Here is a 57,671-nt window from a genome sequence, read left to right as displayed (position 1 = left end):
GCTGCGGCGCGGCCATCTCGGGTACGACGACGGGGTCGGCGGCATCCTCGTCGAAACCGGCGAAGCGGGCGCCGCGCGGCCGGCGGCGCGGGGCGGCGGCCTGCTCGGGGACGCGGGGCTCCTCGGGGGCGGGGGCAGGGGAAGGGGCAGGATCAGGGGCGGAGTCGAAAGGTGCCGCGCCGAAGTCCGGCGGTGAGGCATCGCCGCCGTACTCGCCATACTGCGCGTACGCCGCCTGCTCCCCGTATTCCGAGTACTCCGCCGACGCGGCACCGACGTCGACACCGACCCCGTACGAAGAGACCCCGGCATCCGGCGTGCCCAGGTCGACCCACTGGGGCCGGTCCGCCCGCTCCAACCGCTCGATACGTTCCCGGAGTTCGACACAGCGCGCCGTGGCCCGCTCGTGGTCGTCCCGCACCCAGGCGAGGTCACGGTTGAGCCGTTCCACGTCGTCGGACGTCACCGCGGCGGCGAGCGAACGCCCGAGCTCCGCCTGCCGTTCCACCGCGTACCGCTGCTCGGTGATCATCATGTCGAGGCGCTCGCCGAGCAGCTGACTGCCGCCGGGCCGCGCGTCGTACGCCGCGAGCGAGGCGGCATGCAGGGCGCGCGCCCGCCGCGTCTCCTGCTCGGCGGCCCGCTCCCCGTACGCCGCGGCGAGGTCGTGCAGCAGCGCCTCCACCACGTCCCAGGGCGGCACCTCCGCACCGTCGATGCAGGCCTGCATGCCGTCGGGGTCACGCGACCAGAACACGCCGCACCACCCGGCGCCGGAGTCGAGCCGCGCCAGGAGATCCCGCAGATATCTCGCGAACTCCCGTACCTGATCCGGGAGTTGTCCTACTGCCATCCGAGCCAGCACCGCCCCATGGAGCCTGGAGTCTTCCGGTCCGGAAGATAACACCAGTCGTGTTACGGGACGACTACACGCAGTTTTCCACGGGGCCGGCGGCGCTGTGAGCCGGGACGGGCTCGAAACTCGGGGGGGCACTCCAGGTATCTGCGGGTGCGTCGTGGCCGGTCGCGCGGTTCCCCGCGCCCCTTCGGGGCGCGCCCGGACTAAACCGGCACCAGCGCGCAAGCCTTCGCCACCTCGTCCAACGAAAGACCCAGCGCCACCGCCAGCGCCGACACCGTGAAGAACGCCGGCGTCGGGGCCCGGCCCGTCTCGATCTTGCGGAGTGTCTCGGCGGAGAGTCCGGCGGTCGCGGCCACCTCCACCATGCTCCGCTCGCCACGCGCCGCGCGCAGCAGCAGGCCGAGTCGCTCGCCGCGTTCGCGCTCTTCGGGGGTCAAGGGGGTCCGCACCATGCGCCCATTCTAATACCGAACCCGCCCCGAAGCCTATTCTCATACCGGTATAGTTATTGGTGACCGATCGATCGGGGCGAAGGTACGCGCATCCTCACAGCACTGTGACACCACCACGACATCGGCGACGAAGATCGTTCGTACGATGCTCCGGTGACACACGAGATCATTGACTACGGACAGTTCGCCGACCGGCTGGGGCGTCAACAGGGGCGCCCCCGCTGGTCGTTGCTCGACGAGGTGCAGCGGGAGTGGGGCCATGTGGACCCGGGCGGCGAGCCCGGACACTCACGCTGGGGCGGTGAGAACAAGAAGGTGGGCATCGACTGGGAGCTGCCCGTCCCGCAGGCGCTCAATGAATGGTGGGACTCGCCGCTCAACTCCTTCGCCTTCAACCCGCGCCTGTACTGGGTGCACACCCAGTGGCCGCCGAAGCTCTCCGAGATGGATGTGGACGAGGACAGCGGGCTCATAGGCCCCGATGACGACGACCGCGTGTGCGTCTTCATGTCCGAGTACCACTACGCCCATGAGTGGGGCTACTTGGCCGCCGAGGCCGAACTCCCCGACCCCCGGGTCGTCGTGAGCATCGGCGGCGAGTGGGTGGTGCAGAGCCGCTCGCTCTCCGAGTTCCTGATGCAGCTGGCCTTCGAGCGGATGCCCGCGCACTACGGATATACGCTGCGGTTCGGCCGCGACACCGTCGACGCCGACCCCGAGGTCGTACGGCGCCTTGAGGCCTCGTACCGCGAACTGGGCCTGCTGCCCTGGCAGGAGATGGGCACGGACGCCCTCTCGTACGGCGCTCCGGACGCGGTGATCCGGCACGGCCGCGGCCCCGGGGCCGACTTCAAGATCGTCATCAACGCGCGGACCCGCACCGCGCTGCTCGACGTCGCCCGCACGCTGGGCCTGGAGTGGACCGACAAGGACATCAGGCCGCCGGCCGAGGTGCCCGAGCCGCTGGAGGACCTCGGCCCGGTCGCGCTGCAGGCCGGGGACGCCGACGAGCGCGGGCGGTGGACGGTCCTGACCCGGGAGTACCCGCAGCCGCCGGTGGTGGCCGGTGAGGCGGCGGCGCTGGTCGAAGAGCGCAGCACGCTCAGGGCGGTGGCCTGTCTGCAGGGGCCGACGATGGTGGTGGCCGGGGACACGGAAGGCCGGGTGCACGTCCGGGAGACCGACGACGAGGACCCCGAGACGATCACGCTCACCCTGCACCGCGCCCCGGTGACCTCCGTGACCTGTCTGGAGCTTGCGAGCACGCGCCTGGTCCTGAGCGGCGACGCGAACGGTGTGATCCGCTACTGGTCGACCCGCCGCAAGCCGATGCGCTCGCCGTTCGCCCGCAGGAACACCCCCATCAACTCCCTGGCCGCCGCCGTCCTGCCGACCGGTCCCGCGCTCGCCGCGGCCTGGGCGGACGGCCTGGTCCGCGTCTGGGACCTGGTGTCGGACGCGGTCGCGAACCTCCGCCTCGGCACCGGCATCAAGTTCCTCGGCCTCGACACCGACGGCACCCTGCGCGTCACCGACGCGGAGTCCACGGCGGCGCTCCGCCTCGACCTGGCGAAGCTGTGGCCGCACCGCGACCTCCAACTGCGCCTGGAGGACGTCGACTGGGGCTCGCTGTGGACCGCGCGCGGCCCCGGCCACATGATCCCCGAGCTGATCGGCAAGGTGACGTCGGACGACAAGAAGACGGCCATGGACGCGGTGCACGACCTCTACCGCCTCCTCGTCTCCAAGGAGGCGGCGTCGACCGCCGCCGTCCCGGCCGTCCCGTTCCTGGTCGAGCTCATGACGGACCCGGACAACAAGTCCCGCAGCACGCTGCTCCTGCTCATCGCGGACCTGGCGGACGTCCACCAGGCCCGCGGCGGCCGGGGTGACGCGCAACTCGCGGCCGTACGCGAGGCGTTGCCCACCCTCCGCTATCTGCACGACGACCCGGAGGGCTCCATCCGCTGGGCGGCGAACGAGCTGGAGCAGAACTGCGCGCCCCGCTAGGGGCATGTCCTACTCCGGCCGTACGACCATCGCCGACCCCCCGCCCCTGCGCACCTTCTCCGCGGCGGCGAGCCACTTGCCGTCCGGCAGACGCTGAACGCCGGTGGCCGCCCCGATCTCGGGGTTCTGCTTGAAGGAGTGGCCGATCGCCTCGAGCTCGGGCCGCAGCGGGCTGTCCCACAGCCCCGGCTCGAGCTCGGTCTGGGCGGCGTTCCGCTGGCTCGCGCGCGGCGCGGCGATCGCGTCGACCAGCGGAAGCCCCCGGTCGACGAAGCCCGTCAGGGTCTGCAGGACGGTGGTGACGATCGTCGCGCCGCCCGGCGACCCGAGCGCGACCACGGGCTTCCCGTGCCGGTCGAGGACGATCGTCGGCGAGATCGACGACCGGGGCCGCTTGCCCGGACCCGGCAGGTTCGGGTCGTGCACGGAAGGACTGGCGGGCGCGAAGGAGAAGTCGGTCAGTTCGTTGTTGAGCAGGAAGCCACGCCCCGGCACGGTGATCCCGCTGCCGCCCGTCGACTCGATGGTCAGGGTGTAGGCGACGACGTTGCCCCACTTGTCGGCGGCCGTGAGGTGCGTCGTGTTCTCGCCCTCGTACGTCGTCGGGGCGGCCTTGTCACCGGACCCGCACGCCGCGGGATTGCGCGGATCGCCCGGCGCGAGCGGGCTCTTCAGGACCGCGTCGTCGCGGATCAGGCACTCCCGCGAGTCGGCGAACCGCTGCGAGAGCAGTTCCTTCGTCGGTACGTCCTCGAACGCGGGGTCGCCGACCCAGCGCCCCCGGTCGGCGAAGGCGATGCGGCTCGCCTCGATGTAGCGGTGCAGATACTTCGCCTTCGAGGCCTTGGAGAGGTCGGTGCGCTCCAGGATGTTCAGCGCCTCGCCGACGGTCGTCCCACCGGACGAGGACGGCGCCATCGAGTAGACGTCGAGCCCGCGGTAGGACGTCTTCGTCGGGGCCTGGCCCTTCACCGCGTACGCCTTCAGATCGGCGGTGGAGAGATCGCCGGGCCTGGCGACCCGCCCCGACGCCGGGTCGACGGGCGGCTTGTTCACCGTGCGGACGACGTCCTTGCCGATGCCGCCCCGGTACAGCGCCCCGACACCCTTGCTCCCCAGCTCTTCGTACGTACGCGCAAGATCGGGGTTCTTGAACGTCGAGCCGACGACCGGCAGCTCACCGCCCGGCAGGAACAGCTTCGCCGTGTCGGGGAAGTCCTTGAACCGCTTCTGGTTCGACTCGGTCTGCGCGCGGAAGGTCGGGTCGACCGTGAAGCCGTCGCGGGCCAGGCGCTCGGCCGGCTTCAGGAGCGTGCCGAGGCGTCTGCTGCCCCACCGGTCGAGGGCCGACTGCCAGGTGGCGGGCGTGCCGGGGGTGCCGACGCCCAGGCCGCTGGTCATGGCGTCCTCGAAGGGGATCGGTTTGCCGTTCTCGAGGAAGAGGCCGGAATCGGCGGTCTTCGGGGCCGTCTCGCGGCCGTCGATGGTGCTCACCTTGCGCGTCTTCGCGTCGTAGTGGACGAAGTAGCCGCCGCCCCCTACGCCCGCCGAGTACGGCTCGGTGACGCCGAGCGCCGCCGCCGTGGCGACCGCCGCGTCCACCGCGTTGCCGCCCTTCTTCAGGACCTCGATCCCGGCGGCGGAAGCGTCCGGGTCGACGCTGGATACGGCGCCGCCGTATCCGACGGCCACCGGCACCTTCCCCGTGGCCGGAGCAGGGCTTTCAGCTGAGCGCGGAGACGAAGGGGGCGTGGCGGCACCGACCGACACCAAAACCCCTCCGACCGCCAATAGCGTCAGATTCCGTACGACAGCACGACGCATTCGTACCTCCAGTCAACAGCCGTCTGCGCAGCGTAACTTCGAGTCCCCCGCCTCGTCAGGACCCCCTCGAACACCGGTCCGGAAGCCCGCTAGCATGCGCCCCCATGACCGAAGACGTGCGCAATATCGCCCTCGGCCTGATCGCGGCCGGCCTCTGTGCCGTGCTGGGCTGGCTCGCCCGTTCCTACCTGTGGCGGCGCAAGCTCCGCCGCAAGCAGGCCTTCTTCGGGCTGCCCGACAACTCCGAGTCGCTGCTCGTGGTGAACCGCGACGGGGGCGGTCCCGATCTCACTGTCGTACGCCATGACGTGTTCGCGCTCCTCGAACTGGCCGCGCTGATCAAGGACTGCGGGGCGCACGCCCAGCTCGTCGCGCACGACGCCGCGCAGCAGAGCTTCGGCGAGCGCACCGAGTTCTGCGTCGGCGCCCCGGCCGCGAACCGCCGCATGGCCGCGCACATGCACTCCCTGCTGCCCGGCGTCCGCGTCAACACCGACCCGGAGCCGGGCCCGGACCGCGGCGCCTTCCAGATCGGCAGCGAGCGCTACCGCATGGAGGGCGGCACCACGGAGTACGTGATCCTCGCGCGGCTCACCGCAGGGCAGGGCCAGGAGGCGAGACCCGTCTTCCTCTTCTGCGGCCAGCGGGCGATCACCAACCAGGCGGCGACCCGCTATCTCGCCCGCAACCACGAGAAGCTGGCCCGCAAGCACGGCGGCAACACGTTCGTGCTGCTCCTGAAGGTCGTCAATTCCCAGGCGTACGGCGCCGACGTCGTCGAGCTGGTCGCGGACGTGACCCGCGCCGCGCAGGCCCCGGCGCCCGCGGTGACCCCGCCGCGCAATTCACATCGCGCCAAGTAGGGCCCCGGCCACCGAGCGCCGACGCCCAAGAGGCGCCTCTGTGACCTAGTCGGAAATTTCCGGGCAAGAGGCAACCCATCGGGACCTTCGCCCCTCTCTCCGTGCAGTTCCACATTCGCACGGAGGTACGTTCCCTTGAGGCCCTTGAGCTCGTCGAGCCGCCGACGCCCCATACGCTCCCGCCGCACCGGGGCCGCGACCACGGCCGCGGGCCTCGCGGCGCTGGCCGCCGCCCTGACCGCCTGTTCGGGCGGCGGCTCTGCCGCCGGGGCCGCGGACCTCGATGCGGACAAGCCGGACATCTCGGTGAACCTGCGGGGTGAACAGGCCAAGGCGGGCTCCCCGGTGAAGGTGAAGCTCGCCGAAGGCAAGCTGAAGCAGGTGACGGTCACCGGCACCGAGGGCGCGAAGCTCACCGGCAAGGTCTCGGCGAACGGCACCACCTGGACCTCCAACCGCAAGGCGGCGCCCGGCACCGCGTACAAGGTCGAGGCGACCACGGACGAGGGCGGCAGCGCGCGGGCGTCCTTCAAGACGGCCGCCCCGGACCAGGTGAACAAGCTGACCCTGACGCCCGGCAAGGACACCACGGTCGGCGTCGCCCAACCCCTGTCGGTCGTCTTCGACCACCCGGTGAAGAACAAGGCCGAGGTCGAGAAGAACCTGAAGGTGACCACCTCGAACGGCACCGAGGGCTCCTGGGGCTGGATCCAGAACTACGACGGCAAGGACCGCGCCGACTGGCGCCCCAAGGACTACTGGAAGTCCGGCACCAAGGTGAAGCTCGACGCACGGCTCAACGGCATCGACTCGGGCACGGACGGCGGCTGGTTCGTCCGCGACTACGCCACCGGCTTCACCGTCGGCAAGAGCCAGAAGGTCAAGGTCGACCTCGACAGCAAGCAGGCGACGCTCGTACGCGACGGACAGTCCGTCAAGACGGTCCCGATGTCGGCGGGCACCCCCGGCGGCGAGAAGGCGTCCTGGGGCGGCACGTCCGTCCTGATGGCCAAGGAGGGCACGATCAACATGCGCTCCGAGACGGTGGGCCTCGGCGACGCCTACGACAAGATGGTCGACAACTCGATGCGTCTCACCTGGTCGGGCATGTACGCCCACGCGGCGCCGTGGAACGCCGCGTACTTCGGCAACACCAACCACAGCTCGGGCTGCATCGGCATGAGCGACGGCGACTCCTCCTGGCTCTACGGGCAGGTCCAGGTCGGCGACCCCTTCGAGGTCTCCGGCAGCGGCTCGAAGGGCGTCCCGGACCCGGGCAACGGCTATGGCGAGTGGAACCTCTCCTGGGCCGACTGGCAGACGAAGAGCGCGCTGAGCTAGCGGACAGCGCCAGAGGTACATCACTCAACAATCGTTACCGGGGCGTAACTTACCGACGGGTTACCCCCGGTAAAGCCGCGCGGTTACCGTCGGGTCACTTTGCTTGAACGAGTAAGGAGTGACCCGTGGGACTTCCGCGCAAGACCCTGCGTACGACCACCGTGGGCGCCGTCTCCGCGACCCTCGTCGCCGGTGCCGCGCTCGGCCTCGCCCCGGCGGCCCAGGCGGCCCCCGCGACCGCCCCGGCGGCGAGCTCCACCGACGTGCGCTTCGTCGACATCCCCGGCGACGGCGGCACGATCCTCAAGGCCAACGTCTTCACCCCCAAGGGCGCGAAGAGCGGCGACAAGTACCCCGCGATCGTGCTGCCCACCAGCTGGGCCATGCCGCAGATCGAGTACGTCGCGCAGGCCCAGAAGCTCGCGAACTCCGGCTATGTGGTGGTCAGTTACAACTCGCGCGGCTTCTGGCAGTCCGGCGGCGAGATCGAGACCGGCGGCCCCGAGGACATCGCGGACGCCTCCAAGGTCATCGACTGGACGCTCGCGAACACCCCGGCCGACCCGGAGAAGATCGGCATGGGCGGCGTCTCGTACGGCGCGGGCATCAGCCTGCTCGCCGCGGGGCACGACAAGCGCATCAAGGCCGTCGCCGCGCTCAGCGGCTGGGGCGACCTGATCGAGTCGATCTACAGCGGCCGCACCCAGCACGCCCAGGCCGCCGGGCTGCTCGGCGGCGCCGGCGTCCTGACGGGCCGTCCGAGCCCCGAACTCCAGCAGACGCTCAAGGACTTCCTCGCGTCCAACCTGGACAAGGAGGACGAGATGATCGCGTGGGGCGCGAAGCGCTCCCCCGCGACCTACATCGACCAGATCAACAAGAACGGCGCGGCCGTCATGCTGGGCAACGCCTGGGGCGACACGATCTTCCCGCCCAACCAATACGCCAAGTTCTACGAGCAGTTGACCGGCCCCAAGCGCCTCGAGTTCCGCCCCGGCGACCACGCGACGGCCGAGGCGACCGGCCTGCTCGGCCTTCCCAACGACACCTGGACCTCCACCCAGCGCTGGTTCGACCGCTACCTCAAGGGCGAGAAGAACGGCATCGACACCGAAGCGCCCGTCCAGCTCAAGTCCCGCTCCACGGGCGGCTATGAGGGCTACCCCGACTGGAAGTCGGTCGGCGCGACGAAGAAGAAGATCGACCTCGGCGGGTCCACGACCATCCGCACGAACGTCGACTCGGGCGCCAACGGCGGCATCGTGCTGCTGTCCAACGCCCTCGACCAGTTCCTCAAGATCCCGCCGATGGCCTCGATGCCGCTGCTTCCGCGCCGTTACGCGGGCGTCTGGCAGTCCGAGAGGTACGAGGCGCCGCAGCGCGTGCGCGGGACGGCGAAGCTGCACACCACGCTCACCAGCACCAAGGAGAGCGGCACCCTCGTCGCGTACCTGTACGACGTGGGCCCGCTCGGCCTCGGCAAGCTGGTCAGCAACGCGCCGTACACCTTCCACGGCAAGACGCCCGGCAAGCCGTTCGGCGTGGACCTGGAGCTGTTCTCCACGGCCTACGACGTACCGGCGGGACACAAGCTCGCCCTGGTCGTCGACACGGTCGACCCGCTCTATATCGAGCACAACCCGTCCGGCGCGCAGCTGACCTTCTCCTCACCCGCGGCCGACCCGTCGTACGTGTCGGTGCCGCTGCGCGAGCAGTGATCTCCGGCTGCTGCCGGCTGGGCTCTGGCTCCTTTAGCTACTGCGGACCCGGCAGCAGCGTCCCTGGTTCGGCCGGTGCCACTTCCACGGCCTCGGTCTTGGGATTGCGCCGCTGACGCTTGGACACCCACTGGGCGAACCACGAAAGCAGCATGCACATCCCGATGTAGATCGGCGAGATCACCAGAACCACGGGGATGAAAGGTAGATCGTAGTCGAGGTTCGACGCGATCAGCTTCCCGGCGTGGAGGAACTCCTCATAGGTGATCAGATAACCGAGCGAGGTGTCCTTCAGGGCCACCACCAACTGGCTGATGATGGCGGGCAGCATGGCGCGCACGGCCTGCGGCACCAGGACATGGGTCATCACCTGTGTCTTGCGCATGCCGAGCGCGTACGCGGCCTCCCGCTGCCCGCGTTCGACGGAGTTGACGCCCGAGCGGAAGACCTCGGCGAGCACCGAGCCGTTGTAGAGCGTCAGTCCGGCGACCAGCGCGGGCAGCGGCTGCACCTTCAGCGCCACGAAGACGAAGAAGATCATGACAAGGACCGGCATCGCGCGGAAGAACTCCACGATCAGCGTGGCCACCCAGCGCACCGGGCGGTGCTCGGAGAGTCGCCCGGTGGCGAGCAGTCCGCCGAGCGCGAGCGCGAGCACCGCGGAGATGGCGAACGCCTTGAGCGTGTTGCCGAGGCCCCGGAGCAGCAGCTCCTGGATGCCCTTGTACTCGAAGGGCATCCACTTCGTCTCCGTGAACTGGTCGGTGTCGAAGAGCAGATAGAGGATCCAGCCGACCAGGGCGAGGAGGATCAGCGTGGAGAGCAGTCCGTAGAGCTTGTGTCTGCGCTCGGTGTTGGGCCCCGGTACGTCGTAGAGGGCGGTCGATTCGTGGGAGAGGGCTTTCATCGGGCGACTCCCCAGCGCTTCTCGAGGATGTTGAAGACGGCGCTGATGGCGAGGGTGATGATCAGGTAGCCGACGGCGATCCAGATGAACGTCCAGATGATGCTGTAGCCGAGTTCGCTGAGTGTCTTGTACGTGCCGAGCAGCTCGGTGACGCTGAACGCGCCCGCGATCGCCGAGTTCTTGGCGAGCGCGATGAGGGTGGAGCCGACCGGCGGGATGACCGACCGGAACGCCTGCGGGAGCACCACCACGGAGAGCGTCTGCCCGAAGGTCATGCCCAGGCTGCGGGCCGCCTCGCCCTGGCCCTTGGGCACGGTGTTGATGCCCGAGCGCAGGGCCTCGCAGATGAAGGCGGAGGTGTAGCAGCCGAGCGCGAGGACGGCGAACACCTCGAAGGGCAGCACGAGTCCGAAGCGCGGCAGGCCGAGCAGCACCGCGAAGAAGAGCAGGGTGAGCGGGGTGTTGCGCAGGACCGTCACCCACGCCGTGCCGAAGGCCCGGAACGAGCCGACCGGGGCCACCCGGAACGACGCCATCAGGAACCCGAGCACGAGCGCCAGGATCGAGGAGTACACGGTGAGTTGGACGGTGCCGAGAAAGCCCTCGGCGAAGGTGGAGAAGTTGTCTGTCAGCGTGTCCACGACGCCTCCTCAGCTCGCCGGGTAGCGGTCGATGGCGGGCGGCTTGGGCGCCGGGACTCCGGAGAGGCCGAGCGTGGCGTCGTAGGCCTTCTTCCAGTCGCCGTTCTTCTCGCGGGCCGCGAGGGCGTCGTCGATGGCGAACCGCAGGGTGTTGTCCTTGCGGGGGACGCCGATTCCGTAGGGCTCCTCGGAGAACGGCTTGCCGACCACCTTGAGTTCGTCGGGGACCTTGGCCGCGTATCCGATGAGGATCGCGTCGTCGGTGGTGACCGCGTCGACCTGGTAGGTCAGCAGGTTGTCGACGCAGACCGAGTACGTGTCGTACGCGACGAGCGTCGCCTTCGGGTAGTCCTGCTGGATGCGCTGGTAGGGGGTCGATCCCGCCGCCGAGCAGACCCGCTTGCCGTCCAGGTCCTGCGGCCCGTTGATGTCGTCCTCGTCGGAGCGCACGAGCAGGCCCTGGCCCGCCATGTAGTAGGGGCCGGCGAAGCCGACGAGCTTCTTGCGGAGGTCGTTGATGGTGTAGGTGCCGACGTAGTAGTCGATCTGCCCGTTCTGCAGGGCGGTTTCGCGGTTCGCCGACGCGATCGTCCTGAACCGGATCGACTTCGGGTCGAAGCCGAGCGAGGCCGAGACCATCTTGGCGATCTCGATGTCGAAGCCCGAGTAGACGCCGGTCGCGGGGTTCTTCTCGCCGAGGAACGGCTGGTCCTCCTTGGCACCGACGACGAGGTGGCCGCGCCGCTTCGCCTTCTCCCAGGTGCTGGAGCCCGGCAGCGTAAAACCGGTCGCCACCTGGTACTTGGGCAGCTCGTCGGGTTGCGGCCCCTTCACCGGCGGGCTGCCTTCCTTGCCGCAGGCGGTGGCGGTGACGGCGCAGGCGGCGAGGAGGAGCGCCGCGAGCAGACGTGTCGTACGCATCATGGCTGTCCCCCCGTCAGTGCTTGAGGATCTTGGAAAGGAAGTCCTTGGCTCGGTCGCTCTCCGGGTTGTTGAAGAAGTCCTCGGGCGCCCGGTCCTCGACGATGCGGCCGTCGGCCATGAAGACGACGCGGTTGGCGGCCGAGCGGGCGAAGCCCATCTCGTGGGTGACGACGACCATGGTCATGCCGTCGCGGGCCAGTTGCTGCATGACCTCGAGCACTTCATTGATCATCTCGGGGTCGAGGGCGGACGTCGGCTCGTCGAAGAGCATCACCTTCGGGTCCATGGCGAGCGCGCGTGCGATGGCCACGCGCTGCTGCTGACCGCCGGAGAGCTGTGCGGGGAACTTGGCGGCCTGTGAGGCGAGGCCCACGCGTTCGAGGAGATCGCGGGCGCGCTTCTCGGCGTCCTCCTTCTTGCGGCGGCGCACCTTGATCTGTGCGAGGGAGACGTTCTGCAGCACGGTCTTGTGCGCGAAGAGGTTGAAGGACTGGAAGACCATGCCCACCTCCGCGCGGAGCATGGCCAGTGCCTTGCCCTCTTCGGGCAGTGGCTGCCCGTCCAGTGCGATGGCCCCGGACTGGATCGTCTCCAGCCGGTTGATCGCCCGGCACAGCGTTGATTTGCCCGACCCTGACGGGCCGATGACGACGACCACCTCCCCCTTGCCGACGGTGAGATCGATGTCCTGAAGGACATGCAACTCCCCGTAGTACTTGTTCACATCACGCAGCTCGATCAGCGGATCGACGGCCATGCCTGCCCTGCCCACTCTCAGCGGTGTGTCTGTCCGCGCAAACTATCCATGCGAAAACGGGACTTACCGGACGACACGCACTTATGGGCATTAACCGTATTTGCAGTTACTTCATCCCGCGGTCGGGCCCTGGAAGCCTCCGGGCTACGTCTCCGACGCCTCCGCGTAGACCTGAGACAGCTCGGGAGCACCGTGCACCGCCCAGTCGAGCCCGGCCTCCACGACCTGGATCTCCCGGCCCGACGCGAGCCGTACGACGGGACTGCCGCCGGGCCAGACGTGCCAGGTGGCGCCGGGCACCGTACGGACGATGACCGAACCCAGGTACAGGCCCGCGTCGTTGCCGAGCCACGGCAGCAGCTCCGGATCGTCACGCCAGCGCGGGAGCAGTTGGTCGAGCGCGCCCAACGAGGCCGGGGTGTCATCGAGTTCGAGGCCGGCGGTGGCGGCCTGGGAGCGCAGCAGCTCACATTCGGAGAGGAGTTCGGCCACCCCTTGGGGGTCGTCCTCGAACGCCGCGGCGAGACCCGGCTCCGGATCCGCCGCGTGTCGCTTGCGCCACCGGTCAAGGAACGGGATGAAAGGGATGTTCATACCACCCAGCGTGGCATTCGCATCGCCTGTCGCACCACAGGCGCGCTCATCACCGTGTCCTCTCGGCGAGTTCGGGTCTTGTTCACGCGCGACTCATTGACGCGCCTCCGCCGCCTCCTTAGCTTCATGGCGCACCTTTCATCACGTCACATCACGTCAGTTTTCCGTCAAGGGGAGGGGTCCGTCGTGCGCCGACGTACATGGGGAGTGACCGCGGTGTTCGCGGTGCTCACGAGCGTCGTACCAGTGGCGACTGCGCAAGCCGCCCCGCACAGACCCGAGCCGCTCCCCCTGGAGCGGCTCTTCGACAACAGGGCGATCAGCGACGACGCACGGCCCGGCGACGCGGACTTCGACGGTTCGGGGAGCTCGCTGTCGGCGCGCGATCTGACGGCGGCGGGCTGGACGCCGGGGCGTTCGCTCGCCGTGGACGGGGCGCGGCTGACCTGGCCGCGTACGGAGGCGGGCGAGGCCGACAACGTCCGCGCGGACGGACAGTCGGTCCGGGTACGCGGGCGTGGTGACGCCCTCGCCTTCCTGGTGGCCGGCACGGGCGGCGAGGCGAGCGGCACGGGGACGGTCCGCTACGGGGACGGCTCGAAGGGCACGTACCGCCTGATCGCGCCCGACTGGCGCTCGGGTCCGCTCGCCACGAAGTCCGTCGCGCTGCCGCATGTGAACACTCCCGGCGGCCAACTCGCCGAGAAGGCACGGCTGTACGTCGTGACCGTGCCCGTGGCGCGCGGGCGCGAGGTCGCTTCGGTGACCCTGCCGAAGGACCCGGGCGCCCCGGATCTACATGTCTTCTCGCTCTCCGTGCGGCAGCCGGCCAAGGGGTGGACGGGCAGCTGGTCGGCATCGACGGCCGGGTACACGGCGGTGGGGCCGTGGGCCGACCGGACGGTGCGGCTCGTCGTCCACACGAGCACGGGCGGCCCGCGGGTGCGGATCCGGCTCGACAACACCTTCGCGTCGGCGCCGGTGCGGATCGGCAGCGCGACGGTGGCGGTGCAGGAGTCCGGTGCGGGGGCGCGCGGTGAGCCGGTGCCGCTGTCCTTCCGGGGCGCCGCGGGCACCCAAATCCCGGCGGGCGCCCAGGCGTTCAGCGATCCGCTCGACTTCGACGTCCCCGCGGACACCAATCTCCTGGTGAGCTTCCACCTCCCGGAGACGGTGACGACCGCGCCCGTGCACAGCCAGGCCATTCAGCGCTCGTACGTGAGCGGTCCCGGCGACCACGCGGCGGACGGCTCACCGGCGGCGTACACGTCGACGATCTCCACGTGGCCGCTGCTCACCGGCGTCGACGTGAGCGGCGGGCCCGGCTCTGTGGTGCTGCTCGGCGACTCCATCACGGACGGCGTGAAGTCCACGCCGGACGCGAATCACCGGTGGCCCAACGTCCTGGCCACACGGCTGCTCCAGCAGGACACGGTCCCGCAGTTCGGGGTGCTCAACCAGGGGATCTCCGCGAACCGTGTCGTCGCCGACCGCTATCCCGGTGACGGTGTCTCGACGGACACCGGCGGCGTGAGCGCGCTGCACCGGCTCGACCGCGACGTGTTCGCCCAGACGTCCGCCCGTACGGTCGTGGTCTTCGAGGGGGTCAACGACGTCCGCTGGGGCACCAAGGCGGACCAAGTGACCGCCGGGCTGCGGGAGATCGCCGAGCGGGCGCGTGCGCGGGGGCTGCGGGTCGTGGCGGCGACCATCGCACCGTGCGAGGGCGAGTCGCTGTGCACTGCGGCGGCCGACGCGGAGCGGGTGGCGGTGAACTCGTACATCCGCTGGGGCGGGGACTTCGACGCGGTGCTCGACTTCGACGCGGTGCTTCGGGATCCGGGGCATCCCTCGCGGATCCTGCCCGCGTACGACAGCGGGGATCACCTGCATCCGGGCGATGCGGGTCTCGCGGCGATAGCGGAGTCGGTGGATCTGCGGGAACTGGTGCCGTAACCCGAGGGTTCCCTGGGCCCGGTTCCACCGGGCCCAGGGGCCGGGCTAGAGCTCCAGGTCCACCACGACCGGCGCATGGTCGGACGCGCCCTTGCCCTTGCGCTCCTCGCGGTCGACGTACGAATCCGTCACGGCCTTCGTGAACGCCTCGTTTCCGTAGACCAGGTCGATCCGCATGCCCTTGTTCTTGGGGAAGCCCAGCTCGCGGTAGTCCCAGAACGTGAACGGGTGCGCGTACTTCAGCGGCCGGGGCATGACGTCGGAGAGCCCCGCCTCCCGCAGTGCCGCGAGAGCCTCGCGCTCGGCGGGGGTGACGTGGGTGGCGCCTTCGAAGAGGGCGGGGTCCCACACGTCCTCATCGGTCGGCGCCACGTTGAAGTCCCCCAGGACCGCGAAGGGCCGCTCCCCCGCCGCGTCCGCCGCCGCTGCGGCCTTCAGCGCCGCCAGCCACTCCAGCTTGTACGCGTAGTGCGCGTGCTCCACCTCGCGGCCGTTCGGCACGTACACCGACCAGATCCGGGCGGGGCCGCACGTCGCGGAGATCGCCCGCGGCTCCTGTGCCCCGTCGTAGTCGGGCCCGCCGGGCAGTCCGAGCGTCACGTCGTCGAGGCCCACGCGGGAGACCAGCGCGACGCCGTTCCACCGCCCCGTCGCGTTCACCGCCGACTCGTAGCCGAGCTCGCGCAGCTCGTCGGCGGGGAAGCCCTCCGCGGTGGTCTTGGTCTCCTGGATGCACAGCACATCCGTACCGCTGTTCTCCAGCCAGGCGAGGAGCCTCGGGAGGCGAGCGGTGATCGAGTTCACGTTCCAGGTGGCAATGCGCATGTCTCACAACCTACCGGGCGGGTCCGACAGTCACAGGTCGGCCGACTCGCCCGGCGTGAGGCGCAGGTGCTCGGCCCCGCCCAGGGCACCGATCTGGGAGTCGTAGATCGGCCGGGCGAGGTCCGTGAGCAGCGCGTCGTGGATGTCGTAGGCGCGCAGCGGCTTGACCTCGCGTACGTAGTCGATGACCTCGGAGATCTTGTTCCAGGGCGCCATCACCGGCAGCATCAGCGTGTCCACGGGCTGCTCGGGGACGGTCAGCGCGTCGCCCGGGTGGAAGACCGAACCGTCCACCAGATAGCCGACGTTGGTGATCCGCGGGATGTCCGGGTGGATCACGGCGTGCAGCTCACCGTGCACCTGCACGTCGAACCCGGCGGCGCTGAAGGTGTCCCCGTGGCCGACAGTGTGCACCCGCCCCGGGAAGGCGGCCGAGATCTTCTCCGCGACGGAGCGCAGGGTCCAGATCTCGGCGGCCGGATTGGCCTCCATGCCCGCGCGCAGCCGGTCCTCGTTGAAGTGGTCGATGTGCTCGTGCGTGACGAGGATCGCCTCGGCGCCGACGGCGGCGTCCTCCTCACTGAAGGTGCCGGGGTCGATGACGAGACTCCGCCCGTCCCGCTCGAGGCGGACACAGGCGTGTGTCTTCTTCGTGAGCTTGATGCGCTTCGCGGCAGTCGTCATACCCCCATCCTGCTACGCGTCACTCCTGGGGCGTGGTTTCCTCGCGGATCACGGCCTGGGCGACCCTGAACGCCGAGTTCGCCGCGGGTACGCCGCAGTAGACGGCGGCCTGCAGCAGCACTTCCTTGATCTCCAGCGGGGTGAGGCCGTTGCGCAGCGCCGCGCGGATGTGGAAGCCCAGTTCGTCGAGGTGCCCGCCGGCGACGAGCGCGGTGAGGGTGACGCAGCTGCGGGAGCGCCGGTCGAGCCCCGGACGGTTCCAGACCTCGCCCCAGGCGTAGCGCGTGATGAGCTCCTGGAAGTCCCCGGAGAAGTCGTCGGCTGCGGCGAGGGCACGGTCGACGTGCGCGTCGCCGAGCACCTCGCGGCGGACCTTGAGCCCCGCGTCGTACGGATCGGGACGGCCGCCGCCCACGGCTTCGGGCTGCGCCATGGGCCCGATCTCGGCGACGGGCGTGACGGGCGGCGGGGCGAGCACCGGCTTGACCGGGGGCGCGCTGATCGCCGCGTGGGTGCCGGTCGCGTCGGCCGCGGCCGGCCAGGCGGTGGAGAAGTGCCGTACGAGGAGGTCGGTGACGGCCGCGGGCTGCTCGACGGGGGCGAGGTGCGATGCGCCCGGCACGACGGCGAGGCGGGCGTCCGGTATCCCGGCGACGAGGGTGCGGGCCTCGCCGGGCCCGGTGACCTGGTCCTCCGAACCGACGAGCACAAGGGTGGGCACCCCGATCCTGCCCAGCTCGGCCCGCACGTCGAAGGCGGCGAGCGCCTCGCAGGCGGCTATGTAGCAGCCGGGGTCGGTGGTCCGCACCATCTGTACGGCCCAGTCGGTGATCGCGGGCTGCGCGGCGGCGAAGCCCGGCGTGAACCAACGGTCGGGGGAAGTGCGCGCGATGGGGTCGAGCCCATTGCTCCGCACGATGACACCACGCTGGCGGAACTCATCGGCGCTGCCGAACCGCGGCGATGCGGATATCAGCGCGAGGGAGGCCACGCGCTGCGGGTGGCGCAGGGCCAGTTCGGCACCGATGGCACCGCCGAAGGCGCAGCCCGCGTACCCGAAGCGGTGCACTCCGACCTCGTCGAGCGTGGCGAGGAGCCGCTGGGCGAGCTCGCTCACGGAGCCCGCGGGGTGCGCGGGCGCACCGCCGTGTCCTGGCATGTCGAAGCGGAACACCCGCCAGTGCTTGACCAGCTCGGGCACCTGCCGGTCCCACATGTGCCATGTTGTCCCGAGGGAGGGGCCCAAAATCAGGACCGGGGCGTCTTCCGGCCCGTCAAAGCGGTACTGCAGGGCATTCGTCGTCGTCTCACTCACTCGACCTACGCTCCCACGTCTCACACTTTTCTCACCACAGGGGTCGGGAGACCGGTCAGACCACTCCAGGTATCCGCCGCCGAACGAAGATCTTCTACGTCCGGCTTCACGTACCAGCGCTTCGTGGTCCTGACGTCGGTGTGCCCCGCCCATCGGGCGAGGAGATGGTCAGGGACGCCCTTGTTCGCCAGGTAGGTGAAGCAGCTCGCGCGGGCATCGTACAAACGGACCCGCCGCAGCGTGTTGTCGGCCATGACCTTGTACGCCTGCTCACGCAACTGCCGCACATTGAGCGGCGTCCCGAGTTCGTCCACCAGCACGTACCCGCTGGCCTGGTACGCCTGCCCCGCCGCCCGCTTCTCAGCTACCTGGGTAGCCTTGAAGCTCAGGAGGGCTTCTTTGACCGGAACGGGCAGCGGAAGGTCCCGTTCCCCGGCAAGCGACTTCGTGTCCTTCTCCACCACGATCTTGTTCCCCACCAACGTGCGCGTGTTGGCAACGGCCAGGGTGGCTGTGTCCAAGTCCAGATCGGCCCAACGCATGCCGCAGACCTCCGCCGGGCGCAGACCCATCAACGACAGGAGGAGCGGGGCATACAGCCGGTGATCCCTCACCGCGAGTACGAAGGCATGGACCTCCGCGACACTCCAGGGCGGCACCTCGGCCTTGGCCTGCCGCTCCGCCTTGCGCACCTTCCGGGGGATCCTGACCTCCTGGGCCACATTCACCGCTACCAGGCGCCGCGCCACGGCCCGGTTGAGGGCTTCCTTCAGCCTCGTGAGGGACATCTCCACCGATGTCACCCCCAGACCGGGACCGGCCTTCGTGGCGCGTACGCGGCCCTCCCGAAGAGCCCACAGCATCCATGCTTCGACATCGTCCTCAGTGAGCTCTTGGAGCCGGATGTGCCCAAGCCTGCCCCGGACACGGTCCAGGGTCACCCTGTAGGTGGAGATCGTGGTCTCTTCCAGGTCTTCCGCCTTCTTGGCGAGCCACTCATCGAGCCACTCGTTCACGGTCATCTTGTTGCGCGGCACGAGCGCCCCATTGTGGCGACGGACCGCAATACGTGCGTACTCGGCCTGCGCCTCCTTGAGCGTGCCGAGGGTACGGGTCAGCTGCTTACGCTTCCCAGTGGCCGGGTCGGTCCCGACGTCGACCACGAACCGGTACCGGACCTGCCCCTTCGCGTTCGGCGGCAGCTTCTTGATCGGTTGTGACAGGATCACTCACTCTCCTCGCGGGCGTGGAAACTCCACATCGGCGGTGCCATCGCTGCCTTGCAGCGAAGGGCACCACGTTCGTCAGGGCAGCAGACAACAGCGCTCTCCTCGTCCGGGGTTTGCGACGCTGTCTACCTCGTCCGCCTCGGCTCCACTGCCAAGCACAGCCGAGTGCGAACACCCTCAATACTCGGGACAATCCCCGGTTTCGCTAACCGGGGATCGTTTGCTATGTATCGCCCAGCACGACGAGACCTTGCCCGTCGCAGTCACATCGCCCTCCTTCAGGAGGCCACCTGGCAAGGCCATAGGAAGGGGAAGGCATAGCGCGCGTCGAACACAATCAATCCGTCGCCGGTGACCCGATCGAGGGCACGGACCACAACACATATTGGAGTACCAACGACGCGGGTATCGCACCGCGTTGCCATCTCGGAATGCAACACTCAGCCTCACCCACTCATGTATTTCACAGCGAGCGCACTGCTACGCAACGCAAGACAGAGATCCGGCCGTGGACGTCTCCCCAGCTGCCGGCACTGATGTCAGTCAGGGTCGCTGGCACTCTGCCCACTACCATCAGTCTTCAGCGATTGGCCCCAGGAGCCGTCCTGAAGAGGGAAGTGTCAGCCGCCAGTTGGACTGGTTCAGGACCAATCTGGACACCAGCAAACGAGACGTCGTCCGCCTTGTGGGCGCTCCACTCCATGCGGTGGCCACCGAAAACGCGTGGGGCCGCAGCCTCTCCACCAGCGTCAGCGAGACCGACATCACCGAGGCGACCAGCCCGCTCAGTGACGTGCTGTTCGGATCCCGCACAGGCCCAAGGGGCCTGCGAAACGGCTTCGACGTGGAAGATGCGGATGTCGAACGGTCCACGATGACGCCTACCGCTGGCCTCCCGAGCTGTTAGAGCTGCTGATCGAGCTGGTGCCACGGCTGAGCCGAAGCAAGGACGGCGTCCTCGAATTCTTGCGCGGAGCGGGCGTCGGTGAGGAGCTGCTCGCAGTACACCGGCAACAGCTCGCTGCGGACAGGGCAGCAATCAGCAAGTACAAGATTGTTCGTGCCGTGCTCAGCCAGATCAACGAGCAGGGTGACGCTGGCCTGCAAGTCCGACGAGAGCTACTCAAGCGGGCGATCGAGTTCGAAGACTTCTCCACGCTGTGGCCAGACGATCGACTACCGGCTCAGGGGCTGCAGGCGAGCGTGCGAAGTCTGGTGAACGTCAAAGATTCGTTCACCCGGATGAACCAGGCACGTGACGACGAACGGGCAGCACGGCTTGCGGCACGCAGCGCCGAGGCGAAGCGCTTGGCTCGGCGGCGTGCGGAATTCGAAGCGCTTCGAGGCCGGCTCGCTAACCTCTTCAACGAACTGGACCCAAAGAAGCGGGGCACCGCCCTCGAAGGCGTACTGAACGATGTCTTCAAGACTGAACGGGTCCTGCATCAGGGAATCCTTTGTCCTGCGCAACGAGGATGGCCAGGTGGCCGAGCAGATCGACGGCGCGCTGGAAATGGACGGGTCCCAGTACCTCGTGCCAACGCCTCCTCAAGGAACGCGTCAACACGTTCCTGGTCCTCGGCGCCCGCGGCCGCGTGCACGATTTCGGCAGGGATGCGTACCGCGGCGAAGAGACTGCCGCACCGCATCAGGGCAATTCCACGGTCCGCCCAGTTCGCCCGAGCATGCCTGATGTCCTTCGCTGTTTTCGGTGAGTAGCCAGTGGCTGACCGCCGACTCCCGGTCCGCCCCCGGGTGCGCAGACATCCCCATGCCCGGAAACATCTGGGCCCGCACCTCTCTCGCAGCACGACCTCCGGACCAGGATGAGATGGCTTCTCCATCTGCGTCATCAACTCAGAGGCGTTCACAACGAGGCCCATCGGATCAGCCTCCTAATAGGCTCGGATGGGGACACGTACGACGTTAGAAGGCCGCCCTCCACCCCTGAAGTGACCCCGAGTACAGGTGGTTTGGAGCGAACCTCCGGGAATGGACCTCCCATGCACCCGAACTCACGACAAACCCTGACCAGCGGTCAGGGGGCTACCTCGCGTCCTCGTACCGGCGTCATTTCGGGGTACGTCTTCCGGGGCATAGAGAGCAGCAGGGATACACCCAGGAAGAGGCCGCCGAGTGCCTCAAGGTGTCCGCAGACGCCGGCGCCCCCTGACTGCCGTGCCCGTCGGGCAGATGCTTGTCCACCGGCACCGGCTGATGCAGATGGGCACAGCCCCGCTACCCCTTCAAGCCCTCGAACGAGCTCTTGAGGCGGACGTCCTACTCGCGAGCGCACTCGACGAGAAGACCGCTTCCGAGGACAGCCCTCTTGGGGCGATGGTGATGCAACGGGATCTCGGCGAGGTTCTGGCATGGCCGTTGAACGGCGTCGCGCCCCAGACCGTCCGGGAGCTGGCAGCGCCGCCGCGCACTCGCCGAGGACCGGCGCCGACTGGGCCAGAGCTATCCGCCTCGGACCGCGCCCGCTTCTTCAGTCAGATGCGACGCACAGCTGAACGGGCGCGCGGGGAAGAAACAGTTCCTTCTACGCCGCCAGGCCCTCTACCTCTCCGGGTACGACGACCAGGGCGACACCGATGAATGGCTCACCTACCAGCAGAGCACCGAGCGGCCGCACGACTGGCTCGCCCACTGGCTCAACTCCCGTTCTGTCGCAGCTGTCTCCGCCCGGCGTGGGGACCGCGACCGCATGAGTCACTTCATCGACACGGCCCTCGCGGACGACGCCGGCGAGGCCGCCGACCTCAACTACTGGGCGTACTGGATCGGCGAGGCCCCTCATCTCGAGATCTCTGATGCCTTCATCGCATCACCGAGCCCCGGGGCCTGGCCCGGCGACAAGCTCCTGGTGCATGGTCCGATGGTGATCAAGCCGGCGTCCACGCCTACCCCTTACGCACTGCTGCTCTCCGTGCGTACTCATGACCGGTGCCCGCCCGCGCGTTCCGCGCTCAGGGCGTTCAGGAGCCCGGCGCCCCGTTCGGCGTCATCCACGCTCACGGCGAAGTCCTTGCCCTTGGCCCGTATGACGAGGCACTCCCCGCCGCGCAGCATCACGGTGGTGCCCAGGCCGCTCAGCCGGTAGCCCCAGCCCCCCACCTGTGCGGGAGTTCGGTGCTCGACGCGGGCGGACTCGATGTCCTGGACGGCCCAGCTTCGCGCCGGCCAGCCGAGCGGGCCGAAGGACACCTTCACGCCTTGCTCGCTGACGCGTACCTGCACGGAAGAGCAGCCGAGCACGACGAGGGAGGTGAACGCGAACGGAGCGATCAGCGCCGAGCGCAGGGGGATGAGACCGCCTACGCCGGCCGCTGTGATGGCCAGTGCCGCGAATCCGGTGACGGCCGAGGTCACGTGGAGCCACCGGTTGGACGTGCGGGAGAACCAGGCGAGTTGCTGGTCCGGTGGAATGCTCATGCCAGGGCCTCCTGTCGCCTGCCGCTGCCCGGTGGCGGGGCGGCGGATGGCCAGCCAGGCGAGTGCGCCTGCCGTGACGGCCACCGTGAGGGCCCCGATCACCCAGGGTGTCACCGAGTCGGCCGCATGCCAGTCGGACCGGTCCAGATTGGCCCGCACGATCGATGCCTGTCCGCCGACCAGGAACACCCCTCCTGACGCCAGGGAGATGGCGGCCCATCCCGGTGCCCCGCTGTTCGGGCGCCTCGCCAAGAGGACCACGGCCAGTACCAGGACCAGCCAGACCAGCACGGGGAAGAAGACGGCCGCCCACAGCGGCATGGACCCGTCGGGCTCCCCGCCCGTGCCCCAGTGCGTCGCCAGCCTGTCGGGCAGCCGGCCGCTCGCCGCCAGCGGTATGCACAGGAGCAGTACCAGGACACCGGCACACCAGCCGGCGCCCGCCCAGGCTGTTCCGCCTCCGCGCCTTGCGCGCTCGTTCACGAATCCCCCTCGATGATGGCGATGATGTCGGCCTTGCTGTAGCCCCGGCGAGCCGCGTCGGCGACGAGGGCACGCACCTGTTCCACCAGGTCGGAGCGTTGGTCCGCGCCGTCGGCCACGGTCACACCGCGGCCCCGCCGGAACTCGAGGACACCTTCGTCCCGCAACGTCCTGAGCCCTCGCAGCACAGTGTTGGCGTTGACGCCGAGCGCCTGGGACAGATCACGGGCCGGGGGCAGTCGGTCCCCCGGCGCGCACTCTCCCTCGGCGATCGCCCGCCGGATCGCACCCGCCACCTGTTCGTGAAGAGGGCGGGCATCCGCAGCGTTCAGTCTCAGCAACATGATGCCAATGACGCTAGCACCATAGGTTCCCTTCACGGAAGGCGAAGTCGCCCCGACCGCAGGACATTTGGCGACGCATGTGACTCTGGCCACTCCAGCCACAAACTTCGCAGCGGCGTGAAAGGATCTTCACAGTAGTCACACGACGGGGGGAAAACGTGTTGACCGCACGTGGGTTACCCCCTGCCGTTTTCACCGACTCAAGGGGAACCCAATGAAAATCAAGCAGCGCGGAATCCTGGCTGTTGCCGGCATCACGACGGCAGCCGTTTGCGTGGTGGGGTCCAACGCGGTTGCCGCGGACACCGGCACGGACACGGCCAAGGCGGCGGTCAGCGCTCCTGCGATATCGGCCAAGACCGACGGCGAGAACATCTTCCGAGGTCTGTTCTTCTCGCAGGGCAAGGTCGGGAAGGACCTGTCCCGGCTGGATCTCTTCTCCGAGGCGCGTCAGCACCTCGACAACGAATCCGCTGACGAGAAGCGTGCTTCCGACGCCGTGATCAAGCTGATCAACAAGAAGTCGCCCGGCTTCTTCGCCGACTTCAGCAAGAAGTCCCGCAGCGGCGACCCGCGCAAGGTGGAGCGGGCGGTCTCCGAGGCCCAGGCAACGCTTCTCTCCGTGGCCAAGGAAGACAAGTCCGCCATGCCCGTGGAGAACGGCCAGCGCTGTGGCGTCACCGTCGCAGTCGGCGCCGCGGTGGTGCATGTCGCGGCCGTCGTGACGGCCGCCGGTGCCGTTGTCACCGTCACCGTCGCGGTGGGCGCCAACTTCGTCAAGGGCAAGAACTGGTTCTGGAGCGCCCAGCCGACCGGCGGCGACGGAACGCAGCTGTCGAAGGACGAGGCTGTCGCCCAGGTCACCAAGGCACTCAAGGCCGCGTAAGCAGCGCCCGGTGAGCGGGGGGAGGCTGCAGACTCCCCCCGCTCACCGGCTCTGCCGCATGGCGTCCATTGGGGGCAAGGAACCACATCGAAATGAAAAGCAAACTCCGATATCTCTACGACGCCTTCAGTCAGCACAGAAGCGATTCCGTCGCTGTCTCGCCGAAGGCGATCGTCTCCATCATCCTCATCTGGGCTGTTGTCATCCTGTACGCGGTCCAGGAACAGTTGCCCAAGAACGTCATTTCGCTGCCGGCCCAGAAAGAGGTCAGGCACACCGTGGTGAACATGGCTCCGCAGGGGTGGGCGTTCTTCACCAAATCCCCGCGCGACCCGGAAGTGATTCCGTTCAAGAGGGAATCGGGCAACTGGGAATCGAAGTCGCTGACGCCGCACGCGGAACCGCGAAACGCTTTCGGGCTCAACCGTGCGTCACGTGCCCAAGGCGTCGAGATAGCGATGCTCCTTTCGGGCGCGAAACAGGACGACTGGCATTCCTGCGACGACAGCAGAGCGGCCTGCCTCGAAAAATTCGGCGCGGCCGCCCGAAGCATCGACAACAAGCAACCGAACCCCACGCTGTGCGGGACGATCGGCTTGTCGGCGGAGCGTCCGACTCCCTGGGCCTGGCGTGACCTCGTCCCGGAGACCCACACCCCGGAGCGTGTCCTGGTTGTGGAGGTGACGTGCTGATGCGACAGCGCACGATCACCCTTCCCTGGGGCACGGGCTACGGACTGGCCCGTACGCTGCTGGCCCTGGGCACCTTGGGCACGCTCGCGTTCAGTGACGCCGCCTCCCTCTTCCAGGAAGTGGCGACCGTCGGCCAGTACCCGCTGTGCCAGGGAGTCGCCGGCGGAGGCGCCTTCTGCCTCGTGGAGCCCGATCACTACGACACCGTCCGCTGGCTGTGCTGCGCCGTCCTGCTCGTCGCGGCGAGCGGATGGAGGCCCTGTCTCACCGCCATTCCCCACGCCTACGTGGCGTTCAGCGTCTTCACCGGCATCTCCATCCCGGACGGCGGCGACCAGATCACCTGGGTGCTCACCCTGCTGATCGCTCTGGTGTCGCTGGGCGATTCCCGTCGCTGGCACTGGACATCCGCCCAACCCTCCCTGCCCGCCCCGGAACAGCGCGGCACCCTGGCGCTGATCGGTGTCAGCGCGATCTACGTGGCCCGCGTCCAGATGGCCGTGCTGTACTTCCAGTCGTGCGTGGCCAAACTCCCGCACGCCGAATGGGCCGATGGGACCGCCCTGTACTACTGGGTGAACAACGACGCGTTCGGGGCGGCGGGCTGGCTACGCCCTGCGCTCAACGCCGTCGTGCAGAGCCCGGCAGGCGTCGCCGCCATGACCTGGGGGCCGCTCGTGCTGGAGATCGCCCTGGCCGCCGCTCTTCTGATGCCTCAGAAGGTGCGCTGGATGCTGCTGCCCGCCGGAGCGCTCTTCCATCTCTCCATCGCGGTGACCATGGGCCTGTGGAGCTTCGCCCTCGCCATGTGGGGCGGCCTGCTCCTGCTCCTGGCACCGCTCGGCCACGACCCGGACATCGGCTCCATGCTCCGCAAGTCGCTCCGCCGGACCAGCTCGCCGGAGCCCACGCCACCACGTGAGCCGGCCAAAGAAGGCGTTCCAGCCTGACCGCAAGGAGCCGGTTCTCCCGGATGCATTGCCTCCCTCCAAGGCACGGTCACGACATGGTCGCCGACGGCTACCGCTTCGACGTCGTCGGCGCCCTGGTCTGCCTCGCCGGGATGGCGGTCATCATGTACGCCCCGCGCGGCAACTGATCACGTCGGGTCACGCGTTCAGTTGGGCGCGAATGAGCGTGTCGAGTCGCTGCCATGCCGGGGACGAGGCATTGACCGTGTCCTGGATGAGGGCGGGGATCTCGGAGGCCGCGTCCAGCCCGGGCAGTTCGTCGGGTCCGTAGCGTTCCCGGGTCGCCTCGGCGATCCGGCGTGCGACTTCGTCGATGCGGGGATCGTCGGCGTCCAGGTCGTACGCGTGGTCGTAGTCGAGGAAGAGCTGCCGTAGCGCCGGGTCGGACAGGGTCTCGGCCTGGTCGTGGAACAGTGAGGTCGCGCGGTCCGGGTGGGTGGCGAACACGAGGATCCACAGGTCGCGTTGCAGATCCACCCATCGAGGCGTGAATCCCCAGCGTGCCAGGTGCTCCAGATGGGCACCGACCTCGGTGGACAGCGGCGCCAGATGCCCGGCGGCGAGCCGGCGCAACCGCCCCTGCGTTGCCCGCAGGCCGCTGATGCGGGCGGTGAGCACGTCGTCGATCTCGCGCAGCGCCTGCTGGAACTCCTCGTCGGTCGCTGATCTCAAGTGCCGGATACCGGACGCATCGCGGTCAGGCTCGGGGAGCAGCCCCTTGTCGTGGTAGACGCGGATGGTCTTGATCGACACACCGATGTACCTGGCCAATTGACCGATGGTGATCATCCGGCCATCCCTCCACTTGGCCTTTCCCCAGGGGCAGGGTTGCACGATGGCGTCATGGAGAACACGAATGTCGATCGGGAGACCCTGCGCGAGCTCGCCGACGGGGGCAACGAGACCGCTCTGGACCGGCTGGCCGACCTCGCCGACGCAGCCGGCGACCTCGGCGAGCTGAGCGAGCTGTTGGACGAGGGATCCATGCACGCTGGGTTCCTGCTCACTGGGCGCGCTGCCGCGACCGGCGATCTGCGCGAGCTGCAACGGATCTCCGACGCCGGGTACGACGGGGCCGGGGGCGAGCTGGACCGGCTACTGAAGGCACCGACCGCCGGGCATCGGGACTGAGACTCCGACCGGCCGCCGATCGGCCGCGTTCACGTCGTCTTCTCCGCAGAAAGCTCTGGCCGGGAGAGAGGCAGGCCGTCCGCCATGCGCAGGCTGAGCGCCATCGTCAGGCCGCCGCCGGGGGTGTCCTCGGCGATCACGGTGCCTCCCATCGCCTCGACGAAGCCGCGGGCCACGGCGAGGCCCAGGCCCACTCCGGCTCCGCGCGGTGCGTCGCCGTAGCGCTGGAACGCGCCGAAGATGCGTTCCTTGGCCTCGTCGGGGACTCCGGGGCCACGGTCCACCACGCGCAGTTCGACGCGGTCGGCGATCGTGCTGGCGGCCACGAGGACGGGTTCACCGTCCGGGCTGTACTTGACCGCGTTCTCGACGATGTTGGCGACGGCTCGTTCCAGGAGGCCGCGGTCGACGGCGACCATCGGGAGGGTCTCGGGGATGTCCAGCTCGACGCTGTTCTCCGGTACGCCGCCGAGGGCCATCGGGACCACCTCGTCGAGGTCGGTCCGCCGGATGACGGGGGTGACGGTACCGGTCTCGAGGCGGGAGACATCCAGCAGGTTGCCCACCAGGTGGTCGAGCCGGTCGGCGCCCTCCTCGATGCCGGCGAGGAGTTCGTTCTGGTCCTCCTCGGACCACTCGATGTCGTCGGCCCGCAGCGAGGTGACCGACGCCTTGATCCCGGCGAGCGGGGTACGCAGGTCATGGCTGACGGCAGCCAGGAGCGAGGTGCGGATCTTGTTGCCCTCGGCCAGCCTGCGGGCCTCCTCGGCCTCCCCGACGAGCCGCTGCCGGTCCAGTACGACGGCGGCCTGGGCGGCGAACGCGCCGAGGACGCGTCGGTCCTCGGCGGGCAGGACGCGGCCCGTCAGGGCGAGAGCGAGATGGTCGCCGACCGGCATGCCCACGTCCGCGTCCTCGGGTCGGCCTGCGGACCGAGGGCCCACGACGGCGACGCAGGACCAGGGCTCGGACTCCTCGCTGCGCTCCAGTAGTGCCACCGACTCCATGACGAAGGTCTCCCGCACCCGTTCGAGGAGAGCGTCGAGGCTCGTCTCGCCCCGCAGAACGCTGCCGGCGAGGAAGGAGAGTGTCTCCGCCTCGGCCCTCAACCGGGCGGCCTGATGGGTCCTGCGGGCCGCCAGGTCCACGACTGAGGCAACGGAGATCCCGACCCCTATGAAGATCACTAGGGCGACGATGTTGCGGGGGTCGGCGATCGTGAGCTCGTGGACCGGCGGGGTGAAGAACCAGTTGAGCAGCAGGGATCCGACAGCCGCCGAGGCAAGGGCGGGGCGAAGCCCGCCGAGGAGAGCCGCAGCGACGGTGAGGGTGAGGAAGAGCAGGACGTCGTTCGCCAGCCCCACGTCGGGGATGGCGGTGCTGAGCAGCAGGGTCAGCAGGGCCGGGCCGATGATGCCGACCAGCCAGCCCCAGATGGTCCGCGAGCGGCCGAGCCGCGCGCCACGGGCGTCGGGCAGCCCGCGGCCCTTCGCCACCTCGTCGTGAGTAACGATGTGGACGTCCAGGTCGGGGCCCGATTCCCGGGCGACCGTGGCGCTGACACCAGGACCGAACACGTAGTGCCAGGAGCGGCGGCGGCTTACGCCGAGGACGATTTGGGTGGCATTGACGCCCCGGGCGAATTCGAGCAGGCCGGAGGAGATGTCGTCGCCTATGACGTGGTGGAAGGTACCGCCGAGGTCCTCGACGAGGGTCCGCTGGACGGCGAGTTCCTTGGGCGAGGCGGAGGTCAGACCGTCGCTGCGGGCGATGTAGACGGCGAGGACCTCACCGCCCGCGCCCTTCTCCGCGAGGCGGGCGGCGCGCCGGATGAGCGTCCGGCCCTCGGGGCCACCGGTGAGGCCGACGACGATGCGTTCCCGGGAGCCCCAGATCTTCGAGACGCGGTGCTCGGTACGGTACTCCTGGAGGTACTCGTCGACGCGGTCGGCGGTCCACAGCAGGGCGAGTTCGCGCAGCGCGGTGAGGTTGCCGGGGCGGAAGTAGTTGGAGAGAGCGGCGTCGACCTTGTCCGGCTTGTAGATGTTTCCGTGGGCCATGCGGCGGCGCAGGGCCTGCGGGGACATGTCGACCAGTTCGATCTGGTCGGCGCGGCGCACGACCTCGTCGGGGACGGTCTCCTGCTGCCGTACGCCGGTTATCGACTCGACGACATCGCCCAACGACTCCAGGTGCTGGATGTTGGCCGTGGAGACGACGTCGATGCCGGCGGCGAGCAGTTCCTCGATGTCCTGCCAGCGCTTGGTGTTGCGGCAGCCGGGGACATTGGTGTGCGGAAGTTCGTCGACGAGCGCCACGGCCGGTTTCCTGGCCAGGACCGCATCGACGTCCATCTCGGTGAAGCTGGTGCCCCGGTACTCGACGCTTCGGCGGGGGAGCTGTTCGAGGCCGTGGAGCATCACCTCCGTGCGGGGACGGTTGTGGTGCTCGACGAAGGCGACGACGCAGTCCGTGCCGCGCTCGACCCGGCGGTGGCCTTCCGAGAGCATCGCGTACGTCTTGCCGACGCCCGGTGCCGCGCCGAGGTAAATCCGGAGCTTTCCGCGTCCCATAATGTCGATTCTCGGTTGAAGACGGACAGGATGTGTATGCCTCACGCCGGACGAAAGCCGACCACCAGACGGGGTCGGCCGGATCGTCACGCTTCGAAGCGGTAGCCCATTCCAGGCTCGGTGACCAGATGGCGGGGGTGGGCGGGGTCGGCCTCCAGTTTCCGCCGCAGCTGGGCCATGTAGACCCGGAGATAGTTGGTCTTTCCCCTGTAACTGGGCCCCCAGACCTCCGTGAGCAGCCGGCGCTGGCTGACGAGCACCCCGGGATGGGTGACCAGGATCTCCAGCAGGTGCCACTCGGTCGGGGTCAGCCGTATGTCGCGGTCCCCGCGCCGGACTCTCTTGGCCAACAGGTCGACGGTGAATTCGTCGGTGCCGACCACCATGGCCGTCTGGGTCGGTGGGGGCGACTCGATCGTGCGGCGTGTGGCGGCCCGCAGGCGGGCAAGGAGCTCATCCATGCTGAACGGCTTGGTCATGTAGTCGTCGGCGCCCACGTCGAGGGCGCGGATCTTGTCCTCGGAGCCGCTGCGCGCGGAGAGGACCAGGACCGGGGCCCGGCTCCAGCCCCGGAGGGCCTTGATGACCTCGATGCCGTCCATGTCGGGCAGTCCGAGATCGAGCAGGATCAAGTCCGGTTGCTCGGCCGCCACGAGCCGGAGGGCGGTGGCACCGTCGGGTGCCGCGTCCACCGTGTACTTGCGCGCCTGGAGATTGATCACCAGGGCGCGGGCGAGCTGTGCGTCGTCCTCCACGACAAGCACCCGGGTCATCGGCGTGCTGCCTTCCTCTTGTCGTCCCACGTGCGGCGGGAGTCGGCGGGCCCTCGGGGCGATCCGGGCCCGCCGACTCCCATCCTCTGTTGCGATAAGGCCATCAGCCCTTGGTCAGTTCCTTGAGCGCGATGTTGAGCTGGAGGACGTTGACGCGGGGCTCGCCGATGAAACCGAGGATCCGGTCGTCGGTGTGGTCGGCGACGAGCTTGTCGACCTGCGCGACGCTCAGGTGGTTCTTCTCCGCGACCCGGTGGGCCTGCAACTCCGCGTAGTCCGGGGAGATGTGCGGGTCCAGGCCCGAGCCGGACGAGGTGACGGCCTCGGCCGGCACATCCGATGGCTTGACCTTGAAGTCGGCCGTGGAGTTGTCCTTGACGACGGCCGCCTGCGCGTCCTTCACCTGCTTGATCAGGTCCTTGTTGTCACCGGCGAGATTGGTGGCACCGGACAGGATCAGCTGGTACTGCGTGTTGACGCTGTTCTCCCCGAGGCCGTTGGAGGGCCGCGGCTGGAACCACTTCAGGTCCGGCTCCGCGGTCTCCTGCCCCTTCTTCAGGGGCAGGTCGTAACGCTGTCCGATGAGCTCGGAGCCGACGACCTTGCCCCCGCTCTTGATCTCCGAGCCGTTGGCCTTGTCGTTGAACAGGCCCTGGGCGATCCCGGTGACGGCGAGCGGGTAGATGACGCCGCAGATCACGGTCAGCACGAGCAGCGCCCGCAGGCCCGCCCCCAGCAACCGCGCCGTACTAGCCACTGAATTGTTCATAGTGATCAGCCGATTCCGGGGATGAGAGAAATGATCAGGTCGATGATCTTGATGCCGATGAACGGCGCGATCAGGCCGCCCAATCCGTAGATTCCGAGGTTTCGACGGAGCATCTTGTCCGCGCTGGTCGGCCGGTACTGAACGCCCTTCAGGGCGAGCGGAACGAGCGCGATGATGACCAGCGCGTTGAAGACGACCGCGGAGAGGATCGCGGACTCGGGCGAGGCCAGGCCCATGATGTTGAGCTTGTCGAGCGACGGGTAGGCGACCGTGAACATGGCCGGGATGATCGCGAAGTACTTCGCGACGTCGTTGGCGATCGAGAACGTCGTCAACGCGCCCCGGGTGATCAGCAGTTGCTTGCCGATCTCCACGATCTCGATGAGCTTGGTCGGGTTGGAGTCCAGGTCCACCATGTTCCCGGCCTCCTTGGCGGCCGAGGTACCGGTGTTCATAGCCACACCCACGTCCGCCTGGGCGAGAGCCGGGGCGTCGTTGGTGCCGTCACCGGTCATCGCGACGAGCTTGCCACCGGCCTGCTCGCGCTTGATCAGCGCCATCTTGTCCTCGGGCGTGGCCTCGGCGAGGAAGTCGTCGACACCCGCCTCCTCGGCGATGGCCTTGGCGGTCAGCGGGTTGTCACCCGTGATCATGACCGTCTTGATGCCCATGCGCCGCAGCTCGTCGAACCGCTCCCGCATGCCCTCCTTGACGACGTCCTTCAGGTGGATGACACCCAGGACACGGGCGCCCTTGTCGTCCTTGACCGCGACGAGCAGCGGCGTGCCGCCGGCCTCGGAGATCTTGTTGGCCAGCGTGTCGGCGTCGTCGGCGACCGTACCGCCGTTCTCGGTGACCCAGGCGATGACCGATCCAGCCGCGCCCTTGCGGGTCTGCTTGCCGTCCACGTCCACACCCGACATACGGGTCTGGGCGGTGAACTCGATCCAGGTGGCGTGGGACAGCTCGCCCTGGTGGCGCTCGCGCAGCCCGTACTTCTCCTTCGCCAGTACGACGATGGAGCGGCCCTCGGGCGTCTCGTCGGCCAGCGAGGACAGCTGGGCGGCGTCCGCGACCTCCGACTCCGTCGTACCGCGCACCGGCACGAACTCCGACGCCTGGCGGTTGCCCAGCGTGATCGTGCCCGTCTTGTCCAGGAGCAGCGTCGACACGTCACCGGCCGCCTCGACGGCCCGGCCGGACATCGCCAGGACGTTGCGCTGCACCAGGCGGTCCATGCCGGCGATGCCGATCGCCGAGAGCAGCGCGCCGATCGTCGTCGGGATGAGGCAGACGAGGAGCGCGGTCAGGACGATCATCGAGGTCTGCTCGTCGGCGCCCGCGTAGATCGCGAACGGCTTCAGCGTCACGACGGCGAGCAGGAAGACGATCGTGAGCGAGGCCAGCAGGATGTTGAGGGCGATCTCGTTCGGGGTCTTCTGCCGGGCAGCGCCCTCGACCAGGTTGATCATGCGGTCGATGAACGTCTCGCCCGGCTTCGTCGTGATCTTGATGACGATGCGGTCGGACAGCACCTTTGTACCGCCGGTGACGGCCGAGCGGTCGCCGCCGGACTCGCGGATGACCGGAGCCGACTCGCCGGTGATGGCGGACTCGTCGACGCTCGCGACACCCTCGACGACGTCACCGTCGCCGGGGATCACATCGCCGGCCTCGCAGACCACCAGATCACCGATCTTCAGCTCGGTGCCCGGGACCCGCTCCTCGTTCTTGCCGACGAGGCGGCGGGCGACCGTGTCGGTCTTGGCCTTGCGCAGCGTGTCGGCCTGGGCCTTGCCGCGGCCCTCGGCCACCGCCTCCGCCAGGTTGGCGAAGATCGTGGTCAGCCACAGCCACACCGCGATCGCCCAGCCGAACCAGTCGCCCGGGTCCTTGAGCGCCAGCACGGTGGTGACCACCGAGCCGATCAGGACCACGAACATCACGGGCGACTTGACCATCACCCGCGGGTCGAGCTTCTTCATCGCGTCCGGGAAGGACTTCAGCAGCTGCTTGGGGTCGAACAGACCCCCACCGACACGTCCGGCCGGCTGGTGTCCGCCGGACAGGTCGCCATGGGGCGCCTTCGTCGGAGTCGTGGTGGACACGTTGTCCTCTTGCTTCGTCACGTCGATGTTCATGCCGCGAGCCCCTCGGCGAGCGGTCCCAGTGCGAGGGCCGGGAAGTAGGTCAGACCGGTGATGATCATGATCGTGCCGACCAGGAGGCCCGTGAACAGCGGCTTCTCGGTCCGCAGCGTGCCCGCGGTCTCGGGGACGGGCTTCTGCTCGGCGAGCGAGCCCGCCAGGGCGAGGACGAACACCATGGGCAGGAACCGGCCGACCAGCATCGCGATACCGATCGTCGAGTTGAACCACTGCGTGTCGGCGTTCAGACCCGCGAAGGCGGAGCCGTTGTTGTTGGCGCCGGACGTGTACGCGTAGAGGATCTCGGAGAATCCGTGCGCGCCGCTGTTCGTCATCGAGTTGGCTGGGGTGTCCAGGGCCATCGCCGCGGCGGTGAAGCAGAGCACCAGCGCCGGGGTGATCAGGATGTAGCAGGCCGCCAGCTTGATCTCGCGGGTGCCGATCTTCTTGCCCAGGTACTCCGGCGTACGTCCCACCATCAGGCCCGCGATGAACACCGCGATGATCGCCATGATCAGCATGCCGTAGAGACCAGAACCCGTACCGCCGGGCGCGATCTCGCCGAGCTGCATGCCCAGCAGGTCGATACCGCCACCGAACCCGGTGTTCGAAGAATGGAACGAGTTCACCGCGCCCGTCGACGTCAGCGTCGTCGCGACCGAGAAGATCGCCGACGCGCCGATGCCGAACCGGGTCTCCTTGCCCTCCAACGCGCCACCGGCGATGTCGAACGCCGGACCCTTGCCCGCGAACTCGGTCCACAGCATCAGTCCCGTGAAGACGAGCCAGATCGTGGCCATCGTCGCCAGGATCGCGTAACCCTGCTTGAGCGAGCCGACCATGCGGCCGAACGTGCGCGTCAGCGCGAAGGGGATGACGAGAATCAACCAGATCTCGAACAGGTTCGACAGACCGTTGGGGTTCTCGAAGGGGTGCGCCGAGTTGGCGTTGAAGTAACCGCCGCCGTTCGTGCCCAGCTCCTTGATGACCTCCTGCGAGGCCACCGCCCCGCCGTTCCACTGCTGCTGACCGCCCATGAACTGCCCGACCTCGTGGATGCCGGAGAAGTTCTGGATCGCACCACAGGCCACCAGGACGAGCGCGCCGATCACCGCTATCGGCAGCAGGATGCGGACGGTGCCGCGCACCAGGTCGGCCCAGAAGTTGCCCAGCTCACCGGTACGGGAGCGGGCGAAGCCGCGGACGAGGGCGACGGCGACCGCGATGCCCACCGCGGCCGACACGAAGTTCTGCACCGCGAGGCCGCCGGTCTGCACGACGTGGCCCATGGCCTGCTCGCCGTAGTACGACTGCCAGTTGGTGTTCGCCACGAACGAGGCGGCGGTGTTGAACGCCTGGTCCGGGTCGATCGACTTGAAGCCGAGCGAGCCGGGGAGCGAGCCCTGCAGCCGCTGGAGCAGGTAGAGGAAGAGAACGCTCACCGCGGAGAAGGCGAGGACGCTGCGCAGGTAGGCGGGCCAGCGCATCTCGACGTTCGGGTTGGCGCCGATCGCCTTGTAGATCCACTTCTCGGGCTTGTAGTGCTTCTCCGAGGAGTAGACGCGGGCCATGTAGTCACCCAGCGGCCGGTAGGCGAGGCCGAGAGCGACGATCAGCGCGAGGAGCTGGAGGACACCAGCGAGGGTGGGACTCATATCCGTACTCAGAACCTCTCCGGCTTGACGAGGGCGAGGACGAGATAGCCCAGCAGGGCGACGGCCACGATCAGGCCGACGATGTTTTCGGCAGTCACAGCTTGGCCACCCCCTTGGCGATGAAAGCCACCAGCGCGAAGACCGCGATCGTGGTGACGACGAAGGCCACGTCGGCCATCGTGAGCTCCTGAGTGAAGAACGGATTCTCGGACCAGACGAGGAAACCGCTTTTCAGCCACCACATGGCTCTCATTAACGCCCTCCTTACGCCCCGCAGCGCCGTCTTGACGCATCCCCTACGGATCTCCGGTTCCGCCGCCTTGTCAGACCGCGCAGGGCAGGGAGACGACCATGGTCAGGCCGCCGCCCGGTGTGTCCTCGGGGGTCAGAGTGCCGGACATGGCCTCGGTGAGACCCCGGGCCAGAGCAAGCCCCAGCTCGCGGACGCGGCACGGAAGGCATCAGTGGCGTTCATCGCGGCGGCCACCACGAGCGGCAGGACCGCCAACCCCACGAATCCTGCGACGAGTTGAAGAATTCGGCGGCCGGGTGATCCATCGGTGGCCGGGTCACCCATGGTGAAGATGTCGAGCAGGGGAAGGTAGACGGACCGCCACAGCGGGCCGCGCTCGACCAGGAAGGTGGCCAGCGCAAGGACCACCACGATGGCGGCCAGGGCCCCGAAGACCGCCGTGACCTCGCGAGACAGGAAGACCTTCCACGGCTGCGGCGGCGCGATCCAGGAGCCGCTCCAGATGACGGCCACGGTCCCGGTGGTACATGCGGACGACCAGGCGTATGGCCGGGTTGAGGCTGCGGGCGAGCAGCGCCGCGGTCATGTTCACCTGGTCGTCGCCATGGGTGAGGGCGAGGGCGGCGGCCCGCTCGACGCCGGCGGCGCACAGGGTCTGCTCGTCGGGCCGGGTGGGTACCAGCAGCTCGATGGGTGAGTGCGGGTCACGGTGCAACTCGGCGATCAGCGAGCCGTGTTCGTCGGCGTGCGAGGCCCCCGTCGCCGCAGATCACATCTGCTGGGAGCGTTGCCCAACCGGCAGATGCAGATGGAGAGTTGAGGTCACGCGGAAGAAGACTGCCGTGCGAGTGGGGGCTGGTTCCGCGTTCTGCGCGAGTTGGGCATCAGGGTTGCGTATGGGCACTTGCCCGTACTGCCGATCCGTACCCCCGATGTGGGACTGATCGGCACGGGACGGCGGCCGGGGGCGTCATACTCCACCGCTCACCCGCTCGGCATCACGAGACCGCGGCACCTGATCCGCGAAGGGCAGGGACACGACCATGGTCAGGCCGCCGCCCGGGGTGTCCTCCGGGGTCAGGGTGCCGTCCATCGCCTCGGTCAGCCCGCGGGCGAGCGCGAGACCCAGACCGAGACCCGTGGTGTTGTCGGTGTCACCGAGGCGCTGGAATGGTGCAAAGACCTGATCGCGATGGTGGGGTGGCAGCCCTGGACCGCGGTCGACGACCCGCAGTTCGACGCGGCCCGCGAGGGCACTCGCGGCGACAAGGACCGACTCCTCGGGCGGCGAGTGGCGCGTCGCGTTTCCGACGAGGTTGGCGATCACGCGTTCCAGGAGCGGGGGGTCGGCGAGGACCGCCGGGATCTCCTCCAGGCTCTGTATCTCGATAAGGGGCGCGTCGGCCGGCAGCGAGTCGAGGGCGGGTGGCAGCACTTCCTCCAGGGCGGTGGCCCGCAGCCTCAGTTTCAGGGCGCCGGCCTGCAGTCGGCTCATGTCCAGGAGGTTCTCGACGAGTCTGCTGAGCTTGGTCAGCGAGTCCTCGGCGGAGGCCAGGAGCTCTTCGCGATCCTCGGCGGAGAAGGAGACGTCCCGGCTGCGCAGGGAGCCGACGGTGGCGAGAGCGGTGGCGAGCGGGGTGCGCAGGTCGTGTCCGACGGCCCGCAGCAGGGCCGTACGCATGCGGTCGGCGGCCTTGACCGGCTCGACCTCGGCGGCGGCCTCGGCGAGCCGGGCCCGCTCGACGGCGGCGCCCACATGCGCGGCGAAGGCAGACAGCACGCGGCGCTCCGAGGAGGCCAGGGTGCGCCCGCGCAGGACAAGAAGGGAACCGGTGCCGACAGGAACGGTGACCGTGGCCGAGTCGGTGTCGGTGGCATCCGGCGGTTCCTCGACCAGCTCGGCCGACTCCATTCCGAAGGTCTCCCGGGTGTGTTCGAGGAGGGCCGGGATCGCCCGGTCGCCACGGACGATGCTGCCCGCCAGCGAGGACATGGTCTCGGCCTCTGCTGTCGCCCGCGCGGAGCGCCGCGACAAGCGCAGGGACCGGTCCACCACGCCCGCCACGGTCGCTGCCACGACGGCGAAGACGGCGATGGCCACGACGGCGTCCGGGTCGGCCATGGTGAAGTGGCCGGTGGGCGGAATGAACCAGTAGTTGAGCAGCAGCGACGCGGTCACCGAGGCGATCAGCGCGGAGGTCACGCCGCCTATGCAGGCCACGCCCACCACGGCGAGCAGGAAGAGCAGGGCCTCGCTGGTGAGGTTCAGCGTCCCCCGCATCCTGTCCAGGGCGAAGGTGAGCAGGACCGGCAGAAGCAGTCCGGCCACGGGTCCCGCGATCAGGCGGGAGGCCGGGAGCGTACGACGTCGCGAGGGCAGCAGCCGGCCGCCCCCGGCCCGCTCGTGCGTGACCATGTGGACGTCGATGTCATCGGAGAGAGCGACGGTCGTGTCGCCGATGCCGCTGCCCGTGAGGAACCGTTCCAGGCGGCCACGGCGGCTGGTGCCGAGCACCAGCTGAGTGGCGTTCTCCGCGCGCGCGAACTCGACCAGAGCGGTGGGCACATGGTCGCCGACGACGGAGTGGTAGCTGCCGCCGATGGATTCGACGAGGCGGCGCTGGCGCACCAGAGCGGCGTGCGAGGTGCCGGCGGCCAGACCGTCACTGCGGGCGACGTGCACGGCGAGGACTTCTCCGCCCGCCGATCTGGCCGCGATGCGGGCGGCCCGCCGGATCAGGGTCTCGCCCTCGGGCCCGCCGGTCAGGGCGACCACGACCCGCTCCCGGGTCTCCCACACACCGCCTATGTTGTGTTCGGCCCGGTAGTACTGCAGCGCCTCGTCGACCCGGTCGGCCAGCCACAGCAGCGCCAACTCCCGCAGCGCGGTGAGGTTTCCCGGCCGGAAGTAGTTGGCGAGCGCGGCATCGACCTTCTCCGGCGCGTAGATGTTGCCGTGCGCCATCCGCCGCCGCAGCCCCTCGGGGGGCATGTCCACGAGCTCGATCTGGTCGGCACGGCGGACGACCGCATCGGGCACGGACTCACGTTGCGGAACCCTGGTGATCTTCTCGACGACGTCGTTGAGCGATTCCAGATGCTGGATGTTCAGGGCGGTGACGACGTCGATCCCGGCGTCCAGGAGCGCCTCGACGTCCTGCCAGCGCTTGGCGTTGCGACCGCCGCCCGGAACGTTGCTGTGCGCGAGCTCGTCGACGACAGCGACCTGTGGGCGCCTGGCGAGTACGGCATCCAGGTCCAGCTCGGGGAACTCGGCGCCGCGGTAGGCGCATTGAGCTCGCTCCATCACTTCCAGGCCGTCCACCATCGCCTCGGTGTGCGGCCGCTTGTGGCATTCGGCGAAGCCGACCACCACGTCCGTGCCGCGCTCGGCCCTGCGGCGGGCCTCGTCGAGCATGCGGTAGGTCTTGCCGACGCCGGGCGCGGCGCCGAGGTAGACCTTGAGCCTGCCGCGGCGTACTCCCGGCTCGGGCCGTGCGTCATTCATGGGCTGTGCGGCACTCATGTTCTCGGGGGTCAGAACCTCTCCGGGAAGAGCCTGGCCAGGACCAGGTACCCGACCAGACTGACGGCCACGATCATCCCTACGACGTTCTCGGCAGTCACCGCACTCAACTCCTCTGCCTTCATGGAGGTTTCCTGTGTGGAGGTTCGCCCACTGGTCCCCCGCCGGGGAGAGCCGCAGCACAACCCTTGACGGATCTCTGGCGGCTGCTGCCCAGGCGTTGACGGTGCCCTGACGGGCGTACTGCCGATAGGGTGAAAGCGGTGTGCCGGGAAGTCTGGTCGGCGTGACGGGGCCCTGTATCGAAGGGGTGCCCGCAGTCGATCGGGGGCGGCATGCGCAGCGTAGGTACGGTTCTGGCCCTTGTCGTGCTCGCCACCATGGTGGCGACCTTCGCGCGTCGCCGGCGCATCCCCGCCCCCTCCCTCCTGGTCGTCGCCGGCCTCGCCGTGGCGCTGATCCCCGGCACCCCGGACATTCAGGTGACCCCCGAGGTCATCGGCCTGGTGGTGCTGCCGCCGCTGCTGTACGCCAGTGCCGAGGAACTCTCGTGGCGCGAACTGCGCGCGGTGTGGAAGCCGGTCGGCGTACTCGCCGTGGGGCTCGTGCTCGCCTCGGCGGCAGCGGTCGGCGTGGTGGCGTCCGTGCTGACGCCGCTCTCCTGGGAGATGGCCCTCGTGCTCGGGGCCGTCCTCGCCTCGACCGACCCGGTGGCGGTCACGGCTCTCGGCCGGCGCCTGGCTCTGCCGCCCAAGGTGCAGATGCTCGTGCAGGCGGAGAGTCTCTTCAACGACGCGACCTCCCTGGTGCTCTTCCGGGTCGCGGTGACCGTGGCCGTGGCCTCCTCCGCCGTGTCCTGGGAAGCGGCGGGCGGCGAGTTCGCGCTTCTCGCGGGTGGCGGCACGCTGATCGGCGCGGCGGTCGCGGGAATCGTGGCGCTGATCCGGCGGCGTACCGAGGACCCGGTCCTGGAGACGGTGATCGCGCTGATCACGCCGTACGCCGCCTACGTCCTCGCCGAGGCCGCCCACACCTCGGGCGTCACCTCCGTCGTGGTGGCCGGGGTCGTGCTCGGCGGCCGCGGTGACCGTCTCACCAACGCCCGTATAAGGCTCCAACTGCACGCCGTCTACGGCACGGTGGTGTTTCTGCTCGAGTCGGTCGTGTTCAGCCTCATCGGCCTGACCTTGCCCGCGCAGGTACGGGCGCTCTCCGACGGCGACCGGCTGTGGCCGCTCTACGCGCTGGCCGTCGCGGCCACGCTCGTCGCCGTACGGATGCTGTGGCTCGCTCCGCTGTCGGCGCTCGTCCAGCGCAAGGGCGGCGTCGAACAGGTCTCCTGGAGAGTCCCCGTGGTGCTGACGTGGGCGGGCACCCGAGGCGTCGTACCGCTGGCAGCCGCGCTGTCCATCCCGGTGGCAGCGGACGACGGTTCGATTCTGGCCCAGCGCCCCCTGGTCCTCGTCCTCACCACCTCGGTCGTGGTGGTCACCTTGGTCGTGCAGGGATTCACGCTGGCTCCGGTCGTACGCCGCTCCGGCCTCGCCCTCGAACCGGCCCATACCGAGCGGGAAGAGGCCGCGGCGCGGTGCAGCCTCACCACCGCGAGCATCCGCCGGGTGGACGAGATGTCCGAACTCGAAGCCGTACCCGACGTCGTCCTCGACCGGCTGCGCCGCAGTCTGAAGGCCCGCCTCGACCACGCCCGGGACCGGCTCGGCCCGGGCCATGCCGACCCGGAGGAATCCGCCGACCACATCTACCGCCAGCTTCGGCGCGACCTGATCGAAGTGGAGGCCGGGGAGCTGCAGCGCCTGTACGACGACCACCGCATCAGCGACACAACGCGGCGTCGGCTGCAGCGCTCCCTGGACCTGGAAGAGGCCAGGCTCGCGGACGCCTGAGCCCGGCCTGTCACGGGTGCGCCGCCGACAGGAACCGTACGAACGGCCCCCGTCAGGGCGAACCGGATCCGCCGCGCCTCAGATCCGTACGGGCAGCGCCATCGGGTACGTTCCGTCGCCGGCGAAGCCGATGCGTTCCAGGGCGTCGCGTTCGACGGCGAGGGTCAAGCTGTCCCGCTTGAGGAACAGTTGGTCGAGGATGACCTCGGTCTGCAGGTTGGCGAGGGCGGCACCGATGCAGCGGTGGGCGCCGTGACCGTAGGCGATGTGTCCGGCGCCGCGTGCCGCCTCCCGGGAGAGGTCGAGCCGGGCGGGTTCGGCGAAGGTGCCCGGGTCGCGGTTGGCGGCGAGCAGTCCGCTGGTGACTCCCTCGCCACGGCGGACCAGGACCCCGCCGAGCTCCACGTCCTCGGTGGCGTACAGCGTGGCCCCGACGCGGACCGCGGAGACGTGGCGCAGCAACTCCTGCACGGCGCGCGGCAGTAGCGCGGGCTCGGCGCGCAGTTTGGCCACCTCCTCGGGGTGGTCGAGCAGCGTGAGGACGGCGTCGGTGAGGAAGAAGGCCGGCGGCGCTATACCGGTGTTGATCAGCAGGAAGACCAGAGCAATCATCTCCTGCCGGGTCAGCTGCTGGTCAGGGCCCGCTTCCGCGCTGGAGCGCAGGAGGTCGGAGGCCAGGTCCTCGGCAGGTGCCGCGGCACGGCGGTCGAGAAGGCCGTCGATGTACGCGGCGAGGTGGTCGATGCCGGGCAGGAAACGGTCCGGCTCGCCGGATTCGTAGTCGCGGATCCAGCCGCTCACCTGGTCACGGTCTGCTCCCTCGACCCCGATGATGTCGCAGATGACACTCGTCATGACGGGGTAGGCGAAGCCGCGCAGGACGTCGAACTCCCCTCCCTTGGCGACGATTTCATCGGCCACGTCCTGGACGATGCGCTCGATGCGCGGCCGTAGTGCCGCGATCCGGCGCGGCGCGAACGCGCGCATGACATGGGTGCGCAACCGGGTGTGCTCGGGCCCGTCGACCAGGACCAGAATCTCCAGGTACTGCCGGTACTCCGCCGGCAGCCCGGCCTCGTCGAGCAGCTCCGCGGCGACACCGCCGCCCTCCGCCCCCGGAACCCTGGCGAGGTCGCGGACGAACCGGCTGTCGCCGAGGGCGGCCTTGACCACGTCGTACCGGGTGGCCAGCCACACCGGGGACTGGGTCTGCGGCAACGTCGCACGTATCAGCGGTGCGTAGCCGTGCGAGGTGTCGTCTATCTGAGCGTGCGTCAATTCCACTGGCTCATTGGCGGCTTCGGACATAGTGCCCCCCCATTTCGTGTGCTGCAGGGCTGAACGTTCAACTCGGCGATCAGGCATCAAGAGACCAGGTCGCGCTCACGGGATTGCTTCAAGGATCCCGGCCGTTGGAGGGGCGTGGGCCGGATGGTCCCGGCCCGCCCGCCCCTCCCATCAGACGGAGTCGAGTGCCTCAGCGATCTTGCGGGTCATGTCGACCACCGCGGGGCTGGGCGCGCCCTTCTGGGCCTGGGTGGCCGCTTCGACGGCGACGGTGACGGTGCTGCGGAAGTTGTCGGCCTCTGCCGGGTCCTGCTTCTTGAGCAGGCGCATGGCTGCCGTCAGGGCCGGCAGCACGTGGTCGGCAACAGCGGCCGCGGACTTGCCGTCCAGGCCCACGACGTCCTTCGACTTCTCGGCGAGCACGTGCCCGACCGGGCCGGTCGCGGAGTACAGGGCGACGGATCCTGCGGTCGCGACCTTGTGGGGCGAGCCGGCACCAGCGGCCCAGGCCACCAGCGTCACAGCGCCGTACGCGGCGGTCCGCAGGGTGTTCTTGTCCTGGTCGGTAAAGGTGAGAGACATGGCTGTGAGCTCCTTCAACTGAACGGACGGATGGTGAACGCGGCCTGGGGACATACGCCGTATCTGGCACCGCCCCTTCGGCGTGGCATCATCATGGCACACTCATGGCGCCATGGCGAGCATTATTGGCACCACGAGCGCCAGTTCGGGCGTCGCGATCCGGCTGCGACCTCATGAATTCACAGGTCAGGCACTGTGGCACCATAGTGGCGCCAACTACTTTCGCCGAGACCTTGGCCGGGGGCCGGACTGCCGTGCCCTACCTCGACCTCGCCCTCGGGGAGCCGAGCCGCAGGGCGCCCGGAGCCGGTCCCGTCACCGTCGCCGTCAGCAGAAGCGAGCCCGGCCCGACATCGGTACCGCACCGGCCCCCGTGCGCAGCGATCGGCCGCGGAGGTCAGCCGCGTCGTCGCGGTCCGTGGCCAGGATCGCTCTGGAGGGCCGCGGTCGCCTTGCCGAGCAGCGACTCGTGCTGGCCGACCACCAACTGCCAGATCTGCCCAGACAGCGAACTCCGTTTTCCGTACGAGAATTCGACGAGGCCCGGCAAAGGTGATGCTGTCGGGACCGGGCGTTCTGGCCGCGGCGGTCCGGGTCGAGCAGATGCAGACTCTCGTCGGCGTTGACGTCGTAGGCGATGGCCCGTGCCCGGGGCAGGGGCGACCACCGAGTCGAAGGCGTCGCGGCGGGCGACTCGCAACTCCTCGGATGCCTCACGGTCGGCGATGTCGTCCCAGGTGGCGCTCGCGGCGATCCCCGCATCGATCAGTGACGCGGCAAGCGCGGTGCAGGGCAGCAGAATGGTCGCGCGTGCGAGTCGCAGCCGGGCGGGTCGTCGCCCAGCACCGCCGCAGAGTCGCGTACAGGACGAGCCGTGCACGCTGTCCACCCGGCCGCCGCCCCCCTCGTGGCGGCGGACCGGGTGGCATCGGGGGAGGTGGGGCGACCGTCTGCTCTGGCGACTGTGCGCCTGTCCGGTACCCCCGCCACAGGACTGCGCGTCGTGCCGGCGGTGAATGTCACTCGCCCTCCAACGTCCACGTTCACGGACGGTCGCCCGTCCCCCGTGGCCTCGATTCTGCGATGCGTTTCGGACACTTGTGGCATCCCTTGATGCCGCCCTGATGGATTTTCGGATTCCCTTGACGGCGGCTTGACGGTGGCGCTGACCAGGCCGTCAGGGAGTCGCAAAGACCTTTCAGCGAGCGGCATTTGGCGGGGCGCCGAGCCTTAGATTCCTCTTCGGCCGACGAAGCGGGCTTCCGCTTCGATCGGTCGCCGCACGCGGTGGTGCCTCCTTGGTCGTACAGCACCGCGTCCGTGCGCAGGCGTGCCGTCGCCGGGGCCCCGGCGACGGCACGGCCCGCCGGCCCCCCGGCGGTCGGCACCCCCCGACCCCGGACCGCTCCGGCCCACCGCGTACGCGCGGGCGGCCGATCCCAGAAGGTTCCCCACCCCCCATGCATCCCGCCCCGCCCCAGCACGCCCCGACCCCGCCCACCGCCCCGCCGCCGCAGCCCGCGCCACCACGCAATCCGCGCATCCGGCCGAGCAGCAGCCCCGGTTCAGGATCCCGGCGACGTACCCCCAGCGGACTCTTCGAGCCCAAGCAGCTCCTGGCGGCGTTTCCCGAAGCACTGCGTAAGGTCCATCCCAGGGCCCTGGTCCGCACCCCGGTACTCTTCGTCGTCGCGGTCGGGGCGGTCCTGACCACGCTGTCCGCGGTGCTCCACCCGGCCGTCTTCACCTGGGTGATCAGCGCCTGGCTCTGGCTCACGGTGATCTTCGCCAACCTCGCGGAGGCCGTCGCCGAGGGCCGCGGCCGGGCCCAGGCCGAGTCGCTGCGCAAGGCCCGCACCGACACCGTCGCCCTGCGGCTGCGCAACAACTGGCGGGTGGGAACGGATCTTCAGCGCGCCGAGACCGAAGCCGTCGCGGCCACGGACCTTCAGCCGTTCGACTTCGTCCTGGTCGAGGCGGGTGAGCTGATCCCCGCCGACGGTGACGTCGTGGACGGCATCGCGGCCGTCGACGAGTCCGCCGTCACCGGCGAATCCGCGCCCGTCATCCGGGAGTCGGGCGGCGACCGCTCCGGCGTCACGGGCGGTACGACGGTGCTCTCCGACCGGATCGTCATCCGGGTCACGTCTCGGCCGGGGAACAGCTTCCTGGACCGGATGATCGCCCTGGTCGAGGGCGCCAACCGGCAGAAGACCCCGAACGAGATAGCCCTCAACATCCTCCTTGCCGCCCTCACCATCGTCTTCATTCTGGTGACCGTCGCCCTGCAGCCCATGGCGTCCTTCGCCGGCGCCGGCCAGACCACGACCGTCCTCGTCGCCCTCCTGGTCACCCTGATCCCCACCACGATCGGCGCCCTGCTCTCCGCGATCGGCATCGCCGGCATGGACCGCCTGGTGCAGCGGAACGTACTCGCCATGTCCGGACGGGCAGTTGAAGCCGCCGGTGATGTGAACACCCTGCTCCTCGACAAGACGGGCACCATCACCCTCGGCAACCGCGAGGCCGCCGCCTTCCTCCCCATGCCGGGCATCGACGAACTGCAGCTCGCGGACGCGGCCCAGCTGTCGTCGCTGGCCGACGAGACACCCGAGGGCCGCTCCGTCGTCGTACTCGCCAAGGAGAAGTACGGGCTGCGCGAGCCCGCCGACGGAGAGCTCGCGAACGCCCGCTACGTCGAATTCAGCGCGCAGACCCGGATGAGCGGCGTCGACCTGCGCTGGGACAACGGCGCCGCGTGTCACATCCGCAAGGGCGCGGCGCAGCAGGTCATCGACTGGGTCGCGATGTACGGGGGCCAGGTACCGGCCGAGGCGCGCACGTACTCCGACGCCGTGTCCGCGGCGGGCGGTACGCCCCTGCTGGTGGCGGTGCACGACTGGGACGGGCCACGCGTCCTAGGGCTGATCCAGCTCAAGGACGTCGTCAAGGACGGCATCCGCGAGCGCTTCGCCGAGCTGCGCCGCATGGGCATCCGCACCGTCATGATCACCGGCGACAACCCGCTGACCGCCCGCGCCATCGCCCAAGAGGCGGGCGTCGACGACTACCTCGCGGAGGCCACCCCCGAGGACAAGCTCGCCCTCATCAAGGAGGAGCAGGAGGGCGGCAAGCTGGTGGCGATGACCGGCGACGGCACCAACGACGCCCCGGCTCTCGCCCAGGCGGACGTGGGTGTGGCTATGAACACCGGTACCTCGGCCGCCAAGGAGGCCGGGAACATGGTGGACCTGGACTCCAACCCGACCAAGCTCATCGAGATCGTCGAGATCGGCAAGCAACTTCTCATCACCCGGGGAGCGTTGACGACCTTCTCGATCACGAACGACGTGGCGAAGTACTTCGCGATCATCCCGGCGATGTTCACCGGCGCCTATCCCCAACTGTCCGCCCTCAACATCATGGGCCTGCACAGCCCCACCTCGGCGATCACCTCCGCGATCATCTTCAACGCCCTGATCATCGTGGCCCTGATCCCCCTCGCACTGCGCGGCGTGCGCTACACCCCGTCCTCCGCGCACGACCTGCTGAAGCGGAACCTGCTGGTGTACGGGCTCGGCGGACTCGTCCTGCCGTTCGTCGGTATCAAGCTGATCGACCTGGTGGTGTCGTCGGTGCCAGGGATCGGCTGACGTACGCGCCGCACTCGACGTACTCAGTCCCGGGAGCCGGCAGCCGGTGACTCCAGCAGCCGGTTCAGCTCGTCGCCCGCCTCGTCGTACCCCGCGTCGCAGATCCGCTGCAGCTCGCGCAGATCGCCGGCCGTCGTCGCGCGCCGGGTGAGCAGGTACCCGGCGCGCTGGGATCCCTCGTCAAGGAGTTCGCTCAGCTCCCCCACATCACCGGCCTCGTCCGCGAAGTCGGCCAGTCGGTCCAGCGCGGTCTCATTGCCCTCGTCAGCCAGGTCGCGCAGGGTCTGGCGGTCAATCCGGCCGTCCTGGGCTGCCTGGGCTGCCTGGGCTGCCTGGTTGATGTCCTCGTTCGTCATGACACCATGCTGCAACCCTGCCCCAAGGGCGGGGTCAAGAGCGAAGATGGCCTGGTGATCACCATCGGGCAGCTGGCCGGGTACGTCGGAGTGTCGGTCAAGACCATCCGCGTCTATCACGACAAGGGGCTGCTCCCCGAGCCGGACCGCGACGCGTCCGGCTACCGTCGGTATGAAGCCCGGGACGCCATCGACCTGATCAAGATCCGGACGCTCGCCGAAGCAGGGGTCCCGCTGGCCCGTATCCGGGAGCTGCGATCGGCGACCGACGAAGAGCTCCAGCTGGCCCTGCGCGAGATCGACGACCAGCTGACCGCGCGCATCGATGGCCTGCGCACGACACAGGGGCGGCTGCGTCGACTTGCCGCCGGGCAGCTCGCGCCGCTGCCCACCGAGGTCCGGGCTCATCTGGAGCACCTGGCCCACTGGGGGTTCACGGCCCGCTGGGTGGATCTGCAACGCGACCTGTGGATCCTCGTGTTCGCCACCCACCCGGACCACGCGATCGCGCTCTTCCACGACCAGGCCGAGTCCCTGGCCGACCCGAAGCTGCGCCGGCTCTTCCTCGCATACGACCAGGCCCACGACCTCGACGCCAACGACCCCCGCTTGGACGACCTTGCCCGCCGCATCGCCGAGGCGACCCGGGAGCGCTACGGATCCCACGCACCGCCCGAGCTGGACGCCGCCTCCGACATCCCCGCCCTCGTCCAGGGCACGGTCAACGCCTCGTCCCCCGCATGGCAGCGGCTCGACGGACTCATTCGCGCGCGACTGGGCGCGTGACGCGACGGCCACGGGAGGCGCTCGGAGGATTCGTACGAGGTGCTTCGTGGGGGGGGTGCTTCGTGCGGGGTGCTTCGAGTGAGGTGTACGGCGTACCGACAGGGCCGCATCAGTGGGTCGTCAATTCGGCCCGACGGCTCTTGAGCCGGGCCCCCGGGGCCAGTTACATGGATGACGTGAACAGCGCCTGGCTCCTTCTCGACCGTCCGCCGTCGTGGCGGAGCCGCGCAATGTCACAGCGGGCGTCGCCGTGTCGTGCGCCGCGCTGCCGCGCCGCCGTGAGCTGATCCGGCGGCCCACTCTCCCTCTCTGCCTTCGCACGACGAGCAGCCCCCTGAGCGGGGCTGCTCGTCGTGCCGTCACCCCTGGAATGGACCATGTCAGACCCCACCCTCACCAACCGCACCGTCCTGATCACCGGCGCCACTTCAGGCATCGGCTACGAGACGGCCCGGCAGCTCGCCGAGCGCGGCGCCACCGTCCTCCTTCACGGACGTACCGTAGAAGAAGCCCAGGCCGCCACGGACCGGCTCATCGCCACCGCCGGCATCGACGCGGCCCGCCTGTGCACCTTCGCCGCGGACTTCACCCGCTTCGAAGAGGTCGAGGCCATGGCACGGCGCGTGGTCGCCGAACACCCGCACCTGGACGCCCTGGTGAACAACGCCGCCATCGCCGCCCCCGAGCGGCACACCATCACCCCGGACGGCAACGAGATCGCCTTCCAGGTCAACTTCCTGGCCCACTACCTCCTCACACACCTGCTCGAGGAGGCCCTGACCTCCGAGCCCGGCGGCCGCGTCGTCAACGTCTCCTCCTCCCTGCACCGCACCGCCGCCATCCAGTGGAGCGACCCCAACCGCGCCCGCCGCTACTCCCGGCTCGCGGCATACGCCCAGTCACAGCTCGCCCTGACCGTCTTCGCCGCCGACCCGCGGGTCACCGCGGTCTCCCTGCACCCGGGGATCTGCGAGACGGACCTGATGTCCCTGTACGCCCAGCGCGGGGCGTCGGCCGCCGAAGGCGCGGCCCATGTCGTACGGCTCTGCGACCCGGCGGTGGAGATCGTCAACGGCGCCTACTACGACCGCGACGAGCGCGTCGACCCGGCTCCCGCCGCCACCGAGGACCGCACGGTCAAGCGCCTCAACAAGCTCGCCAACCTGCTCGTCGGTCACGGTTCTTGAAGGGATCCCCACCACAGATGTCCAAGCGCGCCCGCAAGAAGAAGGCCCGTCGCAAGAAGGCCGCCAACCACGGCAGCAAGGCCGGCCAGAGCTGAACCCGCACTGACCACCACCCCGCGGGGCGGACCGCACTGCGGCCGCCCCGCGCCTCAGCTCCAGGGGAACGCATGATCGAAATATCGCCCGCCCAACTTCCTTCCCTCTCAGACTGGTTCCCCCCGGGCATCCCCGGGGCCACCACCCTCGCCGAGCATGCCTCCGCCACCGGAAACGGCCGGTGGTGGGCGGACCGCGCCACCCGGCCCCGCGTCGTGGCGGTGAGCTGCGCGGACCAGGTTCTGCTCGCAGGCGACCCCAGAGCACTGGCCCCCGGGGACCTGGCCGGCTTCGCCTCGCATCACGCCCAGGCAACGCGTCGATTCCTGCCCATGCTGGGGCACGCCTTCGACCAGGTGGTGCCGCGGGAGCGGATGGTCTACGTCCACCGCTACCCGGGCACGGCGCCCCGATTGCCCCGCGGGGTGACCGTGCGCCGCCTCCTGCCCGACGATGTGACGCAGATACACGCCTTGAGCCCGGACGCCGGCTGGCTGCACGCCACTTGGGGCGGCCCGGCGGGCCTGGCTGCCTCCGGGCAGGCCCGCGGCGCATTCCACAAGGGCCACCTGCTCGCCGTGGCCTGCACCTACCTCCGTGGCGACCGCTACGAGGACATCGCCATCTTCACCACCCCCGAACACCGTCGCCGGGGCCTCGCCCGCGCCTGCGTGGCTGCGCTCTGTATCGACATCACCACCCGTGGGCGTACGCCGAGTTGGTCCTGCTCCCGCGAGAACCGCGCCAGCCGACTGCTCGCCTGGACATCGGGCTTCCGGCTGGAACGCGAGTACGTTCACTACCTCACCGGTCAGCCGGCCCACCGCACCACTCGCATCCCGGCCTGAACCGGTCCCGGTGCGGAAACTCCGCGCAACCGAAGGAGCCGAGGAGAGCCCCATGAAGAACCGCGCCCCGCTCGCCACCGTCCAGATCCTCGACGGCACGCACGAGCTCCGGATACGCCGCCTGAAGCGACGCGCGGACTCCTTCACCGTGCACTACTCGATCGTTCCGCCCCTACCGGACGGGGACGACGACGTCCCTGTGTTCCCCGGTCTTGAAGCGACGGACGACCTCGGCAACGAGTACCTCGACTGGGGCGGCGCCTACGGCACAGCGCCCGACCGTACGTACACGGACGGCAGCATCACCGGACAGCCCGCCCTGGCGGACGGCGCCGGAGAGGTTCGGATACGGCTCACTTTCCTGCGCCGGCAGCGAGAGTTCCCGTACGACATCATCCTGCCCACCGGTACCGGCAACGCCTGAATCCTCCCCGTCACACCGGGACGCCGTCCCGGACGAGTTGGACGAGCGCGTGGAAGCCGCCCTGTCGGCGCGGACCCAGAGCAGGGCGAGTTCGCGCAGCGCGGTGACGGCGTCGGGGACGGTCTCGCCCCGGGGCACACCGGTGATCTTCTCGACGACGTCGCTGAGCGATTCCAAGGACTGGACGTTCACCGTGGTGACGACGTCGATGCCCGCCGCGAGCAGTTCCACGATGTCCTGCCGGCGCCGGGCGTTGCGGTGACCCGGCGCGTTGGTGTGCGCGAGGTCGTCGACGAGGAGCAGCCCGGGTCTGCGGTGCAGCGCGCCGTCGAGGTCGAGTTCCCGGCGTATGCGTCCGTGGTGACCGACTCGTACCGGCTCCAGGCTCTCCAGGCGTCCGAGCAACGCCTCGGTGTGCGGGCGGGCGGCCCTGCGCAGGCCCTCGTCCAGCATCCGGTACGTCTTGCCGACACCGGTCGCGGCGCCGACGAAGACCTTGAGCCTCCCCGGACGGATCTGCGAGGCAGCGGACTCCCGCGGCGCGGTAAGGCTCAGAACATACTCATGAGCGACCCACTCGCTTTCTCTTCCTCGTCCATTCCTCGCGGATGTCCTGCCCCGAGGAAACTCGGGGCGCGCCACGTGCACGAGCACCTTGACGGGTCTCTGGCGGCATGCCGGGGGATGCTGACGGCGTCTTGGCAGGTCTCTTACGGACGGCCGTCCGTTCAGCGGAATTCGGCGAGTCGGGGGCGCAGGCCCAGGGTGGCGAGCACGACGGCGGCGAGGAGGGCGGCGACTGCCCAGGGCAGGAGCCCGGTGACCGCATCCCTGCCGTCGTCGGCGGCCGTGTCGAAGGCGCCGCGGTTGATGCCGGTGACCTCGTCGAGGGCGGTCATCCACGCGCCGAAGTGGGCGTTGGACTTCCCCGGCTCCCAGCTGATGCAGAAGGCGACGGCTTCCTGTTCCTTGCCGGCTGCTACCAGCGACCGGATGGTGCGGTCGTCCCGCTGGTACACGGCGTACGCCTCGACAGTCCGTTCGGCGGCGGCTCGCTCCCCGGCGAAGGTAATGTTGTCCAGCTCCCGCCGGAACTCTCCGGTGAACCGCTTGTCGTGGTGATCGCGACGGTATGCCTGCCACGTCGCGGCGAGCTGCGGCTCGTACGACGCGAGGCCGGCGCCCTCCATCCCGTACAGGCTCTGCGACTTGGCCAGGAACGCCGCCTCGTGTGCGCTGCGGTGGTCCCTGTCGAGGAGGTAGCGACTTTCTTCGGCATTGGCGTCGTAGGCGATCGCGCGGGCTCGGGAGAGGGCGACGACGGAGTCGAAGGCGTCGCGGCGGGCGAGACGGAGCTGCTCGGAGGTGGCGGTGAGGGCCTGGGTTCCGAGGACGACAGCGGTGAGGGCGCAGACGGTGGCGGCGATTAGGCCGGGGTTGAGCACGCGGTGGAAACGGCGGGCGAGGTACCACTGGAGCAGCACGAGTGCGGCAAGGAGTGCGGCGCCGAGGGCCAGAAGCAGTGCCGACTGTGCGCCGAGGTCGGCGCGTTCGGCGGCGTAGGCGGCCTCGAACTGCCCGTCGTTGGCTTCGACGAGGCTGCGGGCCTCGGGCAGGAGCCGCCGGCTGAGCAGGTCGTTGGCGTTGCGGTAGTCGTCGACGGCGGCCGCCTTGCCGCCGGATCGGGTGTCGTTCTCCAGGGCGCGTCCGATGAACTCCTGGTAACGGGCGAAGTCATCGGTGAGGAGCTCGACGGTTCGCTGGGCCTGGGCGTCGTCCTCCGCCGCCACAGCGAGGGTGCGCAGTTCGCGGCTGACGCTCCGGCGTGCCTCGTCGTACAGCTGAATGGCCTTGTCGTACGGGACGGCCATCCGGCCCTTGCCCGCGTTGCCGTTCGCCAGCAGGGAGTTGACGGCCTGGGCGTCCATGTCGTTGAGGGCGAGGTTGAGGCCGGCGGCGCTCACCGTGCGGGGAGCGTGGCGGCCGGATATGGCGTCCCAGGTACCTGAGGCGGCGAGTCCGGATATGACGAGCAGGCCGGCGCAGGCGGCCGTGAGCAACAGGATCGCGGTACGGAGCAGGCGCAGGCGGGCGGGCAGGGTGTCCCAGAAGCGGCGGCGCAGGAAGCGCAGGCGGTTCCTGGTGCTCTCAAGGACGCGGTCCGCCGGGCTGCCGGAGGGGCCGTCCGGTCCGCGGCCCCCTCGTGGCCGCGGACCGGAACGGCCCGCCGGTCGTTCGGCTGCCCCTGTCGGTGTGGTGACGGTCCGGGCCGTCGAGTCCGGACCTTGCGCGATACCAGTAGTGGCAGCCACGCGACCCTCCCACCTCACACGTTCGGACAGCCGTCCGATCCCCCGTGGCGACGAGTCTGCGGCCCGTTTCGGCCATGATCAGTCCCCCTTGACGCACCCCTGATGCCGATGGCGCCCCCTTTGACGGGGCCTTGACAGGCGCTGCCCAACGGCTGTCAGAGGGCCGTCAATTCGGGCGTTCAGGTGCTTCCGAGACCTCCGTGAGCGTCTAAGTTTTCTCCTCGGTCGCTCACCAGACCGTGGACGTCAGTGGCCTGACCGTCCCCGGGCTGCGGGGGCACGGCCGCCGCCCCATCCGGCTGCCGTGCCCTCGCCCCGCGCCCCGCGAGCGTCGCTGCCGAGGCACGAATACGTCCACCACATCGCCGGATCCGTCGACCACGCCTCAAAGTTGGCCGAGGCCGCAGAGGTACCTCGTCAAGGCGGACCGGTATCGGCTGACCGCACGGCTGGGCCGGGCTGTTGCTCGCCCTGCCGCTGGCCGTGGACGCCGCCGGGTAACCGTCCACGGCCTGAGCGACACGGACGGCGGCCGGGTCCACATCGAGCTGCGGGTCCTCCTCACCAACCCACCTCTCCCGCTGCTCCTGGAAGCCGACGCCCGCTTCTCCGTCGGCAGCGGAACCCTGCTGAGCGGAGCCGACGACCTCGACCGGCTCGCCCGGCGCGTCCAGTCGAGTCGGACACGGCCTACTCGGCGTTCAGGGTCTCGAGCCTGCCATGACACCGTCGTCGTCCAGCGCGGCAGCGGCCTGCGACGCCAGGTCGACGGCGACGAGCCGGGCCTCCAGCGGCGGCGGCACGGAGCCGGGTGCGGGCGTCATCATGAAGCGGCCCTGATACCGCCCGTACGCAATGGCACGCAGTTCGATCTCGCCGTCCGGCCAGCCCTGCCACTCCAGGTCCCAGATCCAGCCGGCCACCTTCACGCTCCCGTCCGGCTCCAGCCGCGGCGGACGTCCGGTGAGTTGGCCGCCCTCGAAGCGACACGCCCGCAGCTCCAGAACCTCGGTCAGCTCCTGCCGGACACGCCGGACGATGTCGTCGGAGGACGTACTGAATCGGACCAGGCGCGTCGTGCCGTGCAGCCGCTCCAGGTAGGAGGCATCCGTGACCGCGACGCGTTCCAGTGTCCGGCCGCGCGCGGCCAGCTGGGACACGATCACGCCGACGACCAGGAGCAGGACGGCGGTCTCGACGTCGGCCCGGTCCTGAATGTGGAAGCTCTGATACGGCTCGGTGTGGAAGAAGTCGAACCACGCGACGGCCGACAGTGCGGCGAGCGCCCCCGCCCAGCGGTTCCCCAGGGCCGAGACGGCCACGACGACGACCACGAGCAGCAGCGCGAGATTGGTGTGCGTGACGGACGTCCGGAACGGCATCAGCACGAGAGCCGCGGCAAACGGTGCCAGGGCCCCGGCGGCGACGGCGACCGTGTCTCGAAGCGGAAACCTCATGATCCACCTCGCAGGATCCAGCCCCCCCCCCCCGGAACGCCTCTTGTGAGTCCAGGCTCCGCCCGGCGCGGCACGGGTGGCACCGGACGGAGGTGTCTTTGACGGATCCCTGATGGGTCGGCAGCGGAAGCGGAGCCGAGCAGCAGCACTGACGGCGTCAGATCCGCGACGCGGCCGACCCATCCACGGGACGCGGCCGAAGGGCAGCGGGTGATTGTGAGGCATCCGACGCCCAGCCGAGGGATCTTGACGCTTTCCTGACGCTCCTGACGCGGCGCGCGTCTCGAGGCGTGCCTACGCTGACCCGGCCGTCCGTGCAGTGGCCGGAATCCCCCCATCCAACAGCAGCCCAGGAGTACCCCCATGGCCACCACGAACGACACGCGCACCGGACGATTGCGCGCGTGGATGTTGGAGGGCCTCTCCGACATGGGGAAGGGCAAGCCCTCCCGGCCCGTGGAGTCGGCCCCGGAGGCTGCGCACCAGGGGCAGCGCTGGTGGCGGGTGATGTGCCTGACGGGTGTCGACTACTTCTCCACCCTCGGCTACCAGCCCGGCATCGCCGCGCTTGCGGCCGGACTGCTGTCTCCCGTCGCCACCATCGTTCTGGTGATCGTCACCCTGGCCGGCGCGCTCCCCGTCTACCGCCGCGTCGCCGAGGAGAGCCCGCACGGCGAGGGCTCGATCGCGATGCTGTCGCGGCTGCTGTCCTTCTGGAAGGGCAAACTGTTCGTCCTCACCCTCCTCGGCTTCGCGGCCACCGACTTCCTGATCACCATCACGCTCTCGGCCGCCGACGCCTCCACCCACCTGGTGGAGAACCCGCACCTCGCCGACGCCCTGCACGACAAACAGGTCCTGATCACCATGGTCCTCATCGCGCTGCTCGGCGCGGTCTTCCTCAAGGGCTTCCTCGAGGCGATCGGCGTCGCCGTCGCCCTCGTCGGCCTCTATCTGGCACTCAACGTGGTCGTCGTGATCACCGGCCTGTGGCACGTGGCCACCGAAGGCCACGTCGTCACCGACTGGACCGCCGCCCTCACAGCGGAACACGGCAACGTCTTCGCCATGATCGGCGTGGCGCTAATCGTCTTCCCCAAGCTCGCCCTGGGCCTCTCCGGCTTCGAGACCGGCGTGGCGGTCATGCCACACGTCGAAGGCGACGCGGACGACACCGAGGAGAAGCCCACCGGACGCATCCGGGGCACGAAGAAGCTCCTGACCACGGCCGCGCTCATCATGAGCGTCTTCCTCATCACCACCAGCTTCATCACCACCGTCCTCATCCCACATGAGGAGTTCGAGTCCGGCGGTGACGCCAACGGCCGCGCCCTCGCCTACCTCGCACACGAATACCTCGGCAACACCTTCGGCACGATCTACGACGTCTCCACCATCGCCATCCTGTGGTTCGCCGGCGCCTCCGCCATGGCGGGCCTGCTCAACCTCATGCCCCGCTACCTGCCCAAGTACGGAATGGCCCCGCACTGGGCGCGCGCCGTGCGGCCCATGGTCATCGTCTTCACTCTCGTCGGGTTCCTGGTCACGTGGATCTTCAACGCCGACGTCGATGCCCAGGGCGGCGCGTACGCGACCGGTGTCCTCGTCCTCATCTGCTCCGCCGCCATCGCGGTGACCATCGCCGCCCGCAAGGCGGAGCAGCGCGGCTGGACCATCGCCTTCGCCGTCATCTCGGTCGTCTTCCTCTACACCACCGTCGTCAACGTCATCGAACGCCCCGACGGCGTGAAGATCGGCGCCTGCTTCATCGCCGGCATCATCCTCATCTCCCTCCTCTCCCGCCTCGGCCGCGCCTTCGAACTGCGCGTCACGCACATCGAACTCGACGACATGGCCGAGCGCTTCATCCGCGACATCTCGCACCGCACGGCCCGGTTCATCGCCAACGAACCCGACAACCGTGACGTCGCCGAGTATCGCGACAAGATCGAGCAGATCCGCGCCGACAACGACCTCCCCACCTCCGAGGACTTCGTCTTCGTCGAGGTCACCGTCACCGACCCCTCCGAGTTCGAGGCCGGCCTGACCGTCCGCGGCGAGGTCCTCCACGACCGCTACCGCGTCCTCACCGTCGAATCCTCCTCCGTCCCCAACGCGCTGGCCGCCCTGCTCCTCCACGCCCGCGACACCACCGGCACCCGCCCCCACATGTACTTCGAGTGGACCGAGGGCAACCCCTTGGCCAACTTCCTCCGCTTCTTCCTCCTCGGCCAGGGCGAAGTCGCCCCAGTCACCCGCGAAGTGCTGCGGGAGGCGGAACCGGACCGCTCCCGCCGCCCCCGCGTCCACGTCGGCTGAGACCGGCCCAAGGGCACAGGGATTCCACCGGGCAGGCCCGCGCCCGCACAAGGCGGACGCGGGCCGGTCAACCACTTTGCGTCTTCGCTGACCCGCACGAATGACCATCGAGCTGACTCTCCTGTCAACGGTGTCGTGGTCCTGCTCGCCAGGGAGTTGCTCACCAGGTGCAGTACCGCCCGGATCGTCGAGGGACTGTGGCTTGTCGAGCAACCGGAGAATCCGGCCAACGCCATACAGACCTGGCCTCGCGGCCCCTCGCCGAGCTCGGACCCGGCGTGCTCGTCTCCACCCCACCGGCTACCGCCCTTGCCGGCCGTCGTCGAACCGCGCGCGCACCGAACTGACCCGTCCCGCACCGGACGCCGCGCCATCCGACCGGAGGGCCATGAAGGAGGCGCTCATCATTCAGCCGAGCTCTCATCACTCGACGAGGAGGGCAGCTCGTCGCCCGCCAGGGGCAGATCCGGCGCGGGAAAGAGGTCGAGGAGAGCCGAGAAATGGATCGGTCGTTCCTCCGCGACAGGTACGCCCCGAGGATTATCCGTCGTTTGCCACGAGACCGTCATGCTGTGTGCCACAGGGTCGGTGGTTGAAGTAGACATGCCCAATCCTCCTTCCGGCCCGACGAAGTGTTGCGTCGCGTTGCCGGAACCGGGCCGCGTCAGACGGTCAGAAACGTGAGGACGCCACAGCAGTCAGCAGGCCCCTGTCGGGACACACCCCGCCAGCCCGGCACCGACAACGCACCGCCCCCAGCCAACAGCCGACACTGTGTAATTCAGACGCTCCGGTCAGAGCTCTTGGGGCATCCTGGAACTGACACCGGCCGATCGTTCGCGATCGATTCGCAACAGGTAGCCGAGCAGCGGCACCGCTCACGGCGGGCACTCGATACGCTCACAGACGCCGCATTCGTAGTGACCGGCACTTGGTCGGCAGGGGCCTCACCTGTCACAGCAGCCCCTATTACCGGGGTCCTGGCTGTAACTGTATGACCAGGTGGAAGACCTTCCGGGCCGCCTCAGGGCTCCCCAATTCCTGGCCCACTTCAGCAGCTCGCGGTCGCCCGCCGCGGTGGCCGGGAACTCGCCGGCGGCGAGGACTGTCCCCGTCAAGGAGAGCGCTGCAGCCCCATGGGCATCCTGGTGCGGGCCCACTCCCAGCACCACATCCCCCGCAGGGCGACGACGACGCATCTACGGAGCAGACGGCGTATTCGACGTGATCTTTGTGCGCATGGTCGATCCCGAAATGCCCGTTCCCCTTCCGGTCCGACTGCGCGTCGCGTTGCCGGTACCGGGCTGCGTCAGGCGGTCAGAAACGTGAGGACGCCACAATGATCGGCAGGCCCCTATCGGGACACGCCCCGCCGGCCCGGCACCGACAACGCACCGTCCCCGGCCCACAGCCGACACTGTGACAGCGGGACACTTCGGTCAGGCAACTCATGAGTCAGACCCCGGACCTGGGACAGCACCCGCCCATCCTCCCGTCTCTCACGACGCCCGCACCCCGCGAGTTCCAACTCGACCGTCGACCGAAGCGATGTGGCGACTGGCGTTCGGAAGTGGCAGGAAACACGCACAGAAGAGACGTAGCAGGGACGTACGCGTTGCGGCAGACCTTTGTTACTCCCCAGAGCGAGGGTCTTCCAACCTGGCCAGATTGACTGCGAGTTGGACGGATCTACAGAACGACGAAGCTCCTGGCAGACGGGGTGTCGATCAAGATCGACCGTCGTGCCAGGAGCCTCGTGTGCTTGTCTACCCGTCGGCCATTGACCTGTCCACCGCGCACCTGCGCCACCTGAGCCGGGAGTTGGCGGCACGACGCCGGGAGATCGGCAGCCGGTGGCGACGGCTGACTCCCAGGCGCCAGGCCCTGCTCGCCCTGGCTCCTCTACGGTGTGGCGAC

49 protein-coding genes and 3 pseudogenes (2 of these 52 only partly in view) are annotated in these 57,671 nt (G+C 69.2%); 17 read left to right on the top strand and 35 right to left on the bottom strand.

Features of this window, described 5'->3' with window-relative positions:
* Positions 1 to 853, bottom strand: partial view of a hypothetical protein gene (locus tag OG453_RS31825; RefSeq protein WP_266872006.1) — the 5' portion only. The gene continues 644 nt to the left of window position 1, outside the view; the window shows 853 of its 1,497 coding nt (coding positions 1-853); it begins with the start codon at positions 851 to 853; its stop codon lies off the left edge, out of view.
* A gap of 209 nt (positions 854 to 1,062) precedes the next feature.
* Positions 1,063 to 1,314, bottom strand: coding sequence for a helix-turn-helix domain-containing protein (locus OG453_RS31820; RefSeq protein WP_266872005.1), 252 nt, complete (start codon positions 1,312 to 1,314; stop codon positions 1,063 to 1,065).
* A gap of 153 nt (positions 1,315 to 1,467) precedes the next feature.
* On the opposite strand from OG453_RS31820, the gene OG453_RS31815 reads away from it, so the two are divergent.
* Positions 1,468 to 3,324, top strand: a complete 1,857-nt coding sequence (locus OG453_RS31815; RefSeq protein WP_266872004.1) for a WD40 repeat domain-containing protein — start codon at positions 1,468 to 1,470, stop codon at positions 3,322 to 3,324.
* 9 nt (positions 3,325 to 3,333) lie between these two features.
* Here the strand turns inward: OG453_RS31815 and ggt are convergent, their stop codons facing one another.
* Positions 3,334 to 5,148 carry a gamma-glutamyltransferase gene (gene ggt / locus OG453_RS31810; RefSeq protein ID WP_266872003.1) on the bottom strand — a complete coding sequence of 605 codons (1,815 nt, stop codon included), beginning with the start codon at positions 5,146 to 5,148 and terminating at the stop codon, positions 3,334 to 3,336.
* A gap of 104 nt (positions 5,149 to 5,252) precedes the next feature.
* Between ggt and OG453_RS31805 the strand changes: the two genes are divergently transcribed.
* The 3 genes from OG453_RS31805 (at position 5,253) to OG453_RS31795 (ending at position 9,070) form a co-directional block, all read left to right on the top strand.
* Entirely contained in the window at positions 5,253 to 6,011 is a 759-nt protein-coding gene (locus tag OG453_RS31805; RefSeq protein WP_266872002.1) for a hypothetical protein, read from the top strand.
* Between the two features lie 171 nt (positions 6,012 to 6,182).
* A complete protein-coding gene (locus OG453_RS31800) occupies positions 6,183 to 7,352 on the top strand; it encodes an Ig-like domain-containing protein (RefSeq protein ID WP_266873196.1) in 1,170 nt (389 codons plus the stop codon).
* A 125-nt stretch (positions 7,353 to 7,477) separates the two neighbouring features.
* The gene (locus tag OG453_RS31795) at positions 7,478 to 9,070 is read left to right on the top strand and encodes an alpha/beta fold hydrolase (protein ID WP_266872001.1); all 1,593 of its coding nucleotides are present in this window, start codon (positions 7,478 to 7,480) and stop codon (positions 9,068 to 9,070) included.
* Positions 9,071 to 9,107: 37 nt separating this feature from the next.
* Here OG453_RS31795 and OG453_RS31790 read toward each other — a convergent pair whose 3' ends face one another.
* From OG453_RS31790 to OG453_RS31770, 5 genes are all read right to left on the bottom strand, one after another.
* A complete protein-coding gene (locus OG453_RS31790) occupies positions 9,108 to 9,977 on the bottom strand; it encodes an amino acid ABC transporter permease (RefSeq protein ID WP_266872000.1) in 870 nt (289 codons plus the stop codon).
* The gene (locus OG453_RS31785) at positions 9,974 to 10,618 is read right to left on the bottom strand and encodes an amino acid ABC transporter permease (RefSeq protein WP_266871999.1); all 645 of its coding nucleotides are present in this window, start codon (positions 10,616 to 10,618) and stop codon (positions 9,974 to 9,976) included. The genes OG453_RS31790 and OG453_RS31785 overlap by 4 nt, the downstream gene beginning before the upstream one ends.
* Positions 10,619 to 10,627: 9 nt before the next feature.
* Positions 10,628 to 11,539 (bottom strand): glutamate ABC transporter substrate-binding protein, encoded by a 912-nt coding sequence (locus OG453_RS31780; RefSeq protein WP_266873195.1) that lies wholly within the window; start codon positions 11,537 to 11,539, stop codon positions 10,628 to 10,630.
* Positions 11,540 to 11,555: 16 nt separating this feature from the next.
* Complete coding sequence (locus tag OG453_RS31775) at positions 11,556 to 12,299, bottom strand: amino acid ABC transporter ATP-binding protein (RefSeq protein WP_266871998.1); 744 nt, start codon at positions 12,297 to 12,299, stop codon at positions 11,556 to 11,558.
* 144 nt (positions 12,300 to 12,443) lie between these two features.
* Positions 12,444 to 12,893 carry a DUF6278 family protein gene (locus tag OG453_RS31770; protein ID WP_266871997.1) on the bottom strand — a complete coding sequence of 150 codons (450 nt, stop codon included), beginning with the start codon at positions 12,891 to 12,893 and terminating at the stop codon, positions 12,444 to 12,446.
* Positions 12,894 to 13,019: 126 nt separating this feature from the next.
* Here OG453_RS31770 and OG453_RS31765 point away from each other — a divergent pair, with 126 nt between their 5' ends.
* Positions 13,020 to 14,849 (top strand): SGNH/GDSL hydrolase family protein, encoded by a 1,830-nt coding sequence (locus tag OG453_RS31765; protein WP_266871996.1) that lies wholly within the window; start codon positions 13,020 to 13,022, stop codon positions 14,847 to 14,849.
* A 45-nt stretch (positions 14,850 to 14,894) separates the two neighbouring features.
* Here the strand turns inward: OG453_RS31765 and OG453_RS31760 are convergent, their stop codons facing one another.
* The 8 genes from OG453_RS31760 to OG453_RS31725 form a co-directional block, all read right to left on the bottom strand.
* Positions 14,895 to 15,674, bottom strand: coding sequence for an exodeoxyribonuclease III (locus tag OG453_RS31760; RefSeq protein ID WP_266871995.1), 780 nt, complete (start codon positions 15,672 to 15,674; stop codon positions 14,895 to 14,897).
* A gap of 30 nt (positions 15,675 to 15,704) precedes the next feature.
* Positions 15,705 to 16,337 (bottom strand): MBL fold metallo-hydrolase, encoded by a 633-nt coding sequence (locus OG453_RS31755; protein ID WP_266873194.1) that lies wholly within the window; start codon positions 16,335 to 16,337, stop codon positions 15,705 to 15,707.
* A 40-nt stretch (positions 16,338 to 16,377) separates the two neighbouring features.
* Positions 16,378 to 17,673: a 4-carboxymuconolactone decarboxylase gene (gene pcaC, locus OG453_RS31750; RefSeq protein ID WP_266871994.1), complete on the bottom strand. Its 1,296-nt coding sequence runs from the start codon at positions 17,671 to 17,673 to the stop codon at positions 16,378 to 16,380.
* 20 nt (positions 17,674 to 17,693) lie between these two features.
* Positions 17,694 to 18,902, bottom strand: coding sequence for a tyrosine-type recombinase/integrase (locus tag OG453_RS31745; RefSeq protein ID WP_266871993.1), 1,209 nt, complete (start codon positions 18,900 to 18,902; stop codon positions 17,694 to 17,696).
* A gap of 903 nt (positions 18,903 to 19,805) precedes the next feature.
* Complete coding sequence (locus OG453_RS31740; RefSeq protein WP_266871992.1) at positions 19,806 to 20,009, bottom strand: hypothetical protein; 204 nt, start codon at positions 20,007 to 20,009, stop codon at positions 19,806 to 19,808.
* A gap of 69 nt (positions 20,010 to 20,078) precedes the next feature.
* Positions 20,079 to 20,348: a hypothetical protein gene (locus OG453_RS31735; protein WP_266871991.1), complete on the bottom strand. Its 270-nt coding sequence runs from the start codon at positions 20,346 to 20,348 to the stop codon at positions 20,079 to 20,081.
* Between the two features lie 1,494 nt (positions 20,349 to 21,842).
* Positions 21,843 to 22,823 (bottom strand): DUF1648 domain-containing protein, encoded by a 981-nt coding sequence (locus tag OG453_RS31730; RefSeq protein WP_266871990.1) that lies wholly within the window; start codon positions 22,821 to 22,823, stop codon positions 21,843 to 21,845.
* On the bottom strand, positions 22,820 to 23,167 hold the full coding sequence (locus OG453_RS31725; protein WP_266871989.1) for a GntR family transcriptional regulator: 348 nt from the start codon (positions 23,165 to 23,167) through the stop codon (positions 22,820 to 22,822). Before OG453_RS31725 ends, OG453_RS31730 begins: the two co-directional genes overlap by 4 nt.
* A 214-nt stretch (positions 23,168 to 23,381) precedes the next feature.
* Here OG453_RS31725 and OG453_RS31720 point away from each other — a divergent pair, with 214 nt between their 5' ends.
* From OG453_RS31720 to OG453_RS45400, 4 genes and pseudogenes are all read left to right on the top strand, one after another.
* A complete protein-coding gene (locus OG453_RS31720) occupies positions 23,382 to 24,053 on the top strand; it encodes a sporulation delaying protein family toxin (protein WP_266871988.1) in 672 nt (223 codons plus the stop codon).
* A 92-nt stretch (positions 24,054 to 24,145) separates the two neighbouring features.
* On the top strand, positions 24,146 to 24,745 hold the full coding sequence (locus OG453_RS31715; protein WP_266871987.1) for an SdpA family antimicrobial peptide system protein: 600 nt from the start codon (positions 24,146 to 24,148) through the stop codon (positions 24,743 to 24,745).
* Positions 24,745 to 25,695 (top strand): sporulation-delaying protein SdpB family protein, encoded by a 951-nt coding sequence (locus OG453_RS31710; protein ID WP_266871986.1) that lies wholly within the window; start codon positions 24,745 to 24,747, stop codon positions 25,693 to 25,695. The genes OG453_RS31715 and OG453_RS31710 overlap by 1 nt, the downstream gene beginning before the upstream one ends.
* 56 nt (positions 25,696 to 25,751) lie before the next feature.
* Positions 25,752 to 25,844, top strand: a pseudogene (locus OG453_RS45400) (hypothetical protein); the annotation flags it as partial.
* 10 nt (positions 25,845 to 25,854) lie between these two features.
* Here OG453_RS45400 and OG453_RS31705 read toward each other — a convergent pair.
* Complete coding sequence (locus OG453_RS31705) at positions 25,855 to 26,505, bottom strand: MerR family DNA-binding transcriptional regulator (RefSeq protein ID WP_266871985.1); 651 nt, start codon at positions 26,503 to 26,505, stop codon at positions 25,855 to 25,857.
* A 54-nt stretch (positions 26,506 to 26,559) separates the two neighbouring features.
* Between OG453_RS31705 and OG453_RS31700 the strand changes: the two genes are divergently transcribed.
* Complete coding sequence (locus OG453_RS31700) at positions 26,560 to 26,847, top strand: hypothetical protein (protein WP_266871984.1); 288 nt, start codon at positions 26,560 to 26,562, stop codon at positions 26,845 to 26,847.
* A 29-nt stretch (positions 26,848 to 26,876) separates the two neighbouring features.
* Here the strand turns inward: OG453_RS31700 and OG453_RS31695 are convergent, their stop codons facing one another.
* The 11 genes and pseudogenes from OG453_RS31695 to kdpF (OG453_RS31645) form a co-directional block, all read right to left on the bottom strand.
* Positions 26,877 to 29,420, bottom strand: coding sequence for a sensor histidine kinase KdpD (locus OG453_RS31695; protein WP_266871983.1), 2,544 nt, complete (start codon positions 29,418 to 29,420; stop codon positions 26,877 to 26,879).
* Positions 29,421 to 29,506: 86 nt separating this feature from the next.
* Positions 29,507 to 30,193 (bottom strand): response regulator, encoded by a 687-nt coding sequence (locus OG453_RS31690; protein WP_266871982.1) that lies wholly within the window; start codon positions 30,191 to 30,193, stop codon positions 29,507 to 29,509.
* Positions 30,194 to 30,296: 103 nt separating this feature from the next.
* Positions 30,297 to 30,962, bottom strand: a complete 666-nt coding sequence (locus OG453_RS31685; RefSeq protein WP_266871981.1) for a potassium-transporting ATPase subunit C — start codon at positions 30,960 to 30,962, stop codon at positions 30,297 to 30,299.
* Between the two features lie 5 nt (positions 30,963 to 30,967).
* On the bottom strand, positions 30,968 to 33,103 hold the full coding sequence (gene kdpB / locus OG453_RS31680; RefSeq protein WP_266871980.1) for a potassium-transporting ATPase subunit KdpB: 2,136 nt from the start codon (positions 33,101 to 33,103) through the stop codon (positions 30,968 to 30,970).
* On the bottom strand, positions 33,100 to 34,764 hold the full coding sequence (gene kdpA / locus OG453_RS31675) for a potassium-transporting ATPase subunit KdpA (protein ID WP_266871979.1): 1,665 nt from the start codon (positions 34,762 to 34,764) through the stop codon (positions 33,100 to 33,102). Before kdpA ends, kdpB (OG453_RS31680) begins: the two co-directional genes overlap by 4 nt.
* Before the next feature lie 8 nt (positions 34,765 to 34,772).
* Positions 34,773 to 34,862 (bottom strand): K(+)-transporting ATPase subunit F, encoded by a 90-nt coding sequence (gene kdpF, locus OG453_RS31670; protein WP_242330691.1) that lies wholly within the window; start codon positions 34,860 to 34,862, stop codon positions 34,773 to 34,775.
* On the bottom strand, positions 34,859 to 35,017 hold the full coding sequence (locus OG453_RS31665; RefSeq protein ID WP_266871978.1) for a hypothetical protein: 159 nt from the start codon (positions 35,015 to 35,017) through the stop codon (positions 34,859 to 34,861). Before OG453_RS31665 ends, kdpF (OG453_RS31670) begins: the two co-directional genes overlap by 4 nt.
* Before the next feature lie 132 nt (positions 35,018 to 35,149).
* On the bottom strand, positions 35,150 to 35,530 hold the full coding sequence (locus OG453_RS31660) for a hypothetical protein (RefSeq protein ID WP_266873282.1): 381 nt from the start codon (positions 35,528 to 35,530) through the stop codon (positions 35,150 to 35,152).
* A gap of 37 nt (positions 35,531 to 35,567) precedes the next feature.
* Positions 35,568 to 35,732, bottom strand: a pseudogene (locus tag OG453_RS31655) (NAD-binding protein); the annotation flags it as partial.
* Between the two features lie 255 nt (positions 35,733 to 35,987).
* The gene (locus tag OG453_RS31650) at positions 35,988 to 38,525 is read right to left on the bottom strand and encodes an ATP-binding protein (RefSeq protein WP_266873193.1); all 2,538 of its coding nucleotides are present in this window, start codon (positions 38,523 to 38,525) and stop codon (positions 35,988 to 35,990) included.
* A gap of 29 nt (positions 38,526 to 38,554) precedes the next feature.
* On the bottom strand, positions 38,555 to 38,644 hold the full coding sequence (kdpF, locus tag OG453_RS31645) for a K(+)-transporting ATPase subunit F (protein WP_266871977.1): 90 nt from the start codon (positions 38,642 to 38,644) through the stop codon (positions 38,555 to 38,557).
* Positions 38,645 to 38,878: 234 nt separating this feature from the next.
* Here kdpF (OG453_RS31645) and OG453_RS31640 point away from each other — a divergent pair, with 234 nt between their 5' ends.
* Positions 38,879 to 40,447: a Na+/H+ antiporter gene (locus OG453_RS31640; protein WP_266871976.1), complete on the top strand. Its 1,569-nt coding sequence runs from the start codon at positions 38,879 to 38,881 to the stop codon at positions 40,445 to 40,447.
* Between the two features lie 78 nt (positions 40,448 to 40,525).
* Here OG453_RS31640 and OG453_RS31635 read toward each other — a convergent pair whose 3' ends face one another.
* Both OG453_RS31635 and OG453_RS31630 read right to left on the bottom strand, forming a co-directional pair.
* Positions 40,526 to 41,731, bottom strand: a complete 1,206-nt coding sequence (locus tag OG453_RS31635; RefSeq protein WP_266871975.1) for a cytochrome P450 — start codon at positions 41,729 to 41,731, stop codon at positions 40,526 to 40,528.
* Between the two features lie 174 nt (positions 41,732 to 41,905).
* The gene (locus OG453_RS31630; protein WP_266871974.1) at positions 41,906 to 42,316 is read right to left on the bottom strand and encodes a hypothetical protein; all 411 of its coding nucleotides are present in this window, start codon (positions 42,314 to 42,316) and stop codon (positions 41,906 to 41,908) included.
* A gap of 1,460 nt (positions 42,317 to 43,776) precedes the next feature.
* On the opposite strand from OG453_RS31630, the gene kdpB (OG453_RS31625) reads away from it, so the two are divergent.
* Positions 43,777 to 45,969, top strand: a complete 2,193-nt coding sequence (gene kdpB / locus OG453_RS31625) for a potassium-transporting ATPase subunit KdpB (RefSeq protein ID WP_266871973.1) — start codon at positions 43,777 to 43,779, stop codon at positions 45,967 to 45,969.
* Positions 45,970 to 45,992: 23 nt separating this feature from the next.
* Here the strand turns inward: kdpB (OG453_RS31625) and OG453_RS31620 are convergent, their stop codons facing one another.
* The gene (locus tag OG453_RS31620) at positions 45,993 to 46,325 is read right to left on the bottom strand and encodes a hypothetical protein (protein ID WP_266871972.1); all 333 of its coding nucleotides are present in this window, start codon (positions 46,323 to 46,325) and stop codon (positions 45,993 to 45,995) included.
* Positions 46,326 to 46,331: 6 nt separating this feature from the next.
* Between OG453_RS31620 and OG453_RS31615 the strand changes: the two genes are divergently transcribed.
* The 3 genes from OG453_RS31615 (at position 46,332) to OG453_RS31605 (ending at position 49,242) form a co-directional block, all read left to right on the top strand.
* Entirely contained in the window at positions 46,332 to 47,111 is a 780-nt protein-coding gene (locus OG453_RS31615; protein ID WP_266871971.1) for a MerR family transcriptional regulator, read from the top strand.
* Positions 47,112 to 47,488: 377 nt separating this feature from the next.
* Positions 47,489 to 48,298, top strand: a complete 810-nt coding sequence (locus OG453_RS31610; protein WP_266871970.1) for an SDR family NAD(P)-dependent oxidoreductase — start codon at positions 47,489 to 47,491, stop codon at positions 48,296 to 48,298.
* A gap of 167 nt (positions 48,299 to 48,465) precedes the next feature.
* Entirely contained in the window at positions 48,466 to 49,242 is a 777-nt protein-coding gene (locus tag OG453_RS31605; protein WP_266871969.1) for a GNAT family N-acetyltransferase, read from the top strand.
* A gap of 172 nt (positions 49,243 to 49,414) precedes the next feature.
* Here OG453_RS31605 and OG453_RS45195 read toward each other — a convergent pair whose 3' ends face one another.
* From OG453_RS45195 to OG453_RS31590, 3 genes are all read right to left on the bottom strand, one after another.
* A complete protein-coding gene (locus tag OG453_RS45195) occupies positions 49,415 to 50,308 on the bottom strand; it encodes a hypothetical protein (protein WP_323178687.1) in 894 nt (297 codons plus the stop codon).
* A gap of 86 nt (positions 50,309 to 50,394) precedes the next feature.
* A complete protein-coding gene (locus tag OG453_RS31595) occupies positions 50,395 to 51,978 on the bottom strand; it encodes a hypothetical protein (protein WP_266871968.1) in 1,584 nt (527 codons plus the stop codon).
* A gap of 701 nt (positions 51,979 to 52,679) precedes the next feature.
* A complete protein-coding gene (locus tag OG453_RS31590; protein ID WP_266871967.1) occupies positions 52,680 to 53,435 on the bottom strand; it encodes a DUF4118 domain-containing protein in 756 nt (251 codons plus the stop codon).
* A 363-nt stretch (positions 53,436 to 53,798) separates the two neighbouring features.
* Here OG453_RS31590 and OG453_RS31585 point away from each other — a divergent pair, with 363 nt between their 5' ends.
* Positions 53,799 to 55,754 carry an amino acid transporter gene (locus OG453_RS31585; RefSeq protein WP_266871966.1) on the top strand — a complete coding sequence of 652 codons (1,956 nt, stop codon included), beginning with the start codon at positions 53,799 to 53,801 and terminating at the stop codon, positions 55,752 to 55,754.
* A 404-nt stretch (positions 55,755 to 56,158) separates the two neighbouring features.
* On the opposite strand, the gene OG453_RS31580 is transcribed toward OG453_RS31585, so the two are convergent.
* Positions 56,159 to 56,359: a hypothetical protein gene (locus tag OG453_RS31580; RefSeq protein WP_266871965.1), complete on the bottom strand. Its 201-nt coding sequence runs from the start codon at positions 56,357 to 56,359 to the stop codon at positions 56,159 to 56,161.
* Between the two features lie 1,153 nt (positions 56,360 to 57,512).
* Here OG453_RS31580 and OG453_RS31575 point away from each other — a divergent pair.
* Positions 57,513 to 57,671: pseudogene (locus OG453_RS31575) on the top strand (transposase family protein) (its annotated part continues 371 nt past the right edge of the window); the annotation flags it as partial.

Source organism: Streptomyces sp. NBC_01381, assembly GCF_026340305.1.
Lineage (GTDB): Bacteria > Actinomycetota > Actinomycetes > Streptomycetales > Streptomycetaceae > Streptomyces.
The sequence above is the reverse complement of the archived record's forward strand: the minus strand, read 5'-3'. Positions and strand labels throughout refer to the sequence as shown.

Bases quoted from the DNA above. Each gene is read 5' to 3' on its own strand.
- OG453_RS31640 (WP_266871976.1), top strand. From the start codon at position 38,879: ATGCGCAGCGTAGGTACGGTTCTGGCCCTTGTCGTGCTCGCCACCATG.
- kdpB (WP_266871980.1), bottom strand. From the start codon at position 33,103: ATGAACATCGACGTGACGAAGCAAGAGGACAACGTGTCCACCACGACT.
- OG453_RS31710 (WP_266871986.1), top strand. From the start codon at position 24,745: ATGCGACAGCGCACGATCACCCTTCCCTGGGGCACGGGCTACGGACTG.
- OG453_RS31700 (WP_266871984.1), top strand. From the start codon at position 26,560: ATGGAGAACACGAATGTCGATCGGGAGACCCTGCGCGAGCTCGCCGAC.
- OG453_RS31705 (WP_266871985.1), bottom strand. From the start codon at position 26,505: ATGATCACCATCGGTCAATTGGCCAGGTACATCGGTGTGTCGATCAAG.
- OG453_RS31735 (WP_266871991.1), bottom strand. From the start codon at position 20,348: ATGCAGGACCCGTTCAGTCTTGAAGACATCGTTCAGTACGCCTTCGAG.
- kdpB (WP_266871973.1), top strand. From the start codon at position 43,777: ATGCATCCCGCCCCGCCCCAGCACGCCCCGACCCCGCCCACCGCCCCG.
- OG453_RS31720 (WP_266871988.1), top strand. From the start codon at position 23,382: ATGAAAATCAAGCAGCGCGGAATCCTGGCTGTTGCCGGCATCACGACG.
- OG453_RS31805 (WP_266872002.1), top strand. From the start codon at position 5,253: ATGACCGAAGACGTGCGCAATATCGCCCTCGGCCTGATCGCGGCCGGC.
- OG453_RS31630 (WP_266871974.1), bottom strand. From the start codon at position 42,316: ATGTCTCTCACCTTTACCGACCAGGACAAGAACACCCTGCGGACCGCC.
- OG453_RS31760 (WP_266871995.1), bottom strand. From the start codon at position 15,674: ATGCGCATTGCCACCTGGAACGTGAACTCGATCACCGCTCGCCTCCCG.
- OG453_RS31665 (WP_266871978.1), bottom strand. From the start codon at position 35,017: ATGAGAGCCATGTGGTGGCTGAAAAGCGGTTTCCTCGTCTGGTCCGAG.
- OG453_RS31790 (WP_266872000.1), bottom strand. From the start codon at position 9,977: ATGAAAGCCCTCTCCCACGAATCGACCGCCCTCTACGACGTACCGGGG.
- OG453_RS31780 (WP_266873195.1), bottom strand. From the start codon at position 11,539: ATGCGTACGACACGTCTGCTCGCGGCGCTCCTCCTCGCCGCCTGCGCC.
- OG453_RS31685 (WP_266871981.1), bottom strand. From the start codon at position 30,962: ATGAACAATTCAGTGGCTAGTACGGCGCGGTTGCTGGGGGCGGGCCTG.
- OG453_RS31590 (WP_266871967.1), bottom strand. From the start codon at position 53,435: ATGAGGTTTCCGCTTCGAGACACGGTCGCCGTCGCCGCCGGGGCCCTG.
- OG453_RS31620 (WP_266871972.1), bottom strand. From the start codon at position 46,325: ATGACGAACGAGGACATCAACCAGGCAGCCCAGGCAGCCCAGGCAGCC.
- OG453_RS31585 (WP_266871966.1), top strand. From the start codon at position 53,799: ATGGCCACCACGAACGACACGCGCACCGGACGATTGCGCGCGTGGATG.
- OG453_RS31820 (WP_266872005.1), bottom strand. From the start codon at position 1,314: ATGGTGCGGACCCCCTTGACCCCCGAAGAGCGCGAACGCGGCGAGCGA.
- OG453_RS31615 (WP_266871971.1), top strand. From the start codon at position 46,332: ATGCTGCAACCCTGCCCCAAGGGCGGGGTCAAGAGCGAAGATGGCCTG.
- OG453_RS31605 (WP_266871969.1), top strand. From the start codon at position 48,466: ATGATCGAAATATCGCCCGCCCAACTTCCTTCCCTCTCAGACTGGTTC.
- OG453_RS31610 (WP_266871970.1), top strand. From the start codon at position 47,489: ATGTCAGACCCCACCCTCACCAACCGCACCGTCCTGATCACCGGCGCC.
- OG453_RS31775 (WP_266871998.1), bottom strand. From the start codon at position 12,299: ATGGCCGTCGATCCGCTGATCGAGCTGCGTGATGTGAACAAGTACTAC.
- kdpA (WP_266871979.1), bottom strand. From the start codon at position 34,764: ATGAGTCCCACCCTCGCTGGTGTCCTCCAGCTCCTCGCGCTGATCGTC.
- OG453_RS31715 (WP_266871987.1), top strand. From the start codon at position 24,146: ATGAAAAGCAAACTCCGATATCTCTACGACGCCTTCAGTCAGCACAGA.
- OG453_RS31765 (WP_266871996.1), top strand. From the start codon at position 13,020: ATGGCGCACCTTTCATCACGTCACATCACGTCAGTTTTCCGTCAAGGG.
- OG453_RS31725 (WP_266871989.1), bottom strand. From the start codon at position 23,167: ATGTTGCTGAGACTGAACGCTGCGGATGCCCGCCCTCTTCACGAACAG.
- ggt (WP_266872003.1), bottom strand. From the start codon at position 5,148: ATGCGTCGTGCTGTCGTACGGAATCTGACGCTATTGGCGGTCGGAGGG.
- OG453_RS31770 (WP_266871997.1), bottom strand. From the start codon at position 12,893: ATGAACATCCCTTTCATCCCGTTCCTTGACCGGTGGCGCAAGCGACAC.
- OG453_RS31695 (WP_266871983.1), bottom strand. From the start codon at position 29,420: ATGGGACGCGGAAAGCTCCGGATTTACCTCGGCGCGGCACCGGGCGTC.
- OG453_RS31580 (WP_266871965.1), bottom strand. From the start codon at position 56,359: ATGTCTACTTCAACCACCGACCCTGTGGCACACAGCATGACGGTCTCG.
- OG453_RS31650 (WP_266873193.1), bottom strand. From the start codon at position 38,525: ATGAATGACGCACGGCCCGAGCCGGGAGTACGCCGCGGCAGGCTCAAG.
- OG453_RS31690 (WP_266871982.1), bottom strand. From the start codon at position 30,193: ATGACCCGGGTGCTTGTCGTGGAGGACGACGCACAGCTCGCCCGCGCC.